At 63.8% G+C, this 45085-nt stretch carries 48 protein-coding genes (1 of these 48 only partly in view); 24 read left to right on the forward strand and 24 right to left on the reverse strand.

The window, feature by feature from the left end; translation table 11 throughout:
- On the forward strand, nt 1–1019 hold the 3' portion of the coding sequence (gene nadB / locus IP79_RS09185) for an L-aspartate oxidase (protein ID WP_054118899.1). Its footprint begins 583 nt before the window's first position; only the last 1019 of its 1602 coding nucleotides appear in the window; the start codon falls outside the window, past its left edge; it ends in the stop codon at nt 1017–1019.
- A 205-nt stretch (nt 1020–1224) separates the two neighbouring features.
- Here nadB and IP79_RS09195 read toward each other — a convergent pair whose 3' ends face one another.
- Nucleotides 1225–1680 (reverse strand): hypothetical protein, encoded by a 456-nt coding sequence (locus tag IP79_RS09195; RefSeq protein ID WP_054118901.1) that lies wholly within the window; start codon nt 1678–1680, stop codon nt 1225–1227.
- Between the two features lie 120 nt (nt 1681–1800).
- Between IP79_RS09195 and IP79_RS09200 the strand changes: the two genes are divergently transcribed.
- The 8 genes from IP79_RS09200 to IP79_RS09235 all read left to right on the forward strand — a co-directional run bounded on the left by IP79_RS09200 (nt 1801) and on the right by IP79_RS09235 (nt 11127).
- Nucleotides 1801–2739, forward strand: a complete 939-nt coding sequence (locus IP79_RS09200; RefSeq protein WP_054118902.1) for a TraB/GumN family protein — start codon at nt 1801–1803, stop codon at nt 2737–2739.
- A 37-nt stretch (nt 2740–2776) separates the two neighbouring features.
- Nucleotides 2777–3676, forward strand: a complete 900-nt coding sequence (locus tag IP79_RS09205) for an alpha/beta fold hydrolase (protein ID WP_054118903.1) — start codon at nt 2777–2779, stop codon at nt 3674–3676.
- 222 nt (nt 3677–3898) lie between these two features.
- On the forward strand, nt 3899–5419 hold the full coding sequence (locus IP79_RS09210) for a sensor histidine kinase (protein ID WP_054118904.1): 1521 nt from the start codon (nt 3899–3901) through the stop codon (nt 5417–5419).
- Complete coding sequence (locus IP79_RS09215) at nt 5416–5769, forward strand: response regulator (RefSeq protein ID WP_054118905.1); 354 nt, start codon at nt 5416–5418, stop codon at nt 5767–5769. Before IP79_RS09210 ends, IP79_RS09215 begins: the two co-directional genes overlap by 4 nt.
- 517 nt (nt 5770–6286) lie before the next feature.
- Nucleotides 6287–8359, forward strand: coding sequence for a ribonucleoside-diphosphate reductase subunit alpha (locus IP79_RS09220; RefSeq protein ID WP_054118906.1), 2073 nt, complete (start codon nt 6287–6289; stop codon nt 8357–8359).
- An 83-nt stretch (nt 8360–8442) separates the two neighbouring features.
- Complete coding sequence (locus IP79_RS09225; RefSeq protein WP_054118907.1) at nt 8443–8628, forward strand: hypothetical protein; 186 nt, start codon at nt 8443–8445, stop codon at nt 8626–8628.
- A 62-nt stretch (nt 8629–8690) separates the two neighbouring features.
- Complete coding sequence (locus tag IP79_RS09230; RefSeq protein ID WP_054118908.1) at nt 8691–9737, forward strand: ribonucleotide-diphosphate reductase subunit beta; 1047 nt, start codon at nt 8691–8693, stop codon at nt 9735–9737.
- A gap of 271 nt (nt 9738–10008) precedes the next feature.
- A complete protein-coding gene (locus IP79_RS09235) occupies nt 10009–11127 on the forward strand; it encodes a DGQHR domain-containing protein (protein ID WP_156318211.1) in 1119 nt (372 codons plus the stop codon).
- Between the two features lie 157 nt (nt 11128–11284).
- On the opposite strand, the gene IP79_RS15470 is transcribed toward IP79_RS09235, so the two are convergent.
- The 4 genes from IP79_RS15470 to IP79_RS15475 all read right to left on the reverse strand — a co-directional run bounded on the left by IP79_RS15470 (nt 11285) and on the right by IP79_RS15475 (nt 13235).
- The gene (locus IP79_RS15470; RefSeq protein WP_156318214.1) at nt 11285–11455 is read right to left on the reverse strand and encodes a hypothetical protein; all 171 of its coding nucleotides are present in this window, start codon (nt 11453–11455) and stop codon (nt 11285–11287) included.
- 230 nt (nt 11456–11685) lie between these two features.
- Complete coding sequence (locus IP79_RS09240; protein WP_054118910.1) at nt 11686–12054, reverse strand: endonuclease domain-containing protein; 369 nt, start codon at nt 12052–12054, stop codon at nt 11686–11688.
- Nucleotides 12055–12204: 150 nt separating this feature from the next.
- Nucleotides 12205–12858, reverse strand: a complete 654-nt coding sequence (locus IP79_RS09245; protein WP_054118911.1) for a hypothetical protein — start codon at nt 12856–12858, stop codon at nt 12205–12207.
- A 212-nt stretch (nt 12859–13070) separates the two neighbouring features.
- Nucleotides 13071–13235, reverse strand: coding sequence for a hypothetical protein (locus IP79_RS15475; RefSeq protein WP_156318216.1), 165 nt, complete (start codon nt 13233–13235; stop codon nt 13071–13073).
- A 212-nt stretch (nt 13236–13447) separates the two neighbouring features.
- On the opposite strand from IP79_RS15475, the gene argB reads away from it, so the two are divergent.
- The 5 genes from argB to IP79_RS09270 all read left to right on the forward strand — a co-directional run bounded on the left by argB (nt 13448) and on the right by IP79_RS09270 (nt 17073).
- Nucleotides 13448–14347 (forward strand): acetylglutamate kinase, encoded by a 900-nt coding sequence (argB, locus tag IP79_RS09250; protein ID WP_054119046.1) that lies wholly within the window; start codon nt 13448–13450, stop codon nt 14345–14347.
- Between the two features lie 117 nt (nt 14348–14464).
- Nucleotides 14465–14758, forward strand: a complete 294-nt coding sequence (locus IP79_RS09255) for a YggT family protein (protein ID WP_054118912.1) — start codon at nt 14465–14467, stop codon at nt 14756–14758.
- Nucleotides 14758–15666 carry a bifunctional methylenetetrahydrofolate dehydrogenase/methenyltetrahydrofolate cyclohydrolase FolD gene (folD, locus tag IP79_RS09260; protein WP_054118913.1) on the forward strand — a complete coding sequence of 303 codons (909 nt, stop codon included), beginning with the start codon at nt 14758–14760 and terminating at the stop codon, nt 15664–15666. The genes IP79_RS09255 and folD overlap by 1 nt, the downstream gene beginning before the upstream one ends.
- The gene (locus IP79_RS09265; RefSeq protein WP_054118914.1) at nt 15666–16430 is read left to right on the forward strand and encodes a hypothetical protein; all 765 of its coding nucleotides are present in this window, start codon (nt 15666–15668) and stop codon (nt 16428–16430) included. Before folD ends, IP79_RS09265 begins: the two co-directional genes overlap by 1 nt.
- Before the next feature lie 19 nt (nt 16431–16449).
- Nucleotides 16450–17073 (forward strand): MarC family protein, encoded by a 624-nt coding sequence (locus tag IP79_RS09270; protein ID WP_054119047.1) that lies wholly within the window; start codon nt 16450–16452, stop codon nt 17071–17073.
- On the opposite strand, the gene IP79_RS09275 is transcribed toward IP79_RS09270, so the two are convergent.
- Genes IP79_RS09275 through flgB form a run of 13 tightly spaced genes read right to left on the reverse strand, consistent with a single transcriptional unit; the run spans nt 17070 to nt 26884 of the window.
- Nucleotides 17070–18026, reverse strand: a complete 957-nt coding sequence (locus IP79_RS09275; protein ID WP_082337118.1) for a flagellar motor protein MotB — start codon at nt 18024–18026, stop codon at nt 17070–17072. The genes IP79_RS09270 and IP79_RS09275 overlap by 4 nt on opposite strands.
- Before the next feature lies 1 nt (nt 18027).
- Nucleotides 18028–18891, reverse strand: a complete 864-nt coding sequence (motA, locus tag IP79_RS09280) for a flagellar motor stator protein MotA (protein ID WP_054118915.1) — start codon at nt 18889–18891, stop codon at nt 18028–18030.
- Nucleotides 18892–18923: 32 nt separating this feature from the next.
- Complete coding sequence (locus IP79_RS09285) at nt 18924–19844, reverse strand: flagellin (RefSeq protein WP_054118916.1); 921 nt, start codon at nt 19842–19844, stop codon at nt 18924–18926.
- 15 nt (nt 19845–19859) lie between these two features.
- The gene (flgK, locus tag IP79_RS09290) at nt 19860–21200 is read right to left on the reverse strand and encodes a flagellar hook-associated protein FlgK (protein WP_054118917.1); all 1341 of its coding nucleotides are present in this window, start codon (nt 21198–21200) and stop codon (nt 19860–19862) included.
- An 11-nt stretch (nt 21201–21211) separates the two neighbouring features.
- Complete coding sequence (locus IP79_RS15480; protein ID WP_054118918.1) at nt 21212–21502, reverse strand: hypothetical protein; 291 nt, start codon at nt 21500–21502, stop codon at nt 21212–21214.
- Nucleotides 21499–22605, reverse strand: a complete 1107-nt coding sequence (locus IP79_RS09300) for a flagellar basal body P-ring protein FlgI (protein ID WP_054118919.1) — start codon at nt 22603–22605, stop codon at nt 21499–21501. The genes IP79_RS15480 and IP79_RS09300 overlap by 4 nt, the downstream gene beginning before the upstream one ends.
- Nucleotides 22606–22616: 11 nt before the next feature.
- Nucleotides 22617–23324: a flagellar basal body L-ring protein FlgH gene (locus tag IP79_RS09305; RefSeq protein ID WP_054118920.1), complete on the reverse strand. Its 708-nt coding sequence runs from the start codon at nt 23322–23324 to the stop codon at nt 22617–22619.
- Nucleotides 23325–23344: 20 nt separating this feature from the next.
- Nucleotides 23345–24136: a flagellar basal-body rod protein FlgG gene (gene flgG / locus IP79_RS09310; protein ID WP_054118921.1), complete on the reverse strand. Its 792-nt coding sequence runs from the start codon at nt 24134–24136 to the stop codon at nt 23345–23347.
- A 27-nt stretch (nt 24137–24163) separates the two neighbouring features.
- On the reverse strand, nt 24164–24922 hold the full coding sequence (locus tag IP79_RS09315) for a flagellar basal body rod protein FlgF (RefSeq protein WP_054118922.1): 759 nt from the start codon (nt 24920–24922) through the stop codon (nt 24164–24166).
- A 1-nt stretch (nt 24923) separates the two neighbouring features.
- On the reverse strand, nt 24924–25736 hold the full coding sequence (locus IP79_RS09320) for a flagellar hook-basal body protein (RefSeq protein ID WP_054118923.1): 813 nt from the start codon (nt 25734–25736) through the stop codon (nt 24924–24926).
- A 34-nt stretch (nt 25737–25770) separates the two neighbouring features.
- Nucleotides 25771–26118: a flagellar hook capping FlgD N-terminal domain-containing protein gene (locus IP79_RS09325; protein ID WP_054118924.1), complete on the reverse strand. Its 348-nt coding sequence runs from the start codon at nt 26116–26118 to the stop codon at nt 25771–25773.
- Nucleotides 26118–26534, reverse strand: a complete 417-nt coding sequence (gene flgC / locus IP79_RS09330) for a flagellar basal body rod protein FlgC (protein WP_054118925.1) — start codon at nt 26532–26534, stop codon at nt 26118–26120. Before flgC ends, IP79_RS09325 begins: the two co-directional genes overlap by 1 nt.
- Complete coding sequence (flgB, locus tag IP79_RS09335; protein ID WP_054118926.1) at nt 26531–26884, reverse strand: flagellar basal body rod protein FlgB; 354 nt, start codon at nt 26882–26884, stop codon at nt 26531–26533. The genes flgC and flgB overlap by 4 nt, the downstream gene beginning before the upstream one ends.
- Nucleotides 26885–27129: 245 nt before the next feature.
- Between flgB and IP79_RS09340 the strand changes: the two genes are divergently transcribed.
- Together IP79_RS09340 and IP79_RS09345 are read left to right on the forward strand one after the other, a co-directional pair.
- Nucleotides 27130–27804, forward strand: coding sequence for a MotA/TolQ/ExbB proton channel family protein (locus IP79_RS09340; protein WP_082337119.1), 675 nt, complete (start codon nt 27130–27132; stop codon nt 27802–27804).
- Nucleotides 27801–28244: a hypothetical protein gene (locus IP79_RS09345; RefSeq protein WP_054118928.1), complete on the forward strand. Its 444-nt coding sequence runs from the start codon at nt 27801–27803 to the stop codon at nt 28242–28244. The genes IP79_RS09340 and IP79_RS09345 overlap by 4 nt, the downstream gene beginning before the upstream one ends.
- Here IP79_RS09345 and IP79_RS09350 read toward each other — a convergent pair.
- The gene (locus IP79_RS09350; RefSeq protein ID WP_082337120.1) at nt 28241–29323 is read right to left on the reverse strand and encodes a sensor domain-containing diguanylate cyclase; all 1083 of its coding nucleotides are present in this window, start codon (nt 29321–29323) and stop codon (nt 28241–28243) included. The genes IP79_RS09345 and IP79_RS09350 overlap by 4 nt on opposite strands.
- A 203-nt stretch (nt 29324–29526) precedes the next feature.
- Between IP79_RS09350 and IP79_RS09355 the strand changes: the two genes are divergently transcribed.
- The 6 genes from IP79_RS09355 to IP79_RS09380 all read left to right on the forward strand — a co-directional run bounded on the left by IP79_RS09355 (nt 29527) and on the right by IP79_RS09380 (nt 34848).
- Nucleotides 29527–30066 carry a flagella basal body P-ring formation protein FlgA gene (locus IP79_RS09355; RefSeq protein ID WP_233994145.1) on the forward strand — a complete coding sequence of 180 codons (540 nt, stop codon included), beginning with the start codon at nt 29527–29529 and terminating at the stop codon, nt 30064–30066.
- A gap of 91 nt (nt 30067–30157) precedes the next feature.
- The gene (locus tag IP79_RS09360) at nt 30158–30472 is read left to right on the forward strand and encodes a flagellar biosynthesis anti-sigma factor FlgM (RefSeq protein ID WP_054118929.1); all 315 of its coding nucleotides are present in this window, start codon (nt 30158–30160) and stop codon (nt 30470–30472) included.
- Between the two features lie 4 nt (nt 30473–30476).
- On the forward strand, nt 30477–30848 hold the full coding sequence (locus IP79_RS09365; protein ID WP_233994146.1) for a flagellar protein FlgN: 372 nt from the start codon (nt 30477–30479) through the stop codon (nt 30846–30848).
- Nucleotides 30849–30956: 108 nt separating this feature from the next.
- Nucleotides 30957–31985, forward strand: coding sequence for a transglycosylase SLT domain-containing protein (locus tag IP79_RS09370; RefSeq protein ID WP_197273781.1), 1029 nt, complete (start codon nt 30957–30959; stop codon nt 31983–31985).
- A 29-nt stretch (nt 31986–32014) separates the two neighbouring features.
- The gene (locus IP79_RS09375; RefSeq protein ID WP_054118931.1) at nt 32015–34117 is read left to right on the forward strand and encodes a flagellar biosynthesis protein FlhA; all 2103 of its coding nucleotides are present in this window, start codon (nt 32015–32017) and stop codon (nt 34115–34117) included.
- The gene (locus tag IP79_RS09380; RefSeq protein WP_054118932.1) at nt 34114–34848 is read left to right on the forward strand and encodes a sigma-70 family RNA polymerase sigma factor; all 735 of its coding nucleotides are present in this window, start codon (nt 34114–34116) and stop codon (nt 34846–34848) included. Before IP79_RS09375 ends, IP79_RS09380 begins: the two co-directional genes overlap by 4 nt.
- 8 nt (nt 34849–34856) lie before the next feature.
- Here the strand turns inward: IP79_RS09380 and IP79_RS09385 are convergent, their stop codons facing one another.
- The 5 genes from IP79_RS09385 to IP79_RS09405 all read right to left on the reverse strand — a co-directional run bounded on the left by IP79_RS09385 (nt 34857) and on the right by IP79_RS09405 (nt 43178).
- On the reverse strand, nt 34857–38195 hold the full coding sequence (locus IP79_RS09385; RefSeq protein WP_054118933.1) for an amidohydrolase family protein: 3339 nt from the start codon (nt 38193–38195) through the stop codon (nt 34857–34859).
- An 89-nt stretch (nt 38196–38284) separates the two neighbouring features.
- Nucleotides 38285–39571, reverse strand: coding sequence for an acyl-CoA dehydrogenase family protein (locus IP79_RS09390; RefSeq protein ID WP_054118934.1), 1287 nt, complete (start codon nt 39569–39571; stop codon nt 38285–38287).
- Complete coding sequence (locus IP79_RS09395; RefSeq protein WP_233994147.1) at nt 39571–40926, reverse strand: phosphotransferase family protein; 1356 nt, start codon at nt 40924–40926, stop codon at nt 39571–39573. Before IP79_RS09395 ends, IP79_RS09390 begins: the two co-directional genes overlap by 1 nt.
- Complete coding sequence (locus IP79_RS09400; RefSeq protein WP_197273782.1) at nt 40923–41702, reverse strand: M48 family metallopeptidase; 780 nt, start codon at nt 41700–41702, stop codon at nt 40923–40925. The genes IP79_RS09395 and IP79_RS09400 overlap by 4 nt, the downstream gene beginning before the upstream one ends.
- A gap of 48 nt (nt 41703–41750) precedes the next feature.
- A complete protein-coding gene (locus tag IP79_RS09405; protein ID WP_054118935.1) occupies nt 41751–43178 on the reverse strand; it encodes an aldehyde dehydrogenase family protein in 1428 nt (475 codons plus the stop codon).
- 189 nt (nt 43179–43367) lie between these two features.
- Here IP79_RS09405 and IP79_RS09410 point away from each other — a divergent pair, with 189 nt between their 5' ends.
- Both IP79_RS09410 and mtnP read left to right on the forward strand, forming a co-directional pair.
- Nucleotides 43368–44072, forward strand: coding sequence for a glutathione S-transferase family protein (locus IP79_RS09410; protein WP_054118936.1), 705 nt, complete (start codon nt 43368–43370; stop codon nt 44070–44072).
- 35 nt (nt 44073–44107) lie between these two features.
- Complete coding sequence (gene mtnP, locus IP79_RS09415; RefSeq protein WP_054118937.1) at nt 44108–44974, forward strand: S-methyl-5'-thioadenosine phosphorylase; 867 nt, start codon at nt 44108–44110, stop codon at nt 44972–44974.
- The last annotated feature ends 111 nt before the right edge of the window (nt 44975–45085 follow it).

Here is a 45085-nt window from a genome sequence, read left to right on the forward strand (position 1 = left end):
GCAAAGCCACCGTGCTGGCGACAGGCGGCGCGGGCCGCGTGTACCAATTCTCCACCGCCCCGCGCGGCGCAACCGGCGATGGCATCGCCATGGCATGGCGGGCAGGCGCGCGCGTTTCCAACATGGAGATGATGCAGTTCCACCCGACGTGCCTCTACAACCTCGATGTGAAAAACTTCCTCATCACCGAAGCCGTGCGGGGCGAAGGCGGGCACCTGCTGCACCCCGAAACGGGCCGCCGCTTCATGGTCGATTACGATCCCGAACGGATGGAACTGGCCCCGCGCGATGTGGTGGCCCGCGCGATCGATGACCAGATCAAGCGGTTTGGCCTCGATTACGTTCACCTCGATATCAGCCACCAGCCTGCCGATTTCGTGCGCGGGCATTTCCCGATGATCCACGAAAAGCTGATGGGCCTTGGCATCGACATGACGAAGCAGCCAATTCCGGTTGTCCCGGCGCAGCATTACACTTGCGGCGGGGTGGTGGTGGATTTGCAGGCGCGCACCGATATTCCCGGCCTGTGGGCGGCCGGGGAATGCACCGAAAGCGGGCTGCACGGCGCCAACCGGCTGGCATCGAACAGCTTGCTGGAGTGTTTCGTGTTCGGCGAAGCGGCGGCGCAGGATATCCTTGCGCGCTGGGACACGCTGGAAGAACCGCCCGCGATCCTGCCGTGGGACGAAAGCCGCGTGACCGATTCCGACGAGGAGGTGGTGATCAAGCAGAACTGGACCGAAATCCGCCGCTTCATGTGGAACTATGTCGGCATCGTGCGCACCACCAAACGGCTCGAACGGGCCGCCAGCCGCATCGAATTGCTGAAACGCGAGGTCGAGGACTATTACGGCGCGTTCCGGGTGACGACCGACCTGATCGAACTGCGCAACCTGCTGCAATCGGCAGAACTGATCGTGAAGAGCGCGCTCCACCGCAAGGAGAGCCGGGGGCTGCACTACACGCTGGATTATCCCGAACTGTCGGACGAGCCGCGGGATACGGTGCTGGTGCCGTGAGGCGGCTATATTTCTCGCGAAATTTTGCGCGCGGAATCTGCCTCTTTCTTCACGGCCTCAATCAATTTCTGTATGTTCGAAATAATTTGCTCACCAATTCCCCGTCGATGGAGCATCATTTTGCTGAATAGGTGAAATGCAATTGTGACGACTGCCGCAAGCAAGTTGGCAATCTCTGCCCAATCACTGAAGTCAGGAAATAAATTCATGATGTCGGAACCAGTTTCTCAGCAGCATCTTTGAGTTGAATGTATAATGCTAGTTCAGATGTGAGCGCTTTAGCATTCTCGCTTCCGCGCCATACACAATATGCGCCACCAACGATAGGTATCAAGGCCACAGCAGGAACGGCTATTGAGATTGCCGCAACGACGCCACCTCCTGCAACGGAAGTCCCTACGCCTATGCCGACTACCTTGGCCTGATCTCTCCGCTCAGTGGTTGTCGCAATTTTCTCCTCTAGGGCGCGGATCAGCTTGCGATGCATGTCCCTCACGGAGTCTACCTCGTCCGGATCATTGATACCTCGAAAAGCATCAGCGGTGGCTCGAAGTGTCGATTGAGAGTCACAAGTGTCACGCAAGATCCTCAGCTCGCGGAGGTTGGGCTGCCCTTCCACGGCTTTCCTGATTTCGCCAAACAAATCGTAGAGGACGCTCATAGAGGCACAATCTTATTTTTCGAAGAGGTTGGCAACAGACACAATTCCTGTCGGAACTACAAATGTGCTAGCAAGCGCGCGCGGGAAAATAATGCTGCCTCGCATCGATAGGATTTTCTGATGCTGCGCCGCATTCCAATTCTAGCCCTTACGGTTGCGCTTGCCGCTTTCGCCGCCCCCCTCGCCGCCCAGGACGTCCCCACCCCCACCGAAAACTCCATCGTCGTCACCGCTCAGCGCTCCGGCGCGCCGATGTGGACGATTGATACGCCTACCGGCACCATCATCCTCGTCGGGGAAATCCGGGCAATCCCGAAAACCACGCCGTGGCAGCCTGATCGCCTGAAGGACGCGACCGCGCAGGCCAGCCGCGTGATCCTTGGCGCGAAGCCGCGGATTTCGCCGGGCGATGTGCTGCGGCTGATCTTCAGCGGATCGAAGTTCACCAAACTGCCCGAAAAATCGCAAGCGAGCGAATATCTTGCGCCCGAACAATGGGCGCGGCTCGAAGCGCTGGGGACGGAGCATGACGAAGACTATGCCCGCAAGAGCTTCCTGCTCACATCCTTCCAGATGCTGCGCAAGGAACTGCGCTTCAACCGCGACACCGCCGACGATGCCTCCGACGTGGTCAGCAAGGCGGCGGACAAGGCGAAAGTCCCCACCACCCGCGCCGCCACCTTGCGGGGTGAGGACATCATCGACAACCTCGCCGATGCGCCGCCCGCCGCGCATATCCCCTGCCTCAATGCGGCGATGGATGCGGTCGAAAGCGGCCCCGATATCGTCGAACAGCGCGGGGCGGACTGGCGGCGCTATGATATTCCGGCGGTGATGGCCAACCCGCTGGAACAGGCGCTCGGCCAGTGCTGGCCGTGGGCGGACGAGACTTTGGGAAGCGAACTGCGCACCATCTGGGTCGACCAGATCACCGCCGCGCAAAGCCAGCCGGGCGTGACGCTCGCCGTGGTGCCGCTGCGGGTGCTGGCGGAACCCGACGGCGTGCTCGACCGGCTTTCGGCCCAGGGCCTCGACATCTCCGGCCCGGCGTGGAAATAACTGGCGCAAAGCACAAGCGCGAGAGGCCACGTCACCCATGCCCACCATCACCACGCCCAACACCAACATCGAAATCTTCTACGAGGATCACCTTCCGCATGGGGGCAATCCTGAAGCCGAAGTGATCCTGCTGGTGATGGGTCTCGGCGCGCAGCTGACCCTGTGGCCGGACGAATTCGTGGATGCGCTGGTGAGCGAAGGCTTCCGCGTGATCCGTTACGACAACCGCGATATCGGGCTGAGCCAGAAGATGGAAGGCGCCCGCGCGCCGACACTTGCGGTGCAGGTGCTGCGCAAGAAGATCGGCTTTCCGGCCAAGGTGCCTTACACCCTCAAGGACATGGCCGATGACGGGATCGGCCTGCTGGATGCGCTGGGGATCGCCCGCGCCCACGTGGTCGGCGCTTCGATGGGCGGGATGATCGTGCAGCTGATGGCGATCCACCATCCTGAACGGCTCGCCAGCCTCACCTCGATCATGTCCACCACCGGCAACGGCAAGCTGCCGCAGGCGGAAAAGCACGCGATGGAAGCGCTGATCGCGCCGCTGAAGGCGATGGACGAGGAAACCATCGTCGCCCACGGGCTGAACGTGGCGCGCAATATCGGCAGCCCCGGTTTCCCCTTCGATCCCGAACAACAGCGCGAGCGGGTGCTGAAGAACATCCGCCGTTCTGTCTATCCCGCAGGGCTACCGCGGCAACTGGCCGCGATCATCGATGATGGCTGTCGCCGCTCGCGCCTCGCCAATGTGCGCGTGCCGACACTGGTGCTGCACGGCGAAGATGATCCGCTGGTCAAGCTGGAGGCGGGCGAGGATACCGCCAAGCACATTTCGGGCGCGCGGCTGGTGACGATCCCCGGCTGGGGCCACGATATCCCGCTGCCGCTGATCCCGCGCGTGACGCAGGAAATTGTCACTCACGTTCGCGGATAAAGGCTGCCGAAGGTCTAGGCAGCACCTTTGGGCAAGCCCTTGCGCGTGCCGCGATTGTGCCCGCGCGCCACACTGAAGCATCGGGAGACAAGGCGAAATACTTGATGCTATAGGGCCCCGCCATGTTCGCGAGCAGCCTGGTCAACGCTCTCGCGCCAATCCGGACGAGCGGCCCCGACCGGGCCAGACTGGTTCTGCGAAAACACGAACAAAGGTGCCGGTGTGGTCGAATCAATTGCCGAACAAGACAGATCAAGAAAGCTGGCACGGTGGATAGAGGGGTTCCCGACCACGCGGTTCGGCCCGGTGTTCAATCTGCTTGTCACCCTGGCCATAGTCGGGATCGCGTGGCTAGTCCGCGTTGCTCTGGATGGCGCCCTTCCGCCCGGATTTCCCTTTCTCACCTTCTTCCCCGCCGTGGTCGTTACGGCTTTCGTGTTCGGGGTGCGTCTGGGCAGCCTGTCGGCGCTGCTGTGCGGGCTGCTGGCGTGGTATTTCTTCTTTCCCCCGGTAGGCACCTTCGAACTGGAAGGTAACGAAGTTGCGATCGGCCTTTACCTGTTTGTCGTGGCGACCGATCTTGCCTTGATCTACGGCATGCAGGCGGCAAACCAGCAGCTGCGCCGCGAGCGTGAAAACAGCCGCGATCTTGCCGCGTCCAAGGAGCGGATGGTGGAACAGCTGGAACAGCAGGTTGCCGAACGCAGACAGGCCGCGGTTGCCTTGCGCGAGAGCGAGGTGAAAATCCGTCTGGCCACGCAGGCAGCCGGGATCGGGCTGTGGCAATGGCATGTCGAAAGCGGAATTGTGCACTGGGACAGCACGCTGTTCGAACTTTATGGCCTGTCGCCCACACCTGACGGGTCAGTGCAGTATACGGATTATCTGGCTCGTCTCCACCCGGATGATGCCGCCGAACAGGACAGGGTCCTGCAGGAAACCATCAGCAATTGCGGCGAAAGCACGCGCGAATTCCGGATCATCCGGGGCGATGACGGCAGCGTGCGCCATTTGCGCGCGGTCGAGGCCGCACGCGCAGGCCCTGACGGGACGACCGAATGGTTGGTCGGATCCAACCTCGACATAACCGAGGAGAAGAACCGCGAAAGGCTTGTCCAGATTCTGATGGGAGAGATCAACCATCGGGCCAAGAACCTGCTTGCCGTGGTGCTGTCGGTCGCCAAGCTGACCAGCGGCGACAACCACGAGGAGTTCTTGCTGAACTTTGCAGCGCGCATCCGGTCTTTGGCGGCCGGGCAGGATCTGCTTGTCGGGAGTGAATGGAAGGGCGTGCACCTTCACGATCTGGTCAGCGCACAGCTGGGCCACTTCAAAGGCCTGATCGATAACCGGATCATTCTTGCCGGTGACGACGTTTCCCTGTCACCGCCATCGGTGCAAACCATTGGCATGGCGATCCATGAACTGGTTACCAATGCCAGCAAATACGGCGCGTTGGCGACCGCCGGTGGCCGTATCGCGCTGACCTGGCGACGTGTTGGCAGCGCGCCTGATGAACGCTTTGTCATGACCTGGGTCGAAACGGGCGGGCCTCCGGTCATCGCGCCGGAACGGCTGGGATTCGGCTCGACTGTCACCAAAGACATGGTCGAAATGAGCCTTGATGCCGAGGTCGAAAGCGATTTTGGGCCGTCGGGCTTTTCGTGGAAACTTGATTGCCCGCTGGAGAATATTATTGAGCAGGAGGGTTCTGGCCTTAGCGCAGAAAGGCATTTTGGATGAAGGCACGCATTCTTGTCGTCGAAGACGAGTTCTTCATTTCACAGGACATTGTCGAAACGCTTGATTCCGCCGGTTTCGCGGTGCTTCCGCCCTGTTCCACCGTACCGCAGGCTTTGGCCGAGCTGGAGGGTGATGGCTGTGACGCTGCGGTTCTGGATGCATCCCTGCGAAACGAAAGCTCCCTTCCGGTCGCACAGGCGCTGGCAGGCCGGGGAATCCCTTTCGCCGTGGTGACGGGTTTCAGCACGAGCCAGTTGCCACCCGAGCTGGCCGGGGCACCGGTCATAACCAAACCCCTCAATGCCGAAGACCTGATCAGTGTTCTTGGCGGGCTTTTGACACGGGGCTGATGACCGGCCCGGTCCGGGGCCGCTCCGGCGCGGTTTGCGCCGCCGATCCGCGCAACATTCGTGCATCTGTCCGTGCAAAAGATTCACGGCTGGATTCGAATGATTCAATCACCATATTTTTCTTCACAGATTCAGTTTGGGGGTTGCGGCGCGCGCGACTCAAGCTTGGTCCACGCGTCGCGGGGGTGTCATGCGGGTAACACAGGCCTGTCATGGTGATTTAAGCGTTAATCGCCCGTTGACGGGAAACCCTGTCTGATTCATCATCTAGTGGTTCGGCGCAAATCGGACCCCCAAGCCATGGTGATTTACCCGCAGCCCCAACCGGGGCTTACAGACGGGGATTCGCTCTGGCCGCAGGGCCCGGCGCGCGCCGCAAACGGGACAGGACGACCTGCCAGCAGGCCCGGATAGGGCGTACCCTGTTGGCAAGTCTGTGGACCGGCCGGTATAGAACATAATCAGAACATGGGCCCTTGCGTCCATGTGGCGATTCGGGGGACAAGTGGGGCTTCAGATGGATTTCAAGGCGAGCGAAAACGTGCCCAATGATGCTGTGAACAGCGATGTGACGAACGAACTGGATGCGGGCCTGCCCGCGGATGCAACAGCGGGGGCCGAAACGTCCGCCACGGATGAGAAGGCAGTGACCATGAACACCAAAGATGCAGGATCGGACGCGCTGATCGCCGCCAAGGCGGGCGAGGCGATGGCCAATGCTGTCGGCTCTGCGATGGTCGAAGCGATGAAGGATGGCGGTGCCAGCGATAGCAAGAAGATCAATGATCGCCGCTTCACGATCGTCACCAATCCCGATCGCGATTCGCGCCTGACCGATTTCGGCAAGGAAACGCTGACCGATCGCTATCTGCTGCCCGGCGAAACCTATCAGGATTTGTTTGCGCGCGTGGCCGATGCCTATGCCGATGATCAGGCCCATGCCCAGCGCCTGTATGACTATATCTCGAACCTGTGGTTCATGCCGGCCACGCCGGTGCTGTCGAACGGCGGCACCAATCGCGGCCTGCCGATCAGCTGCTATCTGAACTCGGTTTCGGACAGCCTCGAAGGCATCGTCAACACCTGGAACGAAAACGTCTGGCTCGCTTCCAAGGGTGGCGGGATCGGCACCTACTGGGGCAATGTGCGCGGGATTGGCGAGCCGGTCGGCCTCAACGGCAAGACCAGCGGGATCATTCCCTTTGTGCGCGTGATGGACAGCCTGACGCTGGCGATTTCGCAGGGCAGCCTGCGGCGCGGATCGGCGGCGTGCTATCTCGATGTCAGCCACCCGGAAATCGAGGAGTTCCTCGAAATCCGCAAGCCCAGCGGCGATTTCAACCGCAAGGCGCTGAACCTGCACCACGGCGTGCTGCTGACCGATGAATTCATGGAAGCCGTGCGCGACGGGGCCGAGTTCGACCTCAAATCGCCCAAGACCGGCGAAGTGCGTGCCACCGTCGATGCGCGCTCGCTGTTCCAGAAGCTGGTCGAAACCCGCCTCGCCACGGGTGAACCTTACATCGTGTTCAACGACACGGTGAACCGCATGATGCCCAAGCATCACCGTGATCTGGGGCTGAAGGTTTCAACCTCGAACCTGTGCTCGGAAATCACTCTGCCGACCGGGATCGACCACCTTGGCAATGATCGCACGGCGGTGTGCTGCCTGTCCTCGCTCAACCTGGAAACCTGGGACGAATGGAACGGCGACAAGCAGTTCATTGAAGACGTGATGCGCTTCCTCGACAACGTGCTGCAGGATTACATCGACCGCGCGCCCGATGAAATGGCGCGGGCCAAGTACTCGGCGGAACGCGAGCGTTCGGTGGGCTTGGGCGTGATGGGCTTCCACTCGTTCCTGCAGCTCAAGAGCATCGGCTTCGAAAGCGCGATGGCCAAGGCGCTGAACCTCAAGATGTTCAAGCATATCCACGCCAAGGCGTGCGAGGCTTCGATGCTGCTGGCGCAGGAACGCGGGCCGTGCCCCGATGCCGCCGACATGGGCGCGATGGAGCGGTTCAGCTGCAAGATGGCAATCGCGCCGACCGCGTCGATCAGCATCATCTGCGGCGGCACGTCTGCCTGCATCGAGCCGATCCCGGCCAATATCTACACCCACAAGACCCTGTCGGGCAGCTTCATCGTCAAGAACCCCTATCTGGAAAAGGTGCTGGACAAGAAGTCGAAGAATTCGACCAATGTCTGGAACTCGATCCTCGAGCGCGGCGGATCGGTGCAGCATCTCGACTTCCTCACCGTGGAGGAAAAGGCGACCTTCAAGACCAGCTTCGAAATCGACCAGCGCTGGCTGCTCGAATTCGCGGCCGATCGCACGCCCTACATCGATCAGGCCCAGTCGCTGAACCTGTTCATCCCGGCCGATGTCGACAAGTGGGATCTGATGATGCTGCACTTCCAGGCGTGGGAACGCGGCATCAAGTCGCTCTATTACCTGCGGTCCAAGTCCGTGCAGCGCGCCGGTTTCGTCGGCGGGGTGGAGGCTGACAACACCTCCGAACTCGCCAAGATCGAACTCAGCGCCGCCGAAGGCCCGACCGATTACGAGGAATGCCTGAGCTGCCAGTAGGCGCATAGGCCGGGCCGGGCGCGGCGGGGCAACAGCATCCCCGCGCCCGCCGCCCGCTCCATCATTCAAGTGGGAGTATCACCATGGGTTTGCCATTCTGGGCCGGAGTGCTGGGAGCCGTCGTCGCGCTGGTGTTTCTGGTGCGCGCTTTCATCCAGCTGAAGAAAGACACACCCGGCCACGCCCACAACGCGGCGATGATCCATGTCCCGATGGGCGGGATGCTGCTGATCGGCAGCGCGATCATCATGATCGCCTACGCGCCCTGATTTGAATCCGCGCGGGCCTGCCTCGCGTATCTGCTATACCTTTGCCTTCAGGAGAATCCGCCATGTCGCTGCTCGAAGCCCGTTCGACCTACAAGCCGTTCCAGTATCCCTGGGCCTATGATTTCTGGAAGCGCCAGCAGCAGATCCACTGGATGCCCGAAGAAGTGCCCTTGGGCGAGGATTGCCGCGACTGGGCGCAGAAGATCACCGAGAACGAGCGCAACCTGCTCACCCAGATCTTCCGCTTCTTCACCCAGGCCGATGTCGAGGTGCAGAACTGCTATCACGAAAACTACGGCCGCGTGTTCAAGCCGACCGAGGTGAAGATGATGCTCGCCGCCTTTTCCAACATGGAAACGGTGCACATCGCGGCATACTCGCACCTGCTCGACACCATCGGGATGCCCGAAAGCGAATACAGCGCCTTCCTCGAATACGAGGAAATGAAGGACAAGCACGATTTCCTCCAGACCTTCAACGTCGAGAGTGACGAGGATATCGCCCGCACGCTCGCCGTGTTCGGCGGGTTTACCGAAGGGCTGCAGCTGTTCGCCAGCTTCGCCATGCTGATGAACTTCCCGCGCTTCAACAAGATGAAGGGCATGGGCCAGATCGTCAGCTGGTCGGTGCGCGACGAATCGCTGCACTGCGAAGGCATCATCAAGCTGTTCCACACCTTCTGCGAGGAACGCCAGTGCCTCACCAAGGCGGTGAAGGAAGACCTGATCGACATCTGCCAGAAGACCGTGCGTCTGGAAGACAACTTCATCGATCTCGCCTTCGAAATGGGCCCGATCAACGGCATGAGCGCGAAGGAGATCAAGCGTTACATCCGCTACATCGCCGACTGGCGCCTGAAGCAGCTCGGCCTGCAGGAAATCTACATGATCGAGGAACACCCCCTGCCGTGGCTCGCGCCGTTGCTCAACGGGGTGGAGCACGCCAACTTCTTCGAAACCCGCGCCACCGAATATTCGAAGGGCGCCACCCGCGGCGACTGGAACACCGTGTGGTCATCGTTCGACAAGCGCCAGAAGGCCAAGGCTGTGAACGAGGACAGCGTTGTCGAGGCTGAAGGCGGGCTGTTTGGGGTTGAGGCTGCGGAGTAAATTAATCGAGATCCAGAAATCAGATCTAACGATAATACGACAAGTCGTGCAATTTTCGCGCCAGAGCCCCTGCCTTGGGGCGACAGCAGGCCGATAGTTAGCTAAATAGAGGGGAGATGGACATGCGCCATCTCCCCGTCATCTTTGGGTCCATACCAGGGTTTGAAGTTGTCGCTGCTAATCCGAGGAGCTTCGCAGGTGTCCAAAACCGGCGATGGGTGCAGCAGTGATACCGGGGCTCTAATTCAAGGTGTCCCAGAAGGAAACCCCATTGGCCGAGATTCCAGTCATTATGGGTCAAGTTTTGTCTTCAGGAGTGAAGACTATCGTTGGCTCTGTGCGCTACAAGCACCTTCATGAGCGCCTCTTTACCCCCTGGCGTGATGCGCGAACCAAGCAGGGTTACCAGCGAAAGCCAGCTCAAGGTCGTATCTTAAAGTTGATGATGGAAATCCGCCGTGGGCGGGTCGATATTCCAACCGCTGTCCTTCTGAATGCTCGCCACGAGTCTTGGGACGCCGCGCTGGAAGAGCAGCCTGATGGCGACTGCAGTTCATTCGATCTCAGCGCCTACAAGGGTACCCTTTCTGTTGTTGATGGGCAGCATCGGCTAGCTGCATTCCGTGGCCTTATGGTCGAGGATCCTGAAAAATATGGAGATTTCAAGATCCAATTCGTCATGATGCTTGGTGCGGACGAGGGTCAAGAGCTTGAGCAATTCTACATCGTGAATTCTACCGCTAAGTCGGTGAAAACTGATTTGGCTTATGACCTACTTAAGCAACGCGCTGAGCATGACGGTAAAGTCATGACCGGTCTGATTGAATCAGGTCAAGATTGGAAGGTTGAAGCGCAGGCCATTACCGAAATGATGGCAGACAGCTCGGATATTTGGAGAAATCGAATCAGGTTAGCGAACGAGGATCGCGGCATAACCACGATACCAAGTGCCTCGTTCGTCACCTCGTTAAGGAAATTTCTAAATTACCCTCTTCTAAAGAACGTAGGAAGAGACAGGAAATTTCAGATTCTTGAAAGCTATTGGAGAGGAATTAGGTCAGCGATGCCTGATCCCTTCAAAGAGAATCAGAAGTACACCCTAATGAAGGGTATCGGCGTTTGGGCGATGCACGAGATTCTCCCTGAAATTGCTGAATTGGTAAGATCAAATGGTGGATCACTCCTTGAGGATGATAACTATGCGGAGCTTTTGCAGCCGATGTTTGATCAACTGGATGGCGAAAACAAGGATGCAGAATTCGTGAAGGGAGCAGATTTCTGGCTCACCGCACCAAAAGGTGGGGCAGCCGGAAGCTACTCTTCATCGGCGGGGAAGCGAGTACTTATCTCGAAGCTGCTAAATGGTTTGCCTGATTTAGAGCTGGAATGACGAACGGGGGTGGGGCGGCGCAACACCCTTCCCCCCGCCCCGGGCTTGACCCGGGGCCCCGCTTCCTTCGGCGGCGGTGAAAGAAACAGCGGGATCCCGGGTCAAGCCCGGGACGGCGTGGGGGGTTAGGACGGCGAGAGGGTGGGGGTAGCGGCCCCTAACACCACGCCCGCCTCACCCCGCCCCATTGCTCGGCCAGCCCTTCGCGCACCAGCACTGCGCCTAAGCTCGCCCCGTCGCGCGTCACCAGCATCAGGCTGCGGCCCTGCTTTCTCTCGCTGAACTTGCGCTTTGACGCGCCCACCCCCGACCGCTGTGGCTGCGCCACACCTGCGGTTCCCCGCAAGCGGGAGGGGAGAAGTGAGCGCGTCCCCCTCCCGCTTGCGGGAGGGGTTAGGGGTGGGCGCGGAGCCACTGTGTTCAGGGCCCTTGACCAGACCCCTCGGCGAAGGCCCAACCCGCTGCGACTAGGCGGCAAAGCCGCCAAGTCTCGCTCCCTTCCCGCAGGCGGGAAGGGTATCAGTACGACCCGACCCCTCCCGCAGGCGGTAGGGTTGATCAGCGCTCCCCATTCAGCCTCCGCAGCCGCTCCACCTCGGTGCGGATCGCGGTCACCACGCCTTCGACGTTCCCATGCACATCGGCATTGGCGAAGCGCAGCACGGTGAAGCCCTGCTGCGCCATCCACGCATCACGCGCCACGTCCCGTTCCGGCGCGATATCGTGGCTGTGGCCGTCAAGCTCGATCACCAGTGCCAGATCGCGGCACAGGAAATCGGCGAAGTACGGGCCGAGGGGCAACTGGCGGCTGAACTTTGCGCCCATCTGGCTGCGGGATAGGAGCGCCCACAAGGCACGCTCCGCCGGGGTTGCCTCGCGCCGCAGCGACCGGGCGCGGGCGGTGTTGCGGGGTGTCGAGTCAGGCATCGAATGAAATTATCGTAAATCAGCGGGTTGAACAAGACAGGCCCACCCCTAACCCCTCCCGCAAGCGGGAGGGGGACTGAGTGGCGCTGATACTCCCCTCCCGCTTGCGGGAGGGGCTGGGGGTGGGCACGTCACAGCCCCCCTATCCTTTCACCACCCCCAAGCGGGCGGCGGCAGGGCGACCGGCTGGGTCAGATCAAACTCCACGCGGAAATTGCGTTCTGCCGGCGCGCCGCCTGCGACCGTGCGGCGCAGTTGGTAGATATAGGCTGCGTCCGGCGTGCCGGCGGGATCGACCGTGACCGACCAGACATTGGTGACAGAAGCCGTCAGCCCCTCGCGCCGGAACATGGCGATGCTCTCTGCGTCCACGGGGAAGTCCTGCGTGCGGGCGGTGCCGGGGGCGGCGGTGTCTCCGCCGTAGAAGGTGACGGGATCGGCGGAGCCGTCTTCATGGCGGTGATCGTGCTTTAGGCGCAGAGCGCCGCCGGTGGTGCGGGTGATCAGCCAGGTGCGCGACCGGTCCCACGATCCGTCGGCGGTCTGGATGTGGAACGGCACGGCGATGCGCGCCTCGCTGCAATCGGTCACGGCCATCACCATGGCTTTGCCGGCCAGATCGGCGTCGGCGGCGTCAGCGGTGGTCAGGCGTCCGGCATAGGCCTTGCCGCAATGGCTGGAGAGCGCGGCCCAGAAGGCGTCCTGCGGGTCGGCTTGTGATTGCGGCGTTGTGCAGCCGGGCAGCAACAGGGCGGCGGCAAGCAGGGCGTAGCGGGCGGGCGAGATGGGTGCGGATGTGATCATGGCGGGCGGTGTAGCGCAGTTTCCTAATGCCTGCGAGCCAGCTAAAACGGGCCCGCAAACCGATTGGCCGGCGGTTTTTCGCGCAAAAATCGCGCCGGGAACACGAAAACACAGCCAATTCAGAAACTTGATCGCGGCGGACGCGATTTTAGGCCGGTTTAGACCCCCTCCAGACCCCGGTTAGACCCCGCCAGGTGCGCCCTAGACCTCCTCTAGGTCGCGCCAGGTTCGGTGTCGGTGCTGCGGGGATTGGAGCGTCGGTCGGTGCCCGAACGGCGCTCCCCCTTGCGGCGATCGGGGCCGTCAAACGGTTGTTGTGCTTGCCGCCGATCATCCTGCCGCCGGCCATCGGAGCCGGACTTTGTCTCGTCACTCATGCTCACATCCAACTGAAGCGGCGCCCGGTTTTGCCGGTGTCTGCCGATGCCGAGGCGGTTATAGCCTCATGCGACTGGACGGCGATTTACCACCCATCTGCGCAATTGCCTAATTTCACGCGCGGCCGCCGCAGCAAGCCGCTTGGCCCGGCGCGCAAGGGACGCTAGGGCGCGCAGGCGACCAGCGGAATGGAACACCCGTGACTGACAAGATTGATCACCCCCGCGCCGAAGCGCTCGACGTATCCAAGGCCGAAGTGCTGATCGAGGCGCTGCCCTATTTCCAGCGCTATGCCGGGCGCACTTTTGTGGTGAAATATGGCGGCCACGCGATGGGCGACGCGCAAGCCGCGCGCGATTTTGCCGAGGATATCGTGCTGCTGAAAGCGGTCGGGATCAACCCGGTGGTGGTGCATGGCGGCGGGCCGCAGATCGGCCAGATGCTGGCCCGGCTGGGCGTGGAAAGCACCTTCGTCGACGGGTTGCGGGTGACGGACGAGGCCACCGCAAAGATCGCGGAAATGGTGCTTTCGGGCGGGATCAACAAGGAACTGGTCAGCTGGATCGCGGCGGCTGGCGGCAAGGCGATCGGCATCTCGGGCAAGGATGGCGGGCTTGTGAAAGCGCGCAAGGTCACCCGCACCACCCGCGATCCTGATAGCAATATCGAACAGGTGATCGATCTCGGCTTCGTGGGCGAACCGGCGATGGTCGATACCAGCGTTATCGACACTGCGGTGGCCGCAGGCATGATCCCGGTGATCGCCCCGATCGCGCCCGGTGCGGACGGGGCGACCTACAATATCAACGCCGATACCATGGCGGGCGCGATTGCTGCGGCGCTGGGGGCTGCGCGGCTGTTCCTGCTGACAGACGTTCAGGGCGTGCTGGACGGCGATGGCAAGCTGCTGACCGATCTCACCCCCGCCGATATCTCCAAGCTGCGTGAAGATGGCGTGATCCGCGGCGGCATGGTGCCCAAGCTGGAAACCTGCGTCACCGCGGTGCAATCGGGCTGCGAGGCGGCGGTTGTGCTCGATGGACGAGTGGGCCACGCGATGTTGCTCGAATTCTTCACCGCGCGCGGGGCTGGCACACTGGTTCGCGCATAAGGCGACCTGCGGGAACACAATTGTGGCGCGAGGCGTATTAACACGCTAATACGCCTCCGAGGGACATCACAGAAGGCATGGCTGCGGCCGGCGCTTCGTCAAGGGAAATGAAAGACCATGCCGGCAGTTGCAGTACTCGTCGATATTCTGGTGATGATCACCAATGTGCTGGTGATGCTGATCATCGTGCAGTTCGTGATCGGATTGCTGTTCGCCTTCAACGTGGTGAGCCCCAGCAATGAATTTCTCCGGCAGGTTTACGATTCGATCAACCGCCTGCTGGAACCGGTGCTGCGGCCCATCCGCAACATCATGCCTGCCACCGGTGCGATCGATTTCTCGCCACTGGTGCTGATCATCGGGCTGCAGGTGCTGATCCGGGTGTTGATGGGCGTGGCGGGGGCTTATTGATGCTGGCCGCGACGTCCGGTGCTGAACTGATCGACGGCAAGGCCTTTGCCGAAGCCTTGCGCGCCCGTATCGGGGAACGCGCTGCCGCCTTTGCGCAATATGCCGGGCGGCGACCGGGTCTGGCGGTGGTGCTGGTAGGCGAAGACCCGGCCAGCCAGGTCTATGTCGGCGCGAAAGCCAAGGCCTGCGAGGCCGCCGGGATTGCCAGTTTCGAACACCGCCTGTCCGCCGATACCAGCGAGGCGGCGCTGCTTTCGCTGGTTGAGCGGCTCAATCAGGACGAGGCGGTTGACGGCATTCTGGTGCAGATGCCGCTGCCGCAAGGATTGGACGAACAGGCGATCATCGCCGCGATCAATCCCGACAAGGATGTCGATGGCTTCCACGTAATCAACGCCGGGCGGCTGAGCGTGGGGCAGGAAGGCTTCATCCCCTGCACGCCGCTGGGCTGCATGATGCTGCTGAAAGACCGGCTGGGTGATCTTTCGGGGCTGGATGCGGTAGTGATCGGGCGATCGAACATTGTCGGCAAGCCGATGGCCCAGCTGCTGGTGGATGCCAATGCCACTGTTACCATCGCGCATAGCCGCACGAAGAACCTCGCCGATATCGTGCGCCGCGCTGATATTGTGGTTGCGGCGGTGGGCCGTCCGGAGATGATCCGGGGTGACTGGATCAAGCCGGGCGCCACGGTGATCGATGTCGGCATCAACCGCCTGCCACCCGAAGAGGGCAAGGAGCGCGGCCGGCTGGTCGGCGATGTTGCCTTTGCCGAAAGCCGCGATGTCGCTGGCGCTATCACGCCGGTGCCAGGCGGGGTCGGCCCGATGACGATTGCCGTGCTGCTCCGCAACACGCTGGTCGCAGCTCATCACCATGCGGGAATGCCCGTGCCCGAGGGGCTGTGATGCGCGCCGCCCCCTTCCTGATGCTGGGGGCGCTCGCGGTTACGCTTGCGGCTTGCGCCAGCGGTCAACGCACGCCGGGGCCGCCGCGTGCGGTAATCAACCGCGCGCTGGCCAATGCGCCAGGCGCTGCGCAGCCGAGCACGATTGTCGCCGTTGAAATCGCCTTTGCCCGCGCCGCGCGCGAACGCGGGCAGTGGACCGCCTTCCGCGAGTTCGCCGCGCCGGGCGCGCTGCTGCACGGCAAGAACGGGCCATTCGCGATCGAGCCCTGGCTGGCAACCCAGACCGATCCGCCTGTCGCCGTGCAATGGCAAACCCGCGCCGTGGCGATCAGCTGCGATGGCGCTGTGGCGATGACCCAGGGCCGCCTCACTACGCCCGAAGGCAAGGTCGGCAATTTCGTGACCGTGTGGGAACGGCAAGGTAACGGCGAATATCGCTATGTCTTCGATGCGGGCGGACTGGATGTGCCGCAACCGCCGCCGCGCCCCCCGGTGGAGGATGGCAACATCGTTGTCACCGCAATCGATTCCGTGAAGGGCATGGTCGCATCCTGCCCGCGCGGTGGGGCTGCCATTCCGCCGCCGCCGCCGATCCCGCTGGGCGAGGATGGCAAGGCCGATGCCCGCCTGTCGCGCGATGGAACCTTGCGTTGGCGCTGGGAACATCGGGACGATGGCACCCGCTATGCCACGGCCGACTATTTCTACGAGGGCCGGTGGCTGACCGCTTTCGAACAAAGTCTTGCGCCGGGTAGCGAATGATGTTGAACGCCGGGCTGTGTTGACCGAACTTTTCATCTCCGCTTTCATCACCCTGTTTGTGGTGATTGACCCGCCGGGGTGTGCGCCGATCTATGCCGGTCTCACCAAGGGGGCGAGTGCCGCGCAGGCGCGCAGCATGGCGCTGCGGGCGACATTTATCGCGGCGATCATCCTGCTGATCTTTGCGCTGTTCGGGCAGCAATTGCTCGGCGCGCTGCATATTGCGCTCGACAGCTTTCGCATTGCGGGTGGGCTGATGCTGTTCTTCATCGCTTTTGACATGGTGTTCGAAAAGCGCACCCAGCGGCGTGAGGAGCGGGCCGAGAAAATCGCGGCCACGCCCGAAATCGAGGATGTGTCGGTATTCCCGATGGCGATGCCGATGCTAGCCGGGCCGGGCGCGATCGCGGCGGTGATGCTGTTGATGAACGAGGCTGATGGCTGGCCGCAGATGCTTGAAGTTCTCGGTGCGCTTGCTGCCGTGCTGGCGATTACGGCTGGCGCGCTGGTTGCGGCCGGGCCGCTGATCCGGCTGCTCGGCGACAAGGTCGAAGCCGTCATCACCCGCCTGCTGGGCGTGTTGCTGGCCGCGCTCGCCGCCCAATATGTGATCGACGGGTTGAAAGGCAGCTTCGGGATTTAGCTTCCGGGCACGCCCTGCTTTTCGACCGGCAGCGACAAGCTCTTGCCGGCTGGCCCGATGCGTTCGGGCTTCGCTGCGCCCCGCCCGTCGAGCAGCAGCAGCGAGATGCGGCGGTTGCGCGGATCGGCGGGATTGTCGGTGACGAGCGGTTCGGTATCGGCCACCCCTTCGATCCGGGCGATGCGTTTCTGCGTCACCCCGCCCAGCACCAGCGCCTGACGGGTGGCCTCGGCCCGGCCAGTGGAAAGCGACCAGTTATTGGCCCCGACACCGCTGCGCCACGGCAGCGAATCAGTGTGGCCGCGAAGGATCAGCGGAGCGTTTTCATCTTTCAGTGTTTCGGCCATCACCTCCAGCAGCCCGCGCGCATCCTTGGTCAGGATCGTGGTGCCGAGTTCGAACATCGAGAAATCGGCGTCGTCCATGAGGTCGATGCGGATACCTTCGGGCGCGCGCATCACCCGGACTTGCCGGGCAAGGTGCGATAGCTGGCGGCGCTGGACGAGCTTCTTCTCGATCTTGTCGCGCAGTTCCTTCAGCTTTTCGGCATCGAGTTCGCCGCGTCCCCCGCCTTCGACCGGGCCGCCAGTCACGCCGCGGGGAATGGTGATCGCCTTCGTGCCGGTCTGGCCCATGGCGTTGGGGTAGTTGTCCGCGTCGGTGATCGACGATCCGCCCAGCAGCCCGTCCGATCCGGCGCTTTCCTTGCGCATCTTCACCAGCGTGGGAGTGAAGTAATCGGCGATGCCCTTGCGTTGCTTTTCTTCGGTTGCGCCCAGCAGCCACAAGAGCAGGAAGAACGCCATCATCGCGGTCACGAAATCGGCATAGGCAACCTTCCACGCGCCGCCATGGTGGCCGCCTTCGACGATGGTGATCTTCTTGACGATGATCGGCGCGAGGGCTGCGGCGGCCGCGCCTTCGCCCGATTGGGTCGGATCGGATAGCGCCACCTTATCTTCCCCGCATCATGTCGAGCAGGTCGGTCAGTTTCGGGCGGTGCGCAGGCGGCAGGCCCGATCGCGCAGCTTCCAGCACCAGTGGCTGCGGATAGCCGTGCAAGGAGGCGATGATGACCTGCTTGATCGAATAGAAGATTTGGCTGTCGTGCGTGTTGATCTGCTTCAGCCGCGCGCCCAGCGGCCCGGCAAAGCCATAGGCCAGCAGCACCCCCAAAAAGGTGCCGACCAGCGCAGAACCGATCATCTTGCCGAGCGTTTCGGGCGGTTCGCTGATCGCGCCCATGGTCTTGATGATGCCGAGCACCGCCGCCACGATCCCAAGCGCGGGCAGCGCATCGGCGAGCGACTGGATCATGTGCTGGGGTTCATCCATCTCGTGCAGCTGGGTTTTGATCGCGCTGTCGATCACGTCCTCCACCGCATGGGTATCGAGCGTGCCCGATGATACAACCATCAAGGTCAGCGGATCGCAGATCATCGCGGTGATCACAGGATCGGCCTGAAGGCGCGGATATTCGCTGAAGATGGCCGACGATGCAGGCTCGGTCACATGGCTTTCCAGCGCGACCGCGCCTTCGGATCGCAGCAGTTTCATCAGCTTCGATGTCAGCGCGATCACATCAATGTGATCCTCGTGGGTGTATTTCGGCCCCTTGAACACCTTGCCAAGGCCGGCGCCCAGCAGCTTGATCTCGTGCATCGAATTGCCGATCAGGGTCGCGCCCACGGCCGCCCCGCCGATCATCATGAATTCGAGCGGGAGCGCGGCGAGCACCGGCCCCATAGCGCCGCCGGCGAGCATGAACCCGCCGAACACCATTACCAAGAGAACGACAATTCCGATTGCGACAAACACGGGCGCAAAGCTCCTTCAGACAGGGGTCAGCGTCAGCGCAGGGCGCGGAACAGGTTGAGTTCGCTCACCCGGGCAAAGGCGGCCTGGCTGGCCTCCAGCGCGGTGAGCGATTGCTGCAGGCGGGCGATGGCTTCGGCGATATCGGTATCGCCCAAACGGCTGCGGCGTTCGGCCAGTGCGATCCCGCGGCTGGCCTGCTGATCCTGCACCTGATCCACCCACGCCATGCGGGTGCCAAGGATGGTATTCGCGCGGCTTACGGTATCAAGCGCGGTGTCCAGCCCGGCTAGCGCCCCCAGCGCCGCGCCTGAGGGATCGGGCGATCCGCCACTCAGCGCCGCTGCCAGACCGCCCAGCACGGCAAAGGCGCTTGACGGGGTGCCGCCAAGGTCAAATTCGAACACTTCGCTGCCCGGCAGGCCGCGTTCGATCGCGGTGCCCGGCGCCACCGGCACAGCGCCGCTGGTGGGCGTGCCGGCATAGGTGACATTGCCAAGGGCATCGCGGGTAAAGGCGGGGCCGGAAGATAGCCCTGCAAACAGTGGTTCCCCCGTCAGCGATGATCCATTGGCGCGGGTGAAGAGTTCTTCGGTCAATTGCTGAAGCTCGAATGCGATGGCCTGCCGCCCGTCCGGCCCCGTGGGGGCGTTGGCGGCCTGCACCGCGAGTTCGCGGGCGCGCTGCAGCAGCGCCGTTACGGCCTCAAGCTCGTCAGATGCTGCACCCAGATCCTGCCCAAGCTGCGCGGCATTGTCGCCTTCGACACTGGCAAGCGCCTCGCGCCGGGCGACACTGCGCAACTGTGCGGCGGCAGCGGGATTGTCCGAACCACGTTCGATCCGGTTACCGGTGGCGATCTGCGTCTGCGTGCGTTCGATCCCGGCGCGAAGATCGGCCATCTGCGCAAGCGAACGGTTGAAGAACGAACCGGTGGAATTGCTGACAAAGCTCATTTTGCGCGCCCTCCCTTACCGCAGGCCAAGGATGGTATCGAATAGATCGGCGGCGATCTGGATCACGCGGCTATTGGCCTCGAACGCCTGTTGCAGGCGGACCAGATTGGCGGCTTCATCATCCAGATCGACCCCGGTTTCCCGCAAGAGCTCAGCCTCGGCGCTGGAAGCGACGACGAACAGGCCATCGCTGCGGGTCTGCAATGCGGATACGCGGCTGGACAGGGACAGCAGCAGGGCGTCCGCGCCGGCGGAAGGGCCGGTGCTGGCGCCAAGTGCGCCCAGCAGAGCGGCAAGATTGCCGGTATCGCGGCTGCCTGCGGGCGAACCGGCAGGCGCGGTGGCAAGGCCATTGGCAGAAGCCAGTACCACGCTGATATCGCCCGCGCCCGTGCCTGCGAATAACGGCTGGCCGGGGGTGCCATCGGCACCCACGCCATTGGCCTGCGCGGCGTTGGCGATGCTGATTACCGATGCGGCCAATCCGTCGAGATCGGCCTGCAACCCGGCAAACTGGCTCAGCGCCTCCGCTCGTCCGGCCATGGCCCCGCCGCCGGGCACAAAGCTCGTTCCGCCGACCGCGAAGGCCGCAGTGCCATCGGCGGCAAAGGTGACGCTGGCGGTGGCGGCGGTTGCACCAGTGACAAGCGCTACCGGCGGCGTGCCGGCCAATGCGACATCGGCGGTGCCATTGGCGTTGATGGTGGGGGTGATGGCGAATTGCTGCGCCAACCCGCGCAGCGCCTTGTCGCGCGCGTCGAGCAATGCGGCGCGTCCTGCCGTGCCTTCACGGACGCCGACCAGATCGGCATTGATCGACGCGAGCTGGGCCGCGAGTTCATTGACATCGAGCAGTTCGGCGCTGGCTTCGCCCTGCACCAGATTGCGGGCATTGCCGAGCGTGCTGTTGGCAACGCTGAAATTGCTGGCCATCTGCCGCGCGCTTTCCAGCGCCGAAATGCGCAGCGCGGGTTCCAGCGGGTTACCTTCCAGACGGGTGAGAGCGGCTTCGAATTCGACCAGACCGGTGAACACGCCCGATGCCTCGACCGCGCTTTCGGCCTCGCGCATGGCAAAGAATTCGGCCTGCGCTGCGGCAAGGGCAGAGGCGGCATCACGCGCCTGGCGCTGCACCAGCCCGCTTTCGGCGCGTTCGATGATCCCGGGGCGCACCCCGCCGAGCGCATCGGCCTGATTGATCCCGATCGATCCGGTCATCACCAGCTCGCCCTGCGTCAGCAGGCGACGCGAATAATCGGCATTGCCGGCATTGGCGATATTCTGCGCCGTCAGCTCAAGGCTGCTGCGGGATACCGCAAGGCCGCTGCGGGCAATGGAGAAGATCGCGGTTGGCATCAGCTACCCCTTTAGCGTGGAAGGTGTTGCGCAAGCTGCGCTTCGATACTGCGGGCAAACCCCAAGGTGCCCGATCGGGCGGCGATGTCCGCGAAGTGTTCGTCGCGCATGGTCTGGAACTGCTGCATCCCGCCGCCGGTCAGCGGCGTTTCTTCGGCCATGCTCGAGGCGCGCGCGGCAGCGAGCATCTTGCGCACCATGATCGCCTCGAACCCCTCCGCCGCCTTGCGCAGTTCGGCGCGTTCGGGCGAAAGGGCCGATGCGGGCGCAGCGGCGCCGGCAGGGGCGAGCGGGCCGATCACAGCACCACCATTTCGGCTTGCAGCGCGCCCGCCTGCTTCAGACTTTCGAGGATCACCACCAGATCCGATGCGCCCACACCCAGCAGGTTCAGCGCGTCGACAATCTCGGAAAGCGAGGCTGCCCCTGGCATGTATGCCACCCGGTCAGACCGTTCCTCGACCGTGATCGTGGAGGATTGCTCCACCGCTGTCTGGCCCTGACTGAAGGGTGCGGGTTGCACCACGGTGGGGTTCTCGTCGATCCGGATTACCAGCTTGCCGTGGCTGACCGCAGCGGGTGACAGACGCACCGCATCATTGATCACCACCGTGCCGGTACGGCTGTTGATGATGACGCGGGCAGCAACCGGTGCAGGCGTGACGGCAAGCATCTCGATCTCGGCCATGACGCCCGAACGCAGATCGGTGCCTTGCGGCAGCATGAGTTCGATGCTCACCCCGTCAGCAATGGTAGCGATGCCCGGGTAACGGCTGTTGATCGCATCGCGCACCCGCGCGGCGGTGAGGAAATCGGCCTTGTGCAGGTTGAAGCGCAAGGACGGGGATTGATCGAAACCGGTGGCAACCAGCCGTTCCACGCTCGCGCCGTCGGCAATCCGGCCCACGGTCGCGACATTGACGCTGACCTGCGAACCATCGCGCCCGGTCACGCCCAGCCCGCCAACCGCGACATTGCCCTGCGCCATCGCGTAAATCTGCCCGTCCGCGCCATAGAGCGGGGTGAGGATCAGTGCTCCGCCGCGCAGCGACGATGCCTGGCCAATGGTGGACACGGTGATGTCGATCCGCTGGCCCGGCTTGGCAAAGGCGGGCAGTTCGGCGGTGACGATCACAGCGGCGGCGTTGCGCAAAGTCGGGCTGACGCCGGGCGGCAAGGGCAGGCCGAGCCTGCCGGAAACACCGCGCATCGCCTCTGTCACATAGGCAAGGTTGTTATCGCCCGTGCCCTGCAGGCCGACGACAACGCCGTATCCGGTCAGCTGGTTGGCGCGCAGCCCCTCGAACTGGCCGAGATCGCGGATGCGTTCGGCTGCTGCGGGTGCTGGGGCGAGGGCGGCAAACAGCGCCAGCGCGAGGGTGATAGCTTGGATAATCCGTGTCATGGCTGTGCCCCTCAGAACGGCGAAATCTTGCCGAAGAACCGGCTCAGCCAGCCCGGACGGCTCGCCTGTTGCACTGCGCCCTTGCCCGAATAGATGATCCGCGCATTGGCGACCTGCGATGATGCAAGTCGGTTATCGCCGTCGATATCGACCAGCCGGATGCGACCGGCGAACTGCACCCATTCATCGCCCTGGCTGAACATCATCTGCTTTTCTCCGACCACTTCGGCGGTGCCGTTGGGGTAGATTGCGGCGATGGTCACAGCGACCGCTCCGTTAAGGCGGCTTTGCTGCGCGGCATTGCCCCCTCCAGTGAACGACCCTTCGGCCGTAGCTTTAAGGGCTTCGGGGTTGAGGAAATCGAGCGGGCCGGAGGCGGGCGGGGTGATCCCGAGGCTGCCTTCGCGGTTGGTGCGCCCTTGTGTGCTCTTGTTGGTGGAAGTCGCTTCGACCAGAATGATCGTCACCATATCGCCCAGCGAACGGGCGCGGTTGCCGGTGACGAGGTTGGCATAGCCGTTGGCCGGCTGGAAGATCGATCCGGCGCTGGCCTGCTGCACCGGCGGCAGGGCGGCAAAGGGATCGCCTGCGGTCGCTGCCGTCATGACGGCACCCGGCGGCGGCGGTGCGGTAAAGCCCGCCTGCGGCCCGGCGCTGCCCCCGCCCATGCAGGCGGCCAGCAGCAAAGGCGCGGCGATCACAAGAAGATTGCGGGTCATGGACTGGTTCACACGGTGTCTCACAGGGTCTGGTTGGCGTTGCGCAGCATCTCGTCCACCGCGCTCACCATCTTGGAATTGATTTCGTAGGCGCGCTGGGCTTCGATCATCTCGACCAGTTCCTCGACCACGTTGACGTTGCTGGCTTCGAGCATCCCCTGCCGGACCTGCCCGCGCCCGTTTTCGCCCGCAAAGCCGGTTTCAGCAGGGCCAGAGGCGGCGGTTTCGACAAGGAAGTTGTCACCGATTGCGCGCAGGCCGGCGGGGTTGATGAAGCTCGAAATCGAAAGCTGGCCCAGCAGCGTGGGTTCTGAATTGCCGGGGGTCAGCGCGCTCACCGTGCCATCGGGCGCAATGGTGACCGACTGTGCGCCGACCGGCACCTGCAACGGCGGCTGGAGCGCATAGCCCTGCGAAGTGACCAGCGTGCCATCATTCGACAGCGTGAAGTTGCCCGCGCGGGTAAAGCCCACCTGCCCGCCCGGCGGCAGTTCCACCTGGAAATAGCCGGGGCCATCCAGCGCCAGATCGAGCGAATTGCCGGTGGCGTTGAGCGTGCCTTGCGCCTCGATCCGGCTGGTGCCCTGCACCTGCACCCCGGTGCCAAGGTTGAGGCCGACGGCATAGGCCGTCTGCCCGGTCGATTGCTGCCCGGCGACGCGCTGTTCCTGATAGGCCAGCGTGGCAAAATCGGCCCGGTCGCGCTTGAACCCGGTGGTGCCGATATTGGCAAGGTTATTGGCGATGACGCGCATCCGCGCATCCTGGGCCTCAAGCCCGGTGCGGGCGACGTGAAGGGCGGAAGTGGGCATGGATCAGGGTCTCCTGCGAAAAAGGGATCAGCGTAAGCCCATCAGGCCGCTGGATGCTTCGTCCAGCTCGCCTGCGGTGCGGATGATCTTGGCGCGCTGTTCGAAGGCTCGCTGGGCTTCGATCATCTGGACAAGAGTATCGGCGGTTTGGACATTGGACTGTTCGAGCGCGCCCGGTGTCAGCCGCGCGGTCAGATCGGGCGGGAGAACCCCGTTCGCGCCATTCGCGCCCGGCACCTTGAGAAAGCTGTCGATCCCCTTGGCCAGCGGGCTTCCTTCCGGATTGACCAGCCGCAGCCGGTCGATCTGTTCTGCCGCAGCATTTGGTGCCGCCGGATCGCTGGCGAGGATCGCGCCATCGGAAGCAATCGCGATGGCAAAGCCGGGCGGAACTGTAATCGGCGTGCCGCCTTCGCCCAGCACCGCGAGCCCTTCGCCGTTCTCGATCACGCCCGAAGCGCCTACCCGCAAGTCGCCGCGCCGGGAATAGACCTCGCCCTGCAGGTCCGGCGACTGGAACGCGAGCAATGCCTTGCCTTCCAGCGCCACGTCCAGCGGGTTGCCGGTCGGCACCACGCGCGCTGCGGTCATATCCGCCCCGCGCACATTGCCGCGCGCCACGGCGCGGGCTTCGATCGAGCCGTCCTTCAAGGTGGCCGGGGTGACCGCAAAGATTTCCTGACGAAAGCCCGGCGTGCTGGCGTTGGCGAGGTTGTTCGCCACCGTGCGCTGCCGGTCCATCGCAGCGTTCATCGCGGTCATCGCGGTGTAGATCATCCGGTCCATATTACTGGCGCAGGTTCAGCACGGTCTGCGAAATCTGGGTGGCGGTATCGATCGCGCGCGCATTGGCCTGGAAATTGCGCTGCGCGGTGAGCAGCGAGACCATTTCTTCGGCCAGATCGACGTTGGAACGTTCCAGCGCTCCGCTGATCATCTCGCCATAATTGCCAAGGCCGGGGTTGCCGAATTGCGGCGCGCCGGAATCGCCCGATGCCTGCCATTTGGTCTGGCCGATGGCGCGCAAGCCGTTGGGCGCGGCAAAGGTGGCCAGCGCGATCTGTCCGACGGGTTCAGCCGTTCCGTCGGCATAGGCGGCGTTGATGATCCCGCGACCGTTGATGGTAACATTGGCGAGCGCCGAACCGGCACCATTGGTCAGCGGCACGATCACATCGCCGGGTACTGCGGACGTCGGCAGCCCGGCAGCGTCGACCGGAAAGGCCTGCAGGCTGTTGCCGTTGGCATCCTGCATTTCGCCTGTGGCGGTCAGCCGGAAATTGCCGTTGCGGGTGAAGCTGAGATCGCCCGAAAACGGATTGGCGAGCGCGAAGAACCCGTCGCCATCAACCGCCAGATCAAGGCTGCGGCCGGTCTGTTCAAGCGGGCCGAGCGCGAAATCCTGCGTGATCGCGGATACGGTTGCGCCGATGCCCGCCGTGCGGCGCGGATCGGTGGCCGAACCGCTGGCAACCAGATCGGAAAATTGCGCCGAGCTTTTCTTGAAGCCTGCGGTTTCAGCGTTGGCGATATTGTGGGCGATGACGCGCAGATCGATTTCGGCGTTCTTCATGCCGGAAAGGGAGGTGAAGAATGACATTGCGGTTGGTTCCTCTGCTTGAGAAGGGTCAGGTTCAGGGGTTGGTGGATTGAGCAGCCGCAGCTGCGGTTGCGGTTGCGGCGGCGGTTGCCGCTTCCTGCGCTGCGATCAGCCGGTCGAGCTTGGCGGAGATATCTTCGAGGGTGGACGTGCTTTGCGTGGTCGCCGCGAGCGAGGAGAACTGCGCCATCTGCGCCAGCATTGCTTCGTTATCGGCGGGGGCCAGCGGGTCCTGAAAGGTCAGCTGCGTGGTCAGCAGCCGCAGGAAATCGCCGCCATCCAGCGATCCCAGCCCGCCTCCGGTAAGCCGCGATGGCGTGTTGAGGCGGCCGAGCGTGTTTTCGACGGCGGGTGACAGAGTGGTGCTGGTGGCAGTGGTCATCACTGGCTCCTCAGGGTTTCGAGCATCAGTTGCTTGGCGGTCTGGAGCGCCTGCACCAGGTTCTGGTACTGGCGGGCGGAATCCATGATCTCGACCATCTCGGCGGTCTCATCGACGGGGGCTTCGAACACGTTGCCTTCCGCGTCGGCGAGCGGGTGGCCGGGATCATAACGTTTGGTGGGCGCGGTTTCCGATCGCACCAGCCCGCTTGTCGTCACGCCGGCCAGACCCGATGCGCGATCAAGCTCGGTCGCGAACACCGCACGGATCGGGCGATAGGCGCCTGCTTCGGTGGAGGAGACGGACCCTGCGTTGGCAAGGTTCGATGTCGCCGCGTTCATCCGCACCATCTGCGCGCTCATGGCGCGGGTGGTCATGGAAAACAGCGTCATGGGGCGTTGTTCAGGCATCGTCATTCACCCTTCAGCGCGCGGGTGACAGTGTTGACCTTGGCGGTCACGAAGCTGAGCGTGGCGGAATATGCCACCGCGTTTTCGGCAAAGGCGACCTGTTCGTGGTTGAGTTCAACCGTGTTGCCATCCAGCGAAGGCATGGTCGGCTGGCGCCACACCATGCCCGTGCGGGGATCGCTGGCGGGGCCGCCGCGTTCAGCCGCCAGCCGGGCATCGAGTGCGGCGTTGAAATCGATGTCGCGCGCCTTGTAACCGGGGGTTGCGGCGTTCGCGATATTGGACGCGATCACGCCCATCCGTTCCGACCGCAAGGTCAGCGCCGCGCCATGAATGCCGAAAAGTCGTTCGTTCACCGCTTAAGCCTCCTGCCTGATGACCGTGCTTTGTCCGGGGGTATGCCCGGCGCGCACCATGGTTCAGCAGGAAGCGTGCCAAACCCGCTTCCCCGCGCCCGTAGCGGGCGTGCGCCAGCGTCATGCGGCAAGCGCTTGCCGGTCAGTGCCGCTCTCGCAGGCAAGGGGCTGCCGGGGAGTGAGGCCTTAATCCGCGTCAGCGCCCGCCGTTCTGCCACCTGACACCCAAGCCAGCAGGGGGCGGAATGCCTGATAGTTTTATGTCTCTGATCGATCCCGGCGCGATTGCGATTGTGGCGGGGGGCACCGTGCTGGCCTGCGCGGCGCGTAGTGGCTGGCGCGATTTCGGCGGCGCGCTGCGACAGGCAGGCGGATTATTGCGACGCCAGTTCGATGCCGATGCCAATCGCAAGGCGCTGGCGCTGGCGGTGTCGAGCATCCAGCGCGAAGGCCCGCACCGCGCCGATCCGGCTCTGCCGCCTGACCGGCAGCTGGGCATGATGCTGGAGACATTCCTGCGTCAGGGCTCGGTCGAAACACTCCACGCCGCCCGGCGGACCCAGCGCGCGCTGGACGAAGCGCGGCGCAACAGCGCGGCGCAGGTGTTCAGCTGGGCGGGGGAACTGGCCCCGGTGTTCGGCCTGATCGGCACGCTATTCGGGCTCACCCAACTTGCCCCCGGCAACGCTGCCAGCCCGAGCGCGGCGATCATGGCCGCGGTTTCGACCGCAGTGCTGACCTCGCTTTACGGCGCGTTGCTGGCGCATCTTCTTTGCTATCCGCTGGCCGGGGCGATCGAGCGGCGCGGGATTGACGAACAACGCGCGCGTGACGTGCTGGCCGAATGGTTTGTAGACCAGCTTTCCCGCACCGCAATGACGGCACAGGAACGGCGAGCCCATCTCAGGGGGGTGGCATGAACCGCGCGGTATTGCATCTTCGCGGCGGCCATGGCTGGCAGTTGATCCTTGCCGATCTGGCGCTGATCCTGTTCCTGCTGACCCTGTCTGCCCTGCCCGCAGCCGAAGCGGAAAGCGGCCACAGGCTGGCTGACCGCGAGGCGAGAGCCAAGGAGGCGCGGCCCGCCCAGCGCGCGGTGGTTGCATCATCGCAGGCGCTGTTCCGTCCGGTGGCCGATGGGCCGGGTCTGAGCGAATGGTTCCGATCCCAGCCGCGTGATCCGCGTGCGACCCTGACGATCTTTGCCACCTATGGGCAGGGCGGCGAAGCAGCCGCGTGGGCGAAGGCGCAGGCCATGGCCGATGAAGCGCGGGCGAGCGGGGCCAGGGTGCGCACCATAATCGCCGCCGGAGCCGAGGCGGATGTCTATGCCAGCCTTGCCTATGATACGGTGATCTAGGCCATCATCACCCGATTGCGGCCTTCCTGCTTGGCGCGGTAAAGCGCAGCATCGGCGCGGGCAAGCGCGCTGCGGGTGTCGGCATCCTCGGTGACTTCGGCAACCCCGGCCGAAAAGGTGATCTTGCCGAACGGCTGGCCGCTGTCGCGGTTCATCAGCTGGCGCGCAGCCTGCGCAGAGCGCATCATGTCCAGCCGTTCACGCGCGGTTTCCTTGTCGAGGCCGTAGAACAACAGCACGAATTCTTCCCCGCCGTGGCGGGCGACGAAAAAGCTTTCACCGGCATATTCGATCAGGCTGCTGGCGAGCGCCCGCAGCACCCGGTCGCCCGCTTCATGGCCGTGGCGATCATTGATCATCTTGAAATGATCGAGATCGCAGAACGCCAGACTGAGCGGTTCTCCCTTGGTGCGGGCTTCAAGCGCAGCCGATGTCAGCCTGCGTTCGAAGGCGCGGCGATTGGGCAGGCCGGTGAGGTGATCGACATCGGCCTCGATCCGCGCCTTGGCGAGATTTTCGCGCAATGCCGCGGTTTCGGCCTCGCTGCGGGCCATCGCTGCTTCCACCTGTTCGATCCGCGCCAGCATCGCGCGGGACAGATCGAGCACCTGGGCGATGTCGCCAGGCTCGGCCATGGCGGCAATCTGCACGCCGATCGCGCCGCGATGGTCGCTCGTCTCCGACTGGGCCGAACGGGCCGTCTGGGCAAACCGCACCATGGCATATTCAAGCTTGTCCATCAGCGTTTCGAGCTCGGCGATGCGAGGTTGGCTGTCAGGATCGAGCCGCGCCAGCGTATCCAGCCAGCGCTGGTCAATCGGCTCGCCTGCGATCTCCCGCGCGGCGAAAGCCTGCGCCAGTTCGGGCTGCGATCCGGAAAGTCCGCCGCAGATCGTGGCCAGATTGATTGCGGTGACAGGCAGATCGTAGCGTTCGATGAATTCGGCGATCCGGTCCAGCAATGCGCGGCGGGCCTCTGCGGCACGGCCCGGTGCGGGTGCTGCGTCATCTTGTGACACATCATCGGGCAGGGCCGGCTTGCGGTTTGCACGGGCGAGGAAGGTGGAAGTGAAAGACATGGCAGACAATCGCAATCGCAAGTGGAGGGGATCGGGCTCGCAGGCAAGCTAACCTGTTATACTTAATCCGTGCCGCCCCGCTTTCTTCGGAAGACTGCGTAGGACGGCGCGCGCCGTGGCTGCCAGGGCCGGGTGGGGGCGCAACTGGCATGGCCCTTGCTGGGATGCGGGCATTGAATTGCTGCATTTCAAGGAGCATCCGCATGGAGAAGACTATTTCCCGGCCTCGGGGTTGGCGGCTGACCGCGCTGGCCTTGCCGTTTGTGCTGCCGCTGTCCGTTGCCCCGGCACAAGCTGGCGGGCTTACCGATCCCGGCATGATCGATCAGGCAGTGGCGGCCTTTACCGGCGCCGCCATCGGCCAGCCCGGCGGGGCGCGCATGGCAACCGACCAGCGCCTGCAACTTTCCGCCTGTACCGCGCCGCTGGCGGTGGGCTGGCACACCCCGGCACGTACTGCGGTGCGGGTTGAATGTGCCGGGCCGCAAAGCTGGCGAATCTTTGTTGCCGTCAACACAGTTGTCGGCGCCTCTGGTGCCCAGTCTGCCGCCGCCTCTGCGGTCAAGCGCGGCGATGCGCTGACGATCATGGTGCGCGGGCGCGGCTTCAGCGTCCAGCAGCAGGGCGAAGCGATGGAAGGCGGCGCGGTGGGTGACTGGATCTTCGTGCGCACCGCCCGCAAGGCCGAACCCCTGCGCGCCCGTATCGAGCGCCCCGGTCTCGCCATCATCCCGGCGTCGTGATCGGGCGGGATCGAGCAATCGTTTAAAACCCCCTTAAACCCTTCCTCCCACGGCCGTTCTGGCTGACAGGAACCCAAGAAGGACATTTGTCATGCCCTCTGTCGAACTAAGCAAATTGACCGGCATCAGCGCGGTCCGCGCGCTGGGAACAAGCGACCGGGCGGCTATCGAAGCGCGTCCTGCCGCCCCGGCCAGTAATGCCCGCAGCGGCGCACCTGCCGCCGGTATCAGTGTCGAAATCGGCGCAGCCGATAATGCCACCGCTACACCGCCTGTTGATGAGGAGCGTGTCAGCCAGATCCGTGCTGCCCTGCAAGACGGAACATACCCGCTGACGCCGGCCAAAATCGTCGATGCGATGATCGCCGCGCAGGTCAGCCTGTCGCTGCCACAACAGCAGGATTGATCCGATGGCTGAAGCTGTTTCCCTGACCCAGAACCTTGCCATTCCCGCAAATGGCGGCCCGCTGGCCACCAACCTGCGGCAGATGATTGCCGTCCTGCAACGCGAGCGGCAAGCGCTTGCCGCGCTGGATGCCGATGACCTGATCTGTTCGGCGCGCGAGAAGGATGTGCTGTGCGATCAGCTTGCGGCGATTGGCCCGATGGGGCTCGATACCGAAACCCGCGGCCTTGCCGAAACCGCACGACAGCTCAACGAGGTGAACCGCCGGGTGCGTAACCTGCTGGCCGCCAATGTCGCCGCCCGGATCGAGGCGCTGGGCGGGGGAAGCCGCAGGCTGGGCCGCCTGCCGCGTGCCACCTACGCCCCGGCCCGCTGATAAGCGTTCATACTTAGGCCGGGTAGCCCCCGGTCTGGCACATGCCTTGCAGAACTCTGCCCGAAAGCGTCGCCTCTTGCGACGCTGCTGCGATCAGGCGGAATGTGCATGAGCCATTTGTCTTCGTCCTTCGGAATGCCGACAGGTTCGATCCGCGCGGGATTCGAGGCTGCGGCGCGCACGCACCGGTCTGCCCGCGATGGCGACACATTTCCGGCAGAAAGACAGGTCGCTGCCAACCCGGTCATATCCAGCCGGGCCGGCACTCCGGTGGAAGCTGCCATTGCCAATGCGGCGCGGGCCACCAGTGTCGATTTCAACTATTTGCTCGCGCAGGCCGAGGTCGAATCCGCGATGAACCCTGCCGCGCGCGCGGGCACATCCAGCGCGACCGGGCTGTACCAGTTCATCGAGAGCACCTGGCTTGATACAGTCAGGAAGCATGGTGACCGTTTTGGCCTTGGCGCCGTGGCAGACGAGATTGCGCTTACCCCCTCGGGCAGTGCCCATGTCGCCGATCCCTCGCGCCGCGCCGCGATCCTTGCGCTGCGCAATGATCCGCAGGTGGCCAGCCTGATGGCGGCAGGGTTGGCTGAAGATAACCGCGCCCATCTGACCCCGATCCTTGGCCGCCAGCCCAGCCATGCCGAGATGTATCTTGCGCATTTTCTTGGCGCAGGGGGAGCGGGGCGGTTTCTGTCGGAAATGCAGGCCGATCCCGGCCAGAGCGCGCCTGCGTTGTTTGCCCGGCCCGCTGCCGCCAATCGCGCGATCTTCTATTCGCCCGATGGCTCCCCGCGTTCTCTGGCGCAGGTGATGGACGTGATCGGCGGCAAGCTTGACCGCGCGCTTGATCGGGCGAGTGCCGGGGAAGCGCCGCGCTTTGCCCGCGCCGAATATGGCCCTGCCGCCAACGTCACGCAGACGCCTTATGTAATTGCAGGCGATGCGATGTCGGGCCCTGTCATGCCAACCCAGGCATCATTGCTGACCGCCGGACTTGCGCCGCCGCGTTCCTCCCAGCGCCCGCGACCGGCAATGTCCGATGTGCTGGGCAGCGCCTTCGGCAATGATCCCGCCGCCACGCCGCGCCAGGTGCGGCGCGCCTATGATACCTTGAGGACATTCGGCCTGTGACCACCGCCACTTCGCTTAACCCAGGGCCGATGGCCCGCCTTGCCGCCTTGCCTGCCGCGATGACCTTGCCCGCAGGCATCTTCGCGCTGCTGGCGCTGATGGTGCTGCCGATCCCGGCGCTGCTGCTCGATATCTTCTTCGTGCTCAACATCGCGATTTCGATTGCGGTGCTGATGGTGGCGCTGAACGCGCGCCGCCCGCTCGATTTCTCCAGCTTCCCCAGCGTGCTGCTGTTCGCGACCCTGCTGCGGCTCGCGCTCAATGTCGCGTCCACCCGCGTGGTGCTGGTCAACGGGCATGAAGGCGGCGCTGCGGCGGGCGAGGTGATCGAAAGTTTCGCCGCCTTTCTGGTCGGCGGCAATTTCGTGGTTGGCCTGTTTGTCTTCGCGATCCTGATGATCATCAACATGATCGTGATCACCAAGGGCGCGGGGCGCGTGTCGGAAGTCTCCGCCCGCTTCGTGCTCGATGCGCTGCCGGGCAAGCAGATGGCGATTGACGCAGATATTGCCGCGGGCCTCGTCACCGCCGATGAAGCGCGCGAACGTCGCCGCGACGTCAGCGTCGAGGCCGATTTCTACGGATCGATGGATGGTGCCTCCAAGTTCGTGAAGGGCGATGCGATTGCCGCATTGCTGATCCTCGGGGTCAATATCATTGCCGGGTTCGCGATCGGAATGGCCAGCCACGGGCTGAGCGCGGCGGAGGCGGGCGAGGCTTACGTCACGCTTGCGGTGGGCGATGCGCTGGTGGCGCAGGTGCCATCGCTGCTGCTGTCGATCGCAGCGGCCGCGATTGTCACCCGCGTATCCGACCAGCGCGATCTTGCCGGTCAAATCGGAGGACAGTTTGCCGATCCGCGCGGGTGGTTGCCGGTCGCCATGATCCTTGGCGCGGTGGGCGTGGTGCCTGCCATGCCGCAGATGATCTTCCTGCCCGGCGCCGCGATTGCCGCTGCGATCTGGTGGCAATTGAAACGCCGCGCCGCCGCGCCTGAGCCGGTGATCGAGGAGGTAGAAGAGGTCGCCCCCGATCACATCGCGCTGGCCGATGTCAGCGATGCGACACTGGTGACGATCGAGTTGGGCTACGGCCTTGTCGGATTGGTCGATGCTGCACAGGGCGCCCCCCTGATCACCCGCATCACCGGCATTCGAAAGCAATTGTCGCGCGATCTCGGGTTTGTTCTCCCGCAGTTCCGTATCCGCGATTCGCTTGATCTGGGCGCGCAGGATTATGCGGTGCTGATGGGCGGCATCAGCGTGGCACGCGGCAATCTGCGCCCGGGCAAGCTGCTGGCGATTGATGCAGGCGACGTGCGAAGCGGCCCCAATGGCTATGGCGGGCTGACGGGCGAGGCGACCCGCGATCCCAGCTTTGATTGCCCTGCGCTGTGGATCGCACCCGCTGCCCGCGATCATGCGATTGCCGAAGGGTTTCTGGTGGTCGATCCCTCCACCGTCATTGCCACTCACGCCAATCAGGCGCTGCTGGCCGAAGCGCACCAGTTGCTGGGGCCGGACGAGGTGCGCGAATGGGTCGACGGACTGAAATCGCGCGCGCCCGCTCTGGTCGAGGCGGTGACGCCCGATCCGCTGCCGCTCGCTGCGCTCACCCGCACCCTGCGCGCTCTGGTGGCCGACGGGATCGGGCTTGCCCACCCGCAGCCGCTGTTCACGTCGCTGGCCCTGGCGCTGCAAAAGACCGCTGATTTCGATGCCGTGATCGATGCCGTGCGCGCCGATATGGGTGCGCGGCTGACGGCCCGCATCGCGCAGCCGGGCGAGGCGCTGAAGGTGGTGACGCTGGATGCCGGCCTGGAAGGCGCGATCCTTGGCGGGATGGTGGACCCCGCGACCGGGCAGCCGCTGATCGAGCCGGATTGCGGCGCGATGATCGTGCGCGAGATCAATGGAATTGCCGATGCCGAAGGCGGGCCGATTGCGCTGATCGTGCAGCCGCCCGCGCGCCGCGCGCTGGCCGCGCTGCTGAAGCCGCGTGCCCCGCGCTGTCTGGTTTTGTCGATTGCCGAACTGCCCGCCGCCCAGCCGATAGCGGTGGTGGGCGTAATCGGCGCAGCGGATGAAGCGCCCGCGCTGTCCGCCCCGCACATGCAGGAGATGGCCGCATGAAGCATGATCACGCCGCGTTTGCCGCCCCGGCGCAGGCTTATGCCGCGCCCTATGCCAACACCCGCGAAGTGGTTGAAGACCGCGTGCGCCGCTTCATGCCGCTCGTCCGCCGCGCCGCGTGGCATATCAATGGCGCAGGGCGGGACGGGCTGGAGATCGAGGATCTGGTGCAGGCGGGCATCCTTGCGCTGACCGAATGTGCCCAGCGCCACAACGGCCCGACCGAAGATGGCTTTGCCGCCTATGCCAAGATCAGGGTGCGCGGGGCGATGCTGGATGAAGTGCGCCGCACCGCGCATGACAGCCGCACGGCCCGGTCCAAACGCGCCGCCTATGATCGCGCACTCGAACGGCTGCGCGGCGAGTTGGGGCGCGAACCGGGGCGGGCGGAACTTGCGCAGGCGATGGCCGTTAGCGATGCCGAATTGCTCGCCATCGAAGCATCGGGCGTCAGGCTGACCCCGATCGACGATGCCTATGACGAAACCAGCCTCGCCTTTGCCAGCGACGATCCCGATCCGTTCGAAGCGCTATGCGCCGCCGAAGATCGCGACCGGCTTTTGCAGGCGATGATCGCACTGCCCGACCGGCTGAAACTGGTGCTGCAACTGTTCTTTGTCGAGGAATTGAACCTCACTGAAATCGCCGCCGTGCTCGAAGTCAGCGTGCCCCGCGTCCACCAGCTGCGCGCCAAGGCCCTGAAAGACCTGCGCGCGCTGATGGAGGGGTAGGGGGCGGATTAGCCCCCGTCGCTATCACCGTGACCATGGCCGCCGCCCGCATGGGTGGCCGCTTCCGATCCGCCAGCGCCCTTGCCGCCATTGGCTTCCCACCAATAGGGCTGGCGCGTTGCGGAGCCGGTGCCCACTTCGTTGAGCGTTTTGGCATCATACAGCCGCCCGCCCAGCATCACCTGTTCGATCTTGTCGGAGTTGGCGATGTCTTGCGATGGATCGGCGTTGAGGATCACAAGATCGGCCAGCTTGCCGGTCTCGATGCTGCCGATATCCTTGGCCATGCCCAATGACTGCGCCGAGGTAATTGTGCCCGCCTTCAGCGCCTCCACCGGGCTCATCCCGCCGCGCGCAAAGCTCCACAATTCCCAATGCGCGCCGACGCCGGCCTGCTGGCCATGCGCGCCGATGCTGACCTTCACGCCGCGCTGGGCCAGTTTGCGCGCCTCTCGCGCTGCATTGTCATCGACGAAGGCCCAATCGGGCGCCGTGGTGCGGCGGCCGGTTTCAGCCAGCAAGGCCTTGGGCGGAGTGTGCACCATCAGCGGATTTTCCCACACATTGGTCGCCTGCCGCCAATAGGGATCGCCCGCCAGCCCGCCATAGGTGACCACCAGTGTGGGGGTGTAATTGCTGTTCGACTGGCTGAAGAACTGCAGCACGTCTTCGTAGAACACATCGACCGGCACATTGTGTTCGATGGTCGAATTGCCATCGGCGACAAGGTTCATGTCCATTCCGAACAGCGATCCGCCTTCGGCCACAACCAGCATATTTTCTGCCGCCGCAGCCCGTGCGACCATCTGGCGCTGTTCGCGGCGCGGCTGGTTATAGTTCTTGATCGAGATGCCGCCCTGCGCCTTGATCCGGCGCACATGGGCCAGCGCATCGTCGTAGCTGTCGATCCGCGCATAGACGCCGGGCGCCTTCGCGCCGTAGATGATCTCCCCGGTCGAAAAGATACGCGGGGCCAGCGTCAGGCCGGCGCGCTGGCGTTCGGCGGCGGCAAACACCGTGCTCGCCTGGCTTGACGGATTGTGCACCGTGGTCACGCCCATCGCGAGGTCTTGCAGCAAGGCCCAGTTCTGCTGCGGGATCAGATCGCCGGTGCCGTATGGCCCGTGGGCGTGGGCATCGACAAGGCCGGGCATGATGGTCTTGCCGCTGGCATCGATCACCCGCGTGCCTTCGGGGAAGGCCATTTTGACCACCGTGGCATCGTGCACGCCGGTGATCCGGTCGCCCTCAATCACGATCATGCCGTTTTCGATCACGCCGGCATCATCCGCGCCGAGGCCTGCGCGCATGGTCAGCACCCGCGCGCCGGTGATCACGGTGGTGCCTTCGGGCTTGGCCTTCTGCACCGTTACGCCCAGCGGAATACCAGTGGTGGGCGGGGAGTAGGCGGCGGTCTTGTCGCCCTCACCCTTGGGGGCGGCGGGGAAGAAGGCGGACACCTGCGCGCTTTGCAGGCTTGGCCCGATCGACCAGAACAGCGTTTCGCCGCCATTCGCCCAGCCGAGGTAGTCCGCGCCGCCGGTGCTGACCTTGGTGACCGGGATCGCGCCGCCTTTCTCGCTGACATCCACCGGCTTGCCGCCGGGGATCAGCGGCATGGCGAAGACCTCATAATTCTGGCGGAAGGCGATGGTGCGGCCATCGGGCGCGATGCGCATGTCATTGGCAAGTTCGCCGCGGGCGTGGACGCGCTTCGCCTCGCCATTGAGATCGGTCGAAACCAGCGCCAGCTTGCCGCCGTCGCGTGCCAGCATGAACAGCCGGTCGGCGGTGGTGCCCCACTGCGGATTGCCGCCGCTGCGGCTGACCAGACGCGGCTCCCCCCCGCTGACGGGCATCACATAGATCCCGGTGTTTTCGGAATGGTCTGGCGCAGTCAGGTATCCGCCGCTGCGCTTTTCAAAAGCGACCATGCTGCCATCGGGCGAGAAGGCGATATTGCCGAAATGCCCCGGACCGGTCAGCACGCGGCGGTTCTGGCCGCTGGCGTCGGCAAGGATGACCTCGCCCAGCGTGACATCGTTCCAGCGGACATAGGCCAACTGGCTGCCATCGCGGCTGAAGGCGGGGAAGGCTTCCACCGCGTCGGTGTTGTCACCGGTCAGCGGAGCAGGCGCATCGCGGCCCTTGGCGGACTTGGAATGAAGCCGCCCAAGGCTTTCGAACACCACACGGCTGCCATCGGGCGAAAGCGTGGCGAAACGCGGCATCGAAGTTGTGAAGGTATCGGGAGCGACCTCGATCACCGGGTGCGGCGCATCGGCCACGCCGCGCGTGTCGTTGATGGTGAAGGGGATTACCGCATGGCCGCTCCCGTCGCGGCCCACGCGGTTGAGCTTTCCGCCCGCCCAGAACACGATCCCGCTGCTGTCAGGCAGCCAGTCGATATTGGGATATACTCCGGTGACCGCCCAGGTTTCCTGCACATCGAGATCAAGCGCGCCGTAGATCATCCGCTCACGCCCACTGGCGAGGTCTTTCACCCACAGCTGGCTCTGATCCTTGTCGCGCCGGACGAAGGCGAGTTCCTTGCCATCGGGCGAGGGCGCAGGCCGCACTGCGCCGCCATAGCCGCTGACAGCGGTGGAGACTTCACCGGTGGCCAGATCATGGCGCTCGATCGCGAAGATGCCGCTCTGGGAATCCTGCGCATATTCGAAGGTGTTTCCGGGCGTCGTATTGCGGGTGTAGTAAATCGCGCTGCCGTCGGGCGCGAACACCGGTTCGCCGAGTTCCTTTTGCAGGCTTTCATTGGCGCGTTCGACCACCTGAACCCCGCCGCCGCCGCTGACATGGTACAGCCAGATTTCGCCCGTCCCGGCGCTGCGCTGCGTAGTGAAATGCTTTTTGGCGGCAATGAAGCGGCCATCGGGCGACCATGTCGGCTGGTTCAATAGGCGGAAATCTTCCTTGGTCACCTGCCGCTTGTCGGAACCATCGGCGTTCATCACCCAGATATTGTCCCCGCCCGCGCGGTCGGATGTGAAGGCGATGCGGCTGCCATCGGGGGAGAAACGCGGTTGCACATCCCACGCAAGGCCATCGGCAATCCGCTTGGGCGTGCCGCCTGTGATCGGCATGGTGTAGATATCGCCGAGCAGCGTGAAGGCCAGCGTTTGCCCGTCGGGCGACACATCGACATCCATCCACGTGCCTTCATCGGTGCGGATCGGCACCTGCTTGATCGCGGCACCCTTGGGCGTCTCGACGCTCCAGCTTGCATCAGCCTTCGCGTCCTTGCCCTTGGTCTGAGCGGAAAGGGGTGCGGCGAGCGGGCTGGCAATGCAGGCGGCCCCGGCGAGCAGGGCGGCGGCGATATGGCGCATGAATATGTCTCCTCTGTTGGAGGGGAGACTAGCGGCGCGCAAGGATATTGCCAGAGGGCGGGAATGTCATTTGTCGATTAGGGCAGACATCACCCGTACATCCCCCGCTTCGGCCCGAGATATCCGAACAGGTACGCCCCGACCTTGCGCATCTGGATCTCCTCGCTGCCTTCGGTGATCCGATACCGGCGGTGGTGGCGGTAGATGTGCTCGAACGGCTTGTGCCGCGAATAGCCGATGCCGCCGTGGACCTGCATCGCCCGGTCCGCCGCCTCGCACACCAGCCGGTTCGCCCAGTAATTGCACATCGAGACCTTGTCGCTGATGGTGCGCTCGATCTGTTCGTGGGGCATGTTGTCCATCTCCCACGCGGTCTTGAAGATGAGGAGACGCAGCATTTCCGCCTGCGTGGCGAGTTCCACCAGCGGGAACTGGATCGCCTGATTGCGCGCCAATTCCTCGCCGAAGGGCTTGCGCTCTCGCGCGTATTTCACGCTCTCATCGATGCAATAGAGCGCTGCCCCGCAGCTTGAGGCCGCCTGCCGGATGCGGTTCTGGTGGACAAAGCTCTGCGCCAGCGCGAGGCCGCGGCCTTCCACGCCCAGCACGGCATCGTCCGGCACCCAGACATTGGTGACGCTGAGGCGCGGGTGGTCGGTGGGCATATTGAAGGTCCACATCCACTCCTCGATTTTGAGGCCCTCGGTGGGGTTGGGGACGAGGAAGCAGGTGATCCCGCTCGCGTCCCCGGCCTTGCCGCTCGTGCGGCAGAACATCGCGCAGTGGGTGGCAACGTGCATGCCGGTGATCCACATCTTCTCGCCGTCGATCCGCCAGCCATCCACCCCGTCACGGGTCTCGCGCACCGCGACCGTTTCCATGTGCGTGGCGTCCGATCCGTGGTCGGGTTCGGTCAGCCCGAAGGCGACGCGCCGCGTGCGTTCAAACCCGCCGGTGATGAATTCGGCTTTCTGTTCCTCGGTCCCCCACTGGTCGAACATGGCGACGAAGGGGAAGTTGCCGACGATGGAGTGTTCGTTCTGCAAGTCATTGTGGAGACCCAGCCCCTGACGTGCAAAGTGCTCGCGGATCACCGCCATCCAGAGGTTGCTGCCATCCTTGCCGCCGTAACGCTTGGGGGCGGAGAAGCGCCAATGGCCTGCCTTGTCCGAGCGGCGGGTGGCTTCCTTGAGCAGTTCCTCCCATTCGTGCCGGGGCAGTCCGCCCGCTTCGAAGTCCGTCCGCGCATATTCGCGGCGGTGGTCGAAAAAGCGGATGTTGTCGTCCTGCTGCTCCAGCGGCTTGATCTCGCCGGCGATGAAGGCGTCGAGTTCGTTCAGGTAAGCCTGAAGGTCGGCGGGGATGGCGAAGTCCATCAATCAAGATCCTCTTGCACTGGTGCCCATTTTTTCAGCGCAACGGTAAGCGCAGGATACTTCGGGGAGTCGACCATCACTTTGCTTAAGACACCTTCCCTGAGAGATTGAAGGAAGCCAATCTCATAAAGCGAGAGCACGCCTGACAGGCACGCTCCTGCTGTGTTAGAATCGGTGGGAAGCGGGAGAAACTCACTCTCCCTTGAAATCATCCCCAGAGCATTCCGGGCCACAGCCAATTGAAAGCGGTCGTGGCCGCTCAGTTTATCCTTGATTGTGGCCAACCACTCCAGGACCGCAGACGCCAGTTCTCCCACGTCCGCCTCCCCATAGTTGTGATCAAGCCTGGTGGGCGGGTAGACATGACGCAGCCGCTCAACGATCGGCGCATCCTCCTCAAGCAGCAGCAGCAGGTCGAGTTCCTGTTCGCTGGTCCGGCGCGAGATCACCACGCGTTCGAGCATCCGGTCCGCGCCGGAGCGCCATTGCGCCGCCATCTTGAGGCAGCCGAGCGCCCACCACACGGTCCGGTAAATCGTCCAGAAGCGGAAGCGCAGCGGGTCAACGGTCACCCCCGCCTCGGCCTCATAGGCGGCGATGTAGTCTTCGATGCTCCCAAGCCCCAGCGCGGGCCGGTCATACCGGGCGAAGCGCCACACGGCCATGCGGCCGAAGGCCAAGTCCTCGTGGCGGTCGCCGAAATGGGCGATCTCCCAGTCGAGCACCCCCGTCAGGGTCGAGCCTTCGACCAGCAGGTTGCCCATGCGGTAATCGCCGTGGTTGAGGACGGGCTCGACTTGCAGCGGGCAATTGTCCTCCAGCCACCTGAGGCCGAGCGCGATGATCGGGCGATCACCCCCTGCCTCCATGAACTGCGCTTTCAGGTCAGCGATGGCCGCGCCGTAGTCCATCACCGGTACGCCTTCGGGCACGTCTGCCTGACGCAGCCGGTGGATACGCGCCAAGTCCCGCGCCGCCTGCCGCAGCAGCCCATCGGGATCATCGCACGCCAGAATAACCTTGGGATCAGCGGTACCTGACAGCGCCCTCATAACGAAGCCGGAACCGAGCCCGTCGCCCTCCTCCAGCACCGCGACAACCTCAGGCGCGGTCACGCCCTTGGCGCGGGCCGCTTCGATCAGCGCCGCTTCGACCGCGTGCCCGTAAGGCCGCCCTTCCATGAAGGCGAGGCTCGGCGCGCGGCGCAGCACGAAGTCATCACCGCCCGCCGTAAACCGCCAGCTTTCCATCACCGCCCCGCCGGTGAGCCGCTGAAGCTCTCCCGACAACACGCCAAGGCCGGCGCGGGCAGATACCCGCGCCAGCCCGGCCTGCAACGTATCAGGATCGATCACTTGATCTGCTTGCGCATCCGCTTGGCGCGTGTGGCCGGATTGGGGTGGGTTTGCAGCAGCGCGATCCCGCCACCGCCGCCCATCGCCGCCAGCTTGTCCATCGCCGAAGGGCAACCCTGCTGGTCATACCCGTTGGCAGCCATGAACTGGAGCGCGTAATCATCGGACTGGGTTTCCGCAGCCTGCGAATGCTGCGCATACATCACGTTCTGGAGCAGCCCGCCAAGCTCGGAATTGGCCAGCCGCCGCGCCCCGCCGCTGGCGGTACCCGCCACGCTGAGCGCCGCATCCTGCTGCAAGGCGCGCTTCATCCGCTTTTGCCCGTGTTCCAGCTTCACATGGCCGATTTCGTGGCCGATCACGCAGCGCACTTCATCATCGGTCATTGCGTCCATCAGTCCGGAGTAAACCCGTACGGTGCCATCGCCCATCGCAAAGGCGTTCACATCCTTCACCAGATAGGCCTGAATATCCAGATTCAGCCCGTCATAGGTGTCCAGCCCCTGGGTCAGCTTGGCGAGCCGCACGGCATAGGGATCCTTGGCCGGAGCAAGCGGGTTCTGACGGTCCATTTCGTCGGACATCTGCCCGAAATAGGCGACGATCTGTTCATCGGACACGGTCGCGGCCTGCGCCACTTTCTTGGCCGCGCCCATGATATCGCCAAGGCTTTGCGAATGGGCCGGGCCAGCCGGGGTCAGCAGCGCCGCCCCGGCAAGACCCGCAGCGGCGAGCATCGGTGAAAGCACGGCCAGACGTTTGAAGTTGTTACGCATATTCATCCTCCCTGTGGCTGTGCACGATGCCCGCCTATGGCTTTTCGATCAAGCGGGGACGTTGTCCTTCTTGACGGTGATCACCTGCGCATAGGTGAATTCCTTCAGGCCTTCCTTGCCGTATTCGGCGCCGAAGCCCGATTGCTTGTGCCCGCCAAACGGCGCGAAGGGCGACAGGTGGAGGTATTCATTGACCCACACCGTGCCGGTTTCAAGCTGTTCGGCAATCTTCACGCCGTTGTCGGGATTGCTTGTCCACACCGCGCCGGCAAGGCCGTATTCCGACGCATTGGCGCGCGCGATGACTTCCTCTTCGGTCGAGAACTTCATCAGCGGCATGACGGGGCCGAACTGTTCTTCGGCCACGATGCGGGCATCTTCGGGCGGGTTGTCGATGATGGTCAGCGGCACGAAATATCCGGTGCCCGAAGGATCGGCATTGCCGCCCAGCAGGAACTTGTAGCCATTGTCCTTGGCATCCTCGATCAGTTCGAGCACGCGGTCATACTGCTTCTTGTTCTGGATCGGGCCGACGCCGGTGCCCTGCTGCGCGCCGTCACCCACGGTCACGGTCTTGGCGTATTCGACGATGGCTGCGGAAAGCTCGTCATAGATATCCTCGTGGATATAGACCCGCTTGGCGGCGACACAGATCTGACCGGCGTTGGAGAAGCTTGACCAGAACAATTGTTCGGCCACCTTCTTGGGATCGGCATCGGGCAGCACGATCGATGCGTCGTTGCCGCCCAGTTCCAGCGTGATGCGCTTGAGGTCAGCGGACGCACCTTCCATGATCTTCTTGCCCGTCGCGGTCGATCCGGTGAAGGTGATCTTGTCGACATCGGGGTGCGAGGTCATCAGCGGGCCGAGATCATCCTCGCCGGTGATGATATTGACGACACCGGCTGGCACCTTGTCGGCGATCAGTTCGGCGATGCGCAGGGTGGTCAGCGGAGTGAAGGGCGAAGGCTTCAGCACGATGGTGCAGCCCGAAAGCATCGCGGGCGCAATCTTCTGGATCGCCATCATCACCGGGAAGTTCCACGGCACGATCCCGGCGACCACGCCCACCGGCACGCGGCGGGTGCGGCTGAGGCGCGCATCCGAATCCTCGTTAATTTCGTCATCAAGGCTGAGGGTCGATTGCGCCGCGCTCATCCCGGCAGCGCCATAGATTTCGCCCTTGGCCTGATCGTGCGGCTTGCCCTGTTCGCTGGTCAGCAGGCGGTAGAGTTCCTCGGCATTTTCCTTGATCGCGCCGGAAATCGCCATGATCGCGGCGCGGCGTTCTTCGATCGGAGTGTTCTTCCAGGTCTTGAACGCGGTGCGCGCGGCGGCGACCGCCTGATCAAGCTCGTCCTTGCCGCAGGCCGGCACCTGGCCGATAACCTGTTCGGTGGCGGGATTGACCACGTCGAGCATGCGGTCTGTGGCGATCATCTTGCCGCCGATCAGGTTCTTGTACTGGGTGACCATGAGTATTCCTCTCTCGTCGAATGGGGAGTCATTTCGCTCTCCCGCACAAAGTGGCGCGTTGCATCCGAAAACGCAATCGCTGCTGTTGCGCGGAGTATAGGCGGCGCGGCGGCCCCGGGCCACTGGCGATTGCGCTATCGCGGGCAGCGCCTATGGAGGCGGCCACAATGTATCTGGAGGAGAGCCAGCATGAGTGATTCCCGCCCCGATCTGGTCATCTATGGCAGCCCTGTTTCGCCCTTCGTGCGCAAGGTGGCAGGCGTGTGCATCACCAAGGGTGTGGATTACGAGGTCGAGGCGATCAACGTGTTCGATCCGCCTGCGTGGTTCCTCGAAATCTCCCCGATGAAGCGGATTCCGGTGCTGCGGGATCGTTCCGTTGCCGAGGAAGGCATGGCGGGCACCATCGCGGATTCCAGCGCGATCTGCGCCTTCATCGAGAAAAAGCACCCCGCGCCTGCGCTCTACCCCGATGATCCGATGGCGCTGGGCACGGCGCTGTTCATCGAGGAATATGCCGACACCGCGCTGGCCATGGCAGGCGGCCTCGGCATCTTCCGTCCGATCTTTTTTGCCGTCAGCAAGGGCGAGGCACCGGGGCTGGAAAAGGCCCGCGATGCCTGGGCCAACCAGTTGCCGCCGGTGTTCGACGTGCTTGAAACAAGGCTGGGCGGGCGCGACTATTTCGCGGGCGACGCGCTGTCGATTGCCGATATCGCGGTGGCCACAGTGCTGATGCAGATATCGCTGGTGGCAGAGACTCCCCTGGAACGCTGGCCCGGTCTGGCCGCGCATTTCGCCGCGATGCAGGCGCTGCCCGCGATTGCCGAACCCTATGCAGCTGCGGAAACAATCATCCGCAAGGCCTTGCCCGCGCCCTTCGACCTGACCTAAGTCCGGCCTGAACAAACGACAGGGCAATCGCACACATGGCGAGCGAATGGTGTATCGGGATTATCGGCGGATCGGGCCTCTATGCCATGGACGGCATAGAGGACGCGCAGTGGATCGCGATTGAAACGCCGTGGGGTGATCCTTCGGACGAAATCCTGTGCGGCCGGATCGGCGAGGTGAAGGTGCGTTTTCTGCCGCGCCACGGCCGCGGGCATCCGGTTTCGCCGACCGAGCTGAATTCGCGCGCCAACATCGATGCGCTCAAACGGGCGGGCTGCACCGATATTCTGGCGATCAGCGCGGTGGGATCACTGCGCGAGGAACTGGAGCCGGGCCGTTTCGCGATTGTGGAACAGTTCATCGACCGCACGATGCACCGCCCTTCCACCTTCTACACCAGCGGCTTTGTCACCCATGTTTCCATGGCCGATCCGGTCTGCCCGCGCATGTCGGACATGGCGGCCAAGGCGGTGGCCAAGGCCAAGGGCAAGGTGGCGGTGGGGGCGACCTATCTCGCGATGGAAGGCCCGCAATTCTCCACCCGCGCCGAAAGCCGGATGTACCGCCAATGGGGCGCGGACGTGATCGGCATGACCGCGATGCCCGAGGCGAAATTGGCGCGCGAGGCCGAGCTGCCCTATGCGCTCGTCGGCATGGTGACGGATTATGATTGCTGGCGGGACGGCGAGGCGGTGGACGTGGCGCAGGTGGTCGGCCAGATGCAGGCCAACGGCGCGCTGGCCCGGGCCATGGTCGCCAACCTCATCGCCGCCCTGCCCAAGACACGCGCAGCCTCCCCGATCGACACCGCGCTCGACGACGCAGTGATCACCGCGGCGGACGAACATGATCCCGAAGTCATGGCAAGGCTGGACGCAGTAGCGGGGCGGCTTTTCGGGTAGCGGCGGACTAGGGCCGTTTTTCGCCAAAAGCTGCCATTCAGCAAGCGACCCCTTAACGGTCATTCACGCTTCGCCTATTCTACGAGTGAGCAGGCAGTTGGGGGATCTATG

This window comes from Porphyrobacter sp. AAP60 (genome assembly GCF_001296025.1).
Lineage (GTDB): Bacteria > Pseudomonadota > Alphaproteobacteria > Sphingomonadales > Sphingomonadaceae > Erythrobacter.

What these genes read in the sequence shown, in the direction of transcription:
- IP79_RS09220 (WP_054118906.1), top strand. Translation starts at nt 6,287, where the DNA reads ATGGATTTCAAGGCGAGCGAAAACGTGCCCAATGATGCTGTGAACAGC.
- IP79_RS09205 (WP_054118903.1), top strand. Translation starts at nt 2,777, where the DNA reads ATGCCCACCATCACCACGCCCAACACCAACATCGAAATCTTCTACGAG.
- IP79_RS09255 (WP_054118912.1), top strand. Translation starts at nt 14,465, where the DNA reads ATGCCGGCAGTTGCAGTACTCGTCGATATTCTGGTGATGATCACCAAT.
- IP79_RS09405 (WP_054118935.1), bottom strand. Translation starts at nt 43,178, where the DNA reads ATGGTCACCCAGTACAAGAACCTGATCGGCGGCAAGATGATCGCCACA.
- IP79_RS09400 (WP_197273782.1), bottom strand. Translation starts at nt 41,702, where the DNA reads ATGCGTAACAACTTCAAACGTCTGGCCGTGCTTTCACCGATGCTCGCC.
- IP79_RS09325 (WP_054118924.1), bottom strand. Translation starts at nt 26,118, where the DNA reads ATGACCACTGCCACCAGCACCACTCTGTCACCCGCCGTCGAAAACACG.
- IP79_RS09375 (WP_054118931.1), top strand. Translation starts at nt 32,015, where the DNA reads ATGGCCCGCCTTGCCGCCTTGCCTGCCGCGATGACCTTGCCCGCAGGC.
- IP79_RS09320 (WP_054118923.1), bottom strand. Translation starts at nt 25,736, where the DNA reads ATGTCATTCTTCACCTCCCTTTCCGGCATGAAGAACGCCGAAATCGAT.
- IP79_RS09345 (WP_054118928.1), top strand. Translation starts at nt 27,801, where the DNA reads ATGAACCGCGCGGTATTGCATCTTCGCGGCGGCCATGGCTGGCAGTTG.
- flgK (WP_054118917.1), bottom strand. Translation starts at nt 21,200, where the DNA reads ATGCCAACCGCGATCTTCTCCATTGCCCGCAGCGGCCTTGCGGTATCC.
- IP79_RS09365 (WP_233994146.1), top strand. Translation starts at nt 30,477, where the DNA reads ATGGCTGAAGCTGTTTCCCTGACCCAGAACCTTGCCATTCCCGCAAAT.
- IP79_RS09360 (WP_054118929.1), top strand. Translation starts at nt 30,158, where the DNA reads ATGCCCTCTGTCGAACTAAGCAAATTGACCGGCATCAGCGCGGTCCGC.
- IP79_RS09195 (WP_054118901.1), bottom strand. Translation starts at nt 1,680, where the DNA reads ATGAGCGTCCTCTACGATTTGTTTGGCGAAATCAGGAAAGCCGTGGAA.
- flgC (WP_054118925.1), bottom strand. Translation starts at nt 26,534, where the DNA reads ATGACGATGCCTGAACAACGCCCCATGACGCTGTTTTCCATGACCACC.
- flgG (WP_054118921.1), bottom strand. Translation starts at nt 24,136, where the DNA reads ATGCCCACTTCCGCCCTTCACGTCGCCCGCACCGGGCTTGAGGCCCAG.
- IP79_RS09300 (WP_054118919.1), bottom strand. Translation starts at nt 22,605, where the DNA reads ATGACACGGATTATCCAAGCTATCACCCTCGCGCTGGCGCTGTTTGCC.
- IP79_RS09315 (WP_054118922.1), bottom strand. Translation starts at nt 24,922, where the DNA reads ATGGACCGGATGATCTACACCGCGATGACCGCGATGAACGCTGCGATG.
- IP79_RS09245 (WP_054118911.1), bottom strand. Translation starts at nt 12,858, where the DNA reads ATGATCACATCCGCACCCATCTCGCCCGCCCGCTACGCCCTGCTTGCC.
- IP79_RS09200 (WP_054118902.1), top strand. Translation starts at nt 1,801, where the DNA reads ATGCTGCGCCGCATTCCAATTCTAGCCCTTACGGTTGCGCTTGCCGCT.
- IP79_RS09380 (WP_054118932.1), top strand. Translation starts at nt 34,114, where the DNA reads ATGAAGCATGATCACGCCGCGTTTGCCGCCCCGGCGCAGGCTTATGCC.
- IP79_RS09390 (WP_054118934.1), bottom strand. Translation starts at nt 39,571, where the DNA reads ATGGACTTCGCCATCCCCGCCGACCTTCAGGCTTACCTGAACGAACTC.
- IP79_RS09230 (WP_054118908.1), top strand. Translation starts at nt 8,691, where the DNA reads ATGTCGCTGCTCGAAGCCCGTTCGACCTACAAGCCGTTCCAGTATCCC.
- IP79_RS09305 (WP_054118920.1), bottom strand. Translation starts at nt 23,324, where the DNA reads ATGACCCGCAATCTTCTTGTGATCGCCGCGCCTTTGCTGCTGGCCGCC.
- mtnP (WP_054118937.1), top strand. Translation starts at nt 44,108, where the DNA reads ATGGCGAGCGAATGGTGTATCGGGATTATCGGCGGATCGGGCCTCTAT.
- IP79_RS09370 (WP_197273781.1), top strand. Translation starts at nt 30,957, where the DNA reads ATGAGCCATTTGTCTTCGTCCTTCGGAATGCCGACAGGTTCGATCCGC.
- IP79_RS09340 (WP_082337119.1), top strand. Translation starts at nt 27,130, where the DNA reads ATGCCTGATAGTTTTATGTCTCTGATCGATCCCGGCGCGATTGCGATT.
- IP79_RS15475 (WP_156318216.1), bottom strand. Translation starts at nt 13,235, where the DNA reads ATGAGTGACGAGACAAAGTCCGGCTCCGATGGCCGGCGGCAGGATGAT.
- folD (WP_054118913.1), top strand. Translation starts at nt 14,758, where the DNA reads ATGCTGGCCGCGACGTCCGGTGCTGAACTGATCGACGGCAAGGCCTTT.
- IP79_RS09355 (WP_233994145.1), top strand. Translation starts at nt 29,527, where the DNA reads ATGGAGAAGACTATTTCCCGGCCTCGGGGTTGGCGGCTGACCGCGCTG.
- IP79_RS09350 (WP_082337120.1), bottom strand. Translation starts at nt 29,323, where the DNA reads ATGTCTTTCACTTCCACCTTCCTCGCCCGTGCAAACCGCAAGCCGGCC.
- IP79_RS09410 (WP_054118936.1), top strand. Translation starts at nt 43,368, where the DNA reads ATGAGTGATTCCCGCCCCGATCTGGTCATCTATGGCAGCCCTGTTTCG.
- IP79_RS09225 (WP_054118907.1), top strand. Translation starts at nt 8,443, where the DNA reads ATGGGTTTGCCATTCTGGGCCGGAGTGCTGGGAGCCGTCGTCGCGCTG.
- IP79_RS09240 (WP_054118910.1), bottom strand. Translation starts at nt 12,054, where the DNA reads ATGCCTGACTCGACACCCCGCAACACCGCCCGCGCCCGGTCGCTGCGG.
- IP79_RS09385 (WP_054118933.1), bottom strand. Translation starts at nt 38,195, where the DNA reads ATGCGCCATATCGCCGCCGCCCTGCTCGCCGGGGCCGCCTGCATTGCC.
- IP79_RS09265 (WP_054118914.1), top strand. Translation starts at nt 15,666, where the DNA reads ATGCGCGCCGCCCCCTTCCTGATGCTGGGGGCGCTCGCGGTTACGCTT.
- IP79_RS09215 (WP_054118905.1), top strand. Translation starts at nt 5,416, where the DNA reads ATGAAGGCACGCATTCTTGTCGTCGAAGACGAGTTCTTCATTTCACAG.
- IP79_RS09285 (WP_054118916.1), bottom strand. Translation starts at nt 19,844, where the DNA reads ATGAGCTTTGTCAGCAATTCCACCGGTTCGTTCTTCAACCGTTCGCTT.